56 protein-coding genes and 1 other RNA gene (2 of these 57 only partly in view) are annotated in these 55,271 nt (G+C 58.3%); 34 read left to right on the forward strand and 23 right to left on the reverse strand.

All coding sequences use genetic code 11. The features are described from left to right. The 3 genes from ACR0AD_RS00275 to rnpB all read left to right on the forward strand — a co-directional run. Positions 1-353 carry the 3' portion of a hypothetical protein gene (locus ACR0AD_RS00275; protein ID WP_480486396.1) on the forward strand. It extends 352 nt beyond the left edge of the window, so the window shows 353 of its 705 coding nt (coding positions 353-705); the start codon falls outside the window, past its left edge; its stop codon occupies positions 351-353. Positions 354-408: 55 nt separating this feature from the next. Continuing rightward, positions 409-1,023, forward strand: a complete 615-nt coding sequence (locus ACR0AD_RS00280) for an N-acetylmuramoyl-L-alanine amidase (RefSeq protein ID WP_480482346.1) — start codon at positions 409-411, stop codon at positions 1,021-1,023. A gap of 124 nt (positions 1,024-1,147) precedes the next feature. After that, an RNA gene (gene rnpB / locus ACR0AD_RS00285) (RNase P RNA component class A) lies at positions 1,148-1,545 on the forward strand. Between the two features lie 6 nt (positions 1,546-1,551). On the opposite strand, the gene ACR0AD_RS00290 is transcribed toward rnpB, so the two are convergent. The 3 genes from ACR0AD_RS00290 to ACR0AD_RS00300 all read right to left on the reverse strand — a co-directional run bounded on the left by ACR0AD_RS00290 (position 1,552) and on the right by ACR0AD_RS00300 (position 3,443). Then, positions 1,552-1,884 carry a GYD domain-containing protein gene (locus tag ACR0AD_RS00290; RefSeq protein WP_209504623.1) on the reverse strand — a complete coding sequence of 111 codons (333 nt, stop codon included), beginning with the start codon at positions 1,882-1,884 and terminating at the stop codon, positions 1,552-1,554. Positions 1,885-1,950: 66 nt separating this feature from the next. After that, the gene (locus tag ACR0AD_RS00295; protein ID WP_480486394.1) at positions 1,951-2,793 is read right to left on the reverse strand and encodes a DUF2182 domain-containing protein; all 843 of its coding nucleotides are present in this window, start codon (positions 2,791-2,793) and stop codon (positions 1,951-1,953) included. Between the two features lie 14 nt (positions 2,794-2,807). Then, positions 2,808-3,443 (reverse strand): DUF1326 domain-containing protein, encoded by a 636-nt coding sequence (locus tag ACR0AD_RS00300; RefSeq protein ID WP_480482006.1) that lies wholly within the window; start codon positions 3,441-3,443, stop codon positions 2,808-2,810. Between the two features lie 278 nt (positions 3,444-3,721). Here ACR0AD_RS00300 and ACR0AD_RS00305 point away from each other — a divergent pair, with 278 nt between their 5' ends. From ACR0AD_RS00305 to ACR0AD_RS00315, 3 genes are all read left to right on the forward strand, one after another. After that, the gene (locus ACR0AD_RS00305; protein ID WP_480486393.1) at positions 3,722-4,438 is read left to right on the forward strand and encodes a DUF533 domain-containing protein; all 717 of its coding nucleotides are present in this window, start codon (positions 3,722-3,724) and stop codon (positions 4,436-4,438) included. A 127-nt stretch (positions 4,439-4,565) separates the two neighbouring features. Next, entirely contained in the window at positions 4,566-4,733 is a 168-nt protein-coding gene (gene rpmG / locus ACR0AD_RS00310; protein ID WP_037309480.1) for a 50S ribosomal protein L33, read from the forward strand. A 216-nt stretch (positions 4,734-4,949) separates the two neighbouring features. Beyond that, positions 4,950-5,456, forward strand: a complete 507-nt coding sequence (locus tag ACR0AD_RS00315) for a hypothetical protein (protein WP_480486391.1) — start codon at positions 4,950-4,952, stop codon at positions 5,454-5,456. A 183-nt stretch (positions 5,457-5,639) separates the two neighbouring features. Here the strand turns inward: ACR0AD_RS00315 and ACR0AD_RS00320 are convergent, their stop codons facing one another. Together ACR0AD_RS00320 and ACR0AD_RS00325 are read right to left on the reverse strand one after the other, a co-directional pair. Continuing rightward, entirely contained in the window at positions 5,640-6,416 is a 777-nt protein-coding gene (locus ACR0AD_RS00320; protein WP_209504618.1) for a Bax inhibitor-1/YccA family protein, read from the reverse strand. Positions 6,417-6,599: 183 nt separating this feature from the next. Beyond that, a complete protein-coding gene (locus ACR0AD_RS00325; protein WP_480486390.1) occupies positions 6,600-6,809 on the reverse strand; it encodes a DUF1127 domain-containing protein in 210 nt (69 codons plus the stop codon). Positions 6,810-6,936: 127 nt separating this feature from the next. Here ACR0AD_RS00325 and ACR0AD_RS00330 point away from each other — a divergent pair, with 127 nt between their 5' ends. After that, positions 6,937-7,836: a LysR family transcriptional regulator gene (locus ACR0AD_RS00330; RefSeq protein WP_480486388.1), complete on the forward strand. Its 900-nt coding sequence runs from the start codon at positions 6,937-6,939 to the stop codon at positions 7,834-7,836. Here ACR0AD_RS00330 and ACR0AD_RS00335 read toward each other — a convergent pair. Then, entirely contained in the window at positions 7,826-8,782 is a 957-nt protein-coding gene (locus tag ACR0AD_RS00335) for an NADPH:quinone oxidoreductase family protein (protein ID WP_480481998.1), read from the reverse strand. The two genes, ACR0AD_RS00330 and ACR0AD_RS00335, sit on opposite strands and share 11 nt — an antisense overlap. Before the next feature lie 340 nt (positions 8,783-9,122). On the opposite strand from ACR0AD_RS00335, the gene ACR0AD_RS00340 reads away from it, so the two are divergent. From ACR0AD_RS00340 to ACR0AD_RS00350, 3 genes are all read left to right on the forward strand, one after another. Further along, positions 9,123-9,494 (forward strand): helix-turn-helix domain-containing protein, encoded by a 372-nt coding sequence (locus ACR0AD_RS00340; protein WP_480486386.1) that lies wholly within the window; start codon positions 9,123-9,125, stop codon positions 9,492-9,494. 45 nt (positions 9,495-9,539) lie between these two features. Beyond that, complete coding sequence (hisN, locus tag ACR0AD_RS00345) at positions 9,540-10,331, forward strand: histidinol-phosphatase (protein ID WP_480486384.1); 792 nt, start codon at positions 9,540-9,542, stop codon at positions 10,329-10,331. A gap of 114 nt (positions 10,332-10,445) precedes the next feature. Further along, positions 10,446-11,780, forward strand: coding sequence for an 8-oxoguanine deaminase (locus ACR0AD_RS00350; protein WP_480486383.1), 1,335 nt, complete (start codon positions 10,446-10,448; stop codon positions 11,778-11,780). On the opposite strand, the gene guaD is transcribed toward ACR0AD_RS00350, so the two are convergent. Further along, positions 11,777-13,063, reverse strand: a complete 1,287-nt coding sequence (guaD, locus tag ACR0AD_RS00355) for a guanine deaminase (protein ID WP_480481992.1) — start codon at positions 13,061-13,063, stop codon at positions 11,777-11,779. The two genes, ACR0AD_RS00350 and guaD, sit on opposite strands and share 4 nt — an antisense overlap. Positions 13,064-13,202: 139 nt before the next feature. Between guaD and mgtE the strand changes: the two genes are divergently transcribed. Continuing rightward, positions 13,203-14,597, forward strand: a complete 1,395-nt coding sequence (mgtE, locus tag ACR0AD_RS00360) for a magnesium transporter (protein WP_267365362.1) — start codon at positions 13,203-13,205, stop codon at positions 14,595-14,597. Next, positions 14,594-15,151 carry a 5-formyltetrahydrofolate cyclo-ligase gene (locus ACR0AD_RS00365; RefSeq protein ID WP_480481990.1) on the forward strand — a complete coding sequence of 186 codons (558 nt, stop codon included), beginning with the start codon at positions 14,594-14,596 and terminating at the stop codon, positions 15,149-15,151. The genes mgtE and ACR0AD_RS00365 overlap by 4 nt, the downstream gene beginning before the upstream one ends. 3 nt (positions 15,152-15,154) lie before the next feature. Here the strand turns inward: ACR0AD_RS00365 and ACR0AD_RS00370 are convergent, their stop codons facing one another. Beyond that, positions 15,155-15,382 carry a putative hemolysin gene (locus ACR0AD_RS00370; RefSeq protein WP_267365364.1) on the reverse strand — a complete coding sequence of 76 codons (228 nt, stop codon included), beginning with the start codon at positions 15,380-15,382 and terminating at the stop codon, positions 15,155-15,157. 130 nt (positions 15,383-15,512) lie between these two features. Here ACR0AD_RS00370 and ACR0AD_RS00375 point away from each other — a divergent pair, with 130 nt between their 5' ends. The 3 genes from ACR0AD_RS00375 (at position 15,513) to ACR0AD_RS00385 (ending at position 19,028) form a co-directional block, all read left to right on the forward strand. Continuing rightward, positions 15,513-16,328 carry a TIGR00282 family metallophosphoesterase gene (locus ACR0AD_RS00375; protein ID WP_209504607.1) on the forward strand — a complete coding sequence of 272 codons (816 nt, stop codon included), beginning with the start codon at positions 15,513-15,515 and terminating at the stop codon, positions 16,326-16,328. An 87-nt stretch (positions 16,329-16,415) separates the two neighbouring features. Then, complete coding sequence (locus tag ACR0AD_RS00380) at positions 16,416-18,194, forward strand: SLC13 family permease (RefSeq protein ID WP_480475795.1); 1,779 nt, start codon at positions 16,416-16,418, stop codon at positions 18,192-18,194. 96 nt (positions 18,195-18,290) lie between these two features. After that, entirely contained in the window at positions 18,291-19,028 is a 738-nt protein-coding gene (locus ACR0AD_RS00385; protein WP_480486381.1) for a YbaY family lipoprotein, read from the forward strand. Positions 19,029-19,041: 13 nt separating this feature from the next. Here ACR0AD_RS00385 and ACR0AD_RS00390 read toward each other — a convergent pair whose 3' ends face one another. From ACR0AD_RS00390 to ACR0AD_RS00405, 4 genes are all read right to left on the reverse strand, one after another. Beyond that, the gene (locus tag ACR0AD_RS00390) at positions 19,042-20,703 is read right to left on the reverse strand and encodes an FAD-binding dehydrogenase (protein ID WP_480486379.1); all 1,662 of its coding nucleotides are present in this window, start codon (positions 20,701-20,703) and stop codon (positions 19,042-19,044) included. A 10-nt stretch (positions 20,704-20,713) separates the two neighbouring features. After that, positions 20,714-21,571, reverse strand: coding sequence for a bile acid:sodium symporter family protein (locus ACR0AD_RS00395; RefSeq protein ID WP_480486378.1), 858 nt, complete (start codon positions 21,569-21,571; stop codon positions 20,714-20,716). A 73-nt stretch (positions 21,572-21,644) separates the two neighbouring features. Beyond that, entirely contained in the window at positions 21,645-22,379 is a 735-nt protein-coding gene (locus ACR0AD_RS00400; protein WP_209504602.1) for a glutamine amidotransferase, read from the reverse strand. A gap of 16 nt (positions 22,380-22,395) precedes the next feature. Further along, positions 22,396-24,168 (reverse strand): SLC13 family permease, encoded by a 1,773-nt coding sequence (locus ACR0AD_RS00405; RefSeq protein ID WP_480486376.1) that lies wholly within the window; start codon positions 24,166-24,168, stop codon positions 22,396-22,398. Positions 24,169-24,278: 110 nt separating this feature from the next. Between ACR0AD_RS00405 and ACR0AD_RS00410 the strand changes: the two genes are divergently transcribed. Both ACR0AD_RS00410 and ACR0AD_RS00415 read left to right on the forward strand, forming a co-directional pair. After that, positions 24,279-25,019, forward strand: a complete 741-nt coding sequence (locus ACR0AD_RS00410; protein ID WP_480481976.1) for a YebC/PmpR family DNA-binding transcriptional regulator — start codon at positions 24,279-24,281, stop codon at positions 25,017-25,019. Positions 25,020-25,164: 145 nt separating this feature from the next. Continuing rightward, positions 25,165-26,445, forward strand: a complete 1,281-nt coding sequence (locus ACR0AD_RS00415; protein WP_480486374.1) for an MFS transporter — start codon at positions 25,165-25,167, stop codon at positions 26,443-26,445. 25 nt (positions 26,446-26,470) lie between these two features. Here ACR0AD_RS00415 and ACR0AD_RS00420 read toward each other — a convergent pair whose 3' ends face one another. Then, the gene (locus ACR0AD_RS00420) at positions 26,471-27,160 is read right to left on the reverse strand and encodes a nitroreductase family protein (protein WP_480486373.1); all 690 of its coding nucleotides are present in this window, start codon (positions 27,158-27,160) and stop codon (positions 26,471-26,473) included. A 27-nt stretch (positions 27,161-27,187) separates the two neighbouring features. Beyond that, positions 27,188-28,081, reverse strand: a complete 894-nt coding sequence (locus ACR0AD_RS00425; protein ID WP_480481970.1) for a LysR family transcriptional regulator ArgP — start codon at positions 28,079-28,081, stop codon at positions 27,188-27,190. An 87-nt stretch (positions 28,082-28,168) separates the two neighbouring features. On the opposite strand from ACR0AD_RS00425, the gene ACR0AD_RS00430 reads away from it, so the two are divergent. The 6 genes from ACR0AD_RS00430 to ACR0AD_RS00455 all read left to right on the forward strand — a co-directional run bounded on the left by ACR0AD_RS00430 (position 28,169) and on the right by ACR0AD_RS00455 (position 34,094). Beyond that, complete coding sequence (locus tag ACR0AD_RS00430) at positions 28,169-28,768, forward strand: LysE/ArgO family amino acid transporter (protein WP_480486371.1); 600 nt, start codon at positions 28,169-28,171, stop codon at positions 28,766-28,768. A gap of 40 nt (positions 28,769-28,808) precedes the next feature. Continuing rightward, on the forward strand, positions 28,809-29,717 hold the full coding sequence (locus ACR0AD_RS00435) for a DMT family transporter (protein ID WP_480481968.1): 909 nt from the start codon (positions 28,809-28,811) through the stop codon (positions 29,715-29,717). An 83-nt stretch (positions 29,718-29,800) separates the two neighbouring features. Then, complete coding sequence (gene betI, locus ACR0AD_RS00440; RefSeq protein WP_480475817.1) at positions 29,801-30,373, forward strand: choline-binding transcriptional repressor BetI; 573 nt, start codon at positions 29,801-29,803, stop codon at positions 30,371-30,373. Continuing rightward, positions 30,370-31,878 carry a choline-sulfatase gene (betC, locus tag ACR0AD_RS00445; protein WP_480486369.1) on the forward strand — a complete coding sequence of 503 codons (1,509 nt, stop codon included), beginning with the start codon at positions 30,370-30,372 and terminating at the stop codon, positions 31,876-31,878. Before betI ends, betC begins: the two co-directional genes overlap by 4 nt. 66 nt (positions 31,879-31,944) lie before the next feature. Next, positions 31,945-33,603, forward strand: a complete 1,659-nt coding sequence (gene betA / locus ACR0AD_RS00450; protein ID WP_480481964.1) for a choline dehydrogenase — start codon at positions 31,945-31,947, stop codon at positions 33,601-33,603. A gap of 251 nt (positions 33,604-33,854) precedes the next feature. After that, entirely contained in the window at positions 33,855-34,094 is a 240-nt protein-coding gene (locus ACR0AD_RS00455; protein ID WP_480481962.1) for an HP1242/YdcH family protein, read from the forward strand. Positions 34,095-34,168: 74 nt separating this feature from the next. Here the strand turns inward: ACR0AD_RS00455 and ACR0AD_RS00460 are convergent, their stop codons facing one another. Beyond that, the gene (locus ACR0AD_RS00460) at positions 34,169-35,569 is read right to left on the reverse strand and encodes a helix-turn-helix domain-containing protein (protein WP_209504590.1); all 1,401 of its coding nucleotides are present in this window, start codon (positions 35,567-35,569) and stop codon (positions 34,169-34,171) included. 63 nt (positions 35,570-35,632) lie between these two features. Then, positions 35,633-36,838 (reverse strand): multidrug effflux MFS transporter, encoded by a 1,206-nt coding sequence (locus tag ACR0AD_RS00465; RefSeq protein ID WP_480486367.1) that lies wholly within the window; start codon positions 36,836-36,838, stop codon positions 35,633-35,635. A 183-nt stretch (positions 36,839-37,021) separates the two neighbouring features. On the opposite strand from ACR0AD_RS00465, the gene ACR0AD_RS00470 reads away from it, so the two are divergent. The 3 genes from ACR0AD_RS00470 (at position 37,022) to ACR0AD_RS00480 (ending at position 39,640) form a co-directional block, all read left to right on the forward strand. Beyond that, complete coding sequence (locus ACR0AD_RS00470; RefSeq protein WP_209597857.1) at positions 37,022-38,554, forward strand: acyl-CoA carboxylase subunit beta; 1,533 nt, start codon at positions 37,022-37,024, stop codon at positions 38,552-38,554. A gap of 266 nt (positions 38,555-38,820) precedes the next feature. Next, positions 38,821-39,153 carry a DUF6497 family protein gene (locus tag ACR0AD_RS00475; RefSeq protein WP_267367703.1) on the forward strand — a complete coding sequence of 111 codons (333 nt, stop codon included), beginning with the start codon at positions 38,821-38,823 and terminating at the stop codon, positions 39,151-39,153. A 133-nt stretch (positions 39,154-39,286) separates the two neighbouring features. After that, positions 39,287-39,640, forward strand: a complete 354-nt coding sequence (locus ACR0AD_RS00480) for a hypothetical protein (RefSeq protein ID WP_480486366.1) — start codon at positions 39,287-39,289, stop codon at positions 39,638-39,640. Positions 39,641-39,726: 86 nt separating this feature from the next. Here the strand turns inward: ACR0AD_RS00480 and ACR0AD_RS00485 are convergent, their stop codons facing one another. After that, positions 39,727-40,878: a DcaP family trimeric outer membrane transporter gene (locus ACR0AD_RS00485; protein WP_480486364.1), complete on the reverse strand. Its 1,152-nt coding sequence runs from the start codon at positions 40,876-40,878 to the stop codon at positions 39,727-39,729. A 650-nt stretch (positions 40,879-41,528) separates the two neighbouring features. On the opposite strand from ACR0AD_RS00485, the gene ACR0AD_RS00490 reads away from it, so the two are divergent. Next, a complete protein-coding gene (locus ACR0AD_RS00490; RefSeq protein ID WP_209504584.1) occupies positions 41,529-41,732 on the forward strand; it encodes a hypothetical protein in 204 nt (67 codons plus the stop codon). 116 nt (positions 41,733-41,848) lie between these two features. Continuing rightward, positions 41,849-43,894 (forward strand): ATP-binding protein, encoded by a 2,046-nt coding sequence (locus ACR0AD_RS00495; RefSeq protein ID WP_480486362.1) that lies wholly within the window; start codon positions 41,849-41,851, stop codon positions 43,892-43,894. Positions 43,895-43,970: 76 nt separating this feature from the next. Here the strand turns inward: ACR0AD_RS00495 and ACR0AD_RS00500 are convergent, their stop codons facing one another. Beyond that, entirely contained in the window at positions 43,971-44,417 is a 447-nt protein-coding gene (locus tag ACR0AD_RS00500; RefSeq protein ID WP_267365674.1) for a DUF4174 domain-containing protein, read from the reverse strand. 168 nt (positions 44,418-44,585) lie between these two features. Between ACR0AD_RS00500 and scpA the strand changes: the two genes are divergently transcribed. The 6 genes from scpA to ACR0AD_RS00530 all read left to right on the forward strand — a co-directional run bounded on the left by scpA (position 44,586) and on the right by ACR0AD_RS00530 (position 50,047). After that, positions 44,586-46,712 carry a methylmalonyl-CoA mutase gene (gene scpA / locus ACR0AD_RS00505; protein WP_480486361.1) on the forward strand — a complete coding sequence of 709 codons (2,127 nt, stop codon included), beginning with the start codon at positions 44,586-44,588 and terminating at the stop codon, positions 46,710-46,712. Positions 46,713-46,815: 103 nt separating this feature from the next. After that, the gene (locus ACR0AD_RS00510; protein WP_480486359.1) at positions 46,816-47,418 is read left to right on the forward strand and encodes a VOC family protein; all 603 of its coding nucleotides are present in this window, start codon (positions 46,816-46,818) and stop codon (positions 47,416-47,418) included. Then, entirely contained in the window at positions 47,415-47,903 is a 489-nt protein-coding gene (locus ACR0AD_RS00515; protein WP_480486357.1) for an N-acetyltransferase family protein, read from the forward strand. Before ACR0AD_RS00510 ends, ACR0AD_RS00515 begins: the two co-directional genes overlap by 4 nt. A gap of 45 nt (positions 47,904-47,948) precedes the next feature. After that, entirely contained in the window at positions 47,949-48,629 is a 681-nt protein-coding gene (locus ACR0AD_RS00520) for a molecular chaperone DjiA (protein WP_267365678.1), read from the forward strand. Positions 48,630-48,633: 4 nt separating this feature from the next. Continuing rightward, positions 48,634-49,635, forward strand: a complete 1,002-nt coding sequence (locus tag ACR0AD_RS00525; RefSeq protein WP_480486485.1) for an endonuclease/exonuclease/phosphatase family protein — start codon at positions 48,634-48,636, stop codon at positions 49,633-49,635. 37 nt (positions 49,636-49,672) lie between these two features. Beyond that, positions 49,673-50,047 (forward strand): hypothetical protein, encoded by a 375-nt coding sequence (locus tag ACR0AD_RS00530; protein ID WP_480486355.1) that lies wholly within the window; start codon positions 49,673-49,675, stop codon positions 50,045-50,047. 12 nt (positions 50,048-50,059) lie between these two features. Here the strand turns inward: ACR0AD_RS00530 and ACR0AD_RS00535 are convergent, their stop codons facing one another. The 5 genes from ACR0AD_RS00535 to ACR0AD_RS00555 all read right to left on the reverse strand — a co-directional run. After that, positions 50,060-51,604, reverse strand: coding sequence for a Ppx/GppA family phosphatase (locus tag ACR0AD_RS00535; RefSeq protein ID WP_480486354.1), 1,545 nt, complete (start codon positions 51,602-51,604; stop codon positions 50,060-50,062). A gap of 49 nt (positions 51,605-51,653) precedes the next feature. Next, positions 51,654-52,343 carry an HdaA/DnaA family protein gene (locus ACR0AD_RS00540; RefSeq protein ID WP_480481942.1) on the reverse strand — a complete coding sequence of 230 codons (690 nt, stop codon included), beginning with the start codon at positions 52,341-52,343 and terminating at the stop codon, positions 51,654-51,656. Beyond that, entirely contained in the window at positions 52,344-53,417 is a 1,074-nt protein-coding gene (locus tag ACR0AD_RS00545; RefSeq protein WP_480481940.1) for an AI-2E family transporter, read from the reverse strand. It abuts the gene before it with no gap. Between the two features lie 89 nt (positions 53,418-53,506). Next, positions 53,507-54,481, reverse strand: coding sequence for an isopenicillin N synthase family dioxygenase (locus ACR0AD_RS00550; protein WP_480486352.1), 975 nt, complete (start codon positions 54,479-54,481; stop codon positions 53,507-53,509). Further along, on the reverse strand, positions 54,481-55,271 hold the 3' portion of the coding sequence (locus tag ACR0AD_RS00555; RefSeq protein WP_480486350.1) for an FAD-dependent oxidoreductase. 574 nt of this gene lie beyond the right edge of the window; only the last 791 of its 1,365 coding nucleotides appear in the window; its start codon lies beyond the right edge, outside the window; its stop codon occupies positions 54,481-54,483. The genes ACR0AD_RS00550 and ACR0AD_RS00555 overlap by 1 nt, the downstream gene beginning before the upstream one ends.

A 55,271-nucleotide genomic window follows, 5' to 3' on the forward strand; every position in this document is an offset into this window, starting at 1 on the left:
AGAGGCGCAGCATCCAATCCGATGCCGCCCGGATTGAGCAAAACCGCCAGACCTACAAAGTCGTCGCTCCAACCGCCGTGCCTGAGCGCACGGCGAGCGGCCAACCGAATATCGTACAATATGCGCTGAGCACCTCCAATCCGGTGGGCACACAACTCTACAGCCGTTCCGGTTTCAACCTGCAAGCCAAGTCACAGCGGAACTGCGCGCAATTCCCGTCACCGGATCAGGCTCAGATCGAATTCCTGTCCAACGGCGGTCCGCAACGTGACCGCAAGGGTCTGGACCCGGATGGCGACGGCTATGCCTGTGGCTGGGACCCCAGCCCGTTCCGCAGTGCCGTTAACAACTGACGCCTTAACGCCGATCTGGCATCCGTCTCCGAATTTCGGCAAGCGCCGGGGCGGGATGGTGCCATCCTTGATCGTGATCCACTATACGGCCATGGACGGTGCGCAGGCGGCTCTGGATCGCCTATGCGACCCGGCTTCCGAAGTTTCGGCTCATTACCTGATCGGGGGTGATGGCACCCTGTGGCAAATGGTGCGTGAAGAAGATCGCGCCTGGCATGCCGGCGCAGGGGAATGGGACGGCAAGGACGACATCAACTCGCGCTCGGTTGGGATTGAACTGGATAACACCGGCAAACATCCGTTCTCGCAGCCGCAAATGGCGGTGCTGGAACAGTTGTTGCCCCTGATCATGACCCGCTGGTCCATTGCGTCGTCCGGGGTCATTGGGCATTCCGATATGGCGCCCGGCCGTAAATGCGATCCTGGGCCGCGCTTCGACTGGAACAGGCTCGAAAAGCAAGCGCTGGCCAAACCGCGCGGCACAGGAGTTGATCCGATGTCACCCGATGCAGAAGCATTTCGCGCCTCTGCTCGGATGGCAGGTTTCACCGCCCCCGTGGACGATGCAAAACTGCTGGCCGCTGTCCGATTGCGATTTCGCCCCTGGGCGAAAGGTCCGCTGGACATGGCGGATATGAATGCGGTCACCCCGTCGGACACAACAACCTGATCCGCTCTTCATCTGGCCAAAAATATCCCGGGGTTGAATTGGCCGCAGGCCAAGAAGGGGCTGGCCCCTTCTCGGACCTGTCAGCTCTTGACGCCGCAGACCGCAAAGCCTACCCAGCCCAGGCGCGGAGGGCCGGATGGCCGCTGGGGCGTATGCCCGAGAGGAAAGTCCGGACTCCACAAGACAACGGTGCCGGGTAACGCCCGGGCGGGGCAACCCGACGGAAAGCGCCACAGAAATCAGACCGCCCAGGGCCTCGGCCCCGGGTAAGGGTGAAACGGTGGGGTAAGAGCCCACCGCGCCGCTGGCAACAGTGGCGGCACGGCAAGCCCCACCGGGAGCAATGCCAAATAGGGTCCCCGCGCGGGCCGGTCGGCGCAAGCCGATACCGCCGCTAAGCGCGTCTTGGCCGAGAGGGACCGGGTTGGCAGCTTGAGCCGTGCAGCAATGCACGGCCTAGAGGAATGGTCATCGAAGGGGGCAACCCCGGAACAAGATCCGGCTTACAGGCCCTCCGCGCGTATCTACTTATCCTCCGGGCGGCGTGTAGGTCCCCGCCAATCTTGCGGCTTTCTCAGTGACCGAAACGAACTCGTCCGCAGTCCAGGCTCGAACCGTTTCTATGTTCGTGACCGCACCCGATGCCGCGACCGCCATGCCGACCGCCACAGCATCTGTTCCGTCTGGCGCTTCGCTGATCACGACCACGTCATTGCTGCCGGTTGTCATGTAGAAGGACAGCAGTCGACCGCCGACTTTCTCCAGCAATGCTTTCACTGGGCCGGTTCGGTTCTCGGGCTTTTGCAACATGCCTTTGACACCAGCTTGCGAGTAAGTTGCGTAGGTAATGAAAACAGGCATTGGTACCTCCTTTTTAACGAGAAATCACAGGGCCTTTCAGTCAGCCGCCCCGGGGGCCGTCTTGCGTCAGATGCCGGAGATCAGCGGTGCCGCGATGTGCCAAAGACCTGCGCCGATAAGCGCCACACCTGACACCGGCACCAGCCACCGGGCTGTCGGCAGAAGCTTTTCCAGCGCAACATAGGCGGCAATGCCAACGATCCAGTAGAGGTTCATGATTCCACCGACGAAAAGCAGCAACATCAGAGCCCAGCAACAGCCCAGGCAATACGTGCCGTGCAGGGCTCCGGTTCTGAGTGCGCCGAAGGGTCCGGGCCGGTTGTGACCGGCCAGAAACCTTGCAGGGCTCTGGCAGTGACGAAGGCACGCATTCTTCAAACTTGAAAACTGATAGAATCCGGCAGCCAGCAGAACACATCCCGCGAAGGGGCCAGAGCGGATTGTCATCATCGGCCCGCTCGACAGCCCGATATGTTCCAACCCCCACTGCAATGCCGTTGCAGTCAGGCTGAACGCAGCCCAGGTCACCAGATAGCCCAACAGGAAACACAGGCTGAACGTTGCGGCGCGGTCTTTCTCAGGGCCCATGCGCTTTGTCGCTGCAAACAAAAGCACGGCTGGCGCGGCACTTGGGGTCATCATGGCAATCATCATGATCCACCACATCAGGAAGATGAGCAGAGTGTAACCGAGGCTCCAGGCGGTTGCGGAACCCATCTGCATGGGCTCCCCAACCGGGCCTGCCATGCGGGTCATTTCGACCGCAGACATTTTCATCCCGACGCCGGCAACTGTGTACCAGGTGGCAGCAAGAATGATCAGAAGGACGCTGCCCAACACGATTGCATTGTCCTGCCTCAACAGCCGCTCAATCGCCCCGGCAGGGGCTGTCGCACTCTGTCTGGTCATGAGAGGGTCTCCGGCTACGCGCCCAGAACACCGTGACCCGAGAGGTTCAGATGTGCGAGATGGGCGTGCGTGGCATCAAAGGTAAGGCTGATTTCGCCGCCCGTTGTTTTGGCCGACCCCGAGGCAGCCTCGGCGTGGCGGTACTCAAAGCCGTTCGGCAACTGGATCGATGCCCTGTGCGCGGCGCCCGATACGATATGTGGAATCGGGCTGACCTCGACGTCGAAGACCCCCGGAACATTGGCGTAGCCGCTACGATCATCGCGGTTCCAGTTCAATTCGATTGGGACAAAAAGCGTATCATATTTCGTCGGGGCCATCGCACTGTAAACGTACCACATGGTCGCCATTTCATCGGTGTCTTCGCCGGTCATGATGGCCTGCAATGCTGCGCGCTGTTCGGCTGTAGCACTTTCGTCAATGATCAGTTGCATCTGACCATTGCCTTCGTGGATCGGTCCCGGCCAGTGATAAACACCTGCTGCCCGCAAACCGGCCAGATCAGTATCGCCATAATGCCCGCTTTCGATGTCGAAAACGACAACAGCCTCGCAATTTCCGTGTGATGGAAGAACGCTGAATTGGCAGGGACAGCCGAAATTGCAATTACAATTGGCCAGTTCTTCGCCCTGAATAACCCATTCTGTCATGATAGCCCCCCAAGAAAAGCTGCGTAAAACAACACTGCTCCGCGCGGGCATTACCTGTTCACACTGCCTTGGTCGTCGAGCCTGAAGTTGGCCTCTTGGACGTATCAGTTGCGGCAAACCTATCACGATATCGTGATATGTACAAACTTACTCACTGTCTTTTGGTCCTCATCGGCTTGGAAATTCAGTCCGGAATCCCGTGGGGGTTGAACGTGGTATTCGCCTTTGCAATCCTTTGATAGAACTGGGGCGTATTTTGAAAAACCGGGAGGATTGTCATGAGCTTTATGAAGACACTTGCGTCCGTTGCAGTTGGTTTCGCGGCTGCGAAGGGGATGGAGAAATACCAGAAAATGGGCGGAATGGCTGGCTTGCAGGACATGATGCAAGGCGCAGGCGGCGGCCTTGGTATGGATCAGCTTGGCAAAATGGCCGAACAGTTCGGCCTTCCCGGAGGTGCGACAGGCCTTCAGGACATGATGGGTAAGATGGGGCTGGGTGGCAGTGCCGCAGGTGCCGCAGGTGCCGCCGGTCTTGGCGGGCTTTTGAATGCGATGCAGGGGGCGGCCAGAACTGGCAGCCAGCAGACCACCGACATGATGGAGACGGTGTTTGGCGGAACACCAGCCGGGGCTGCCATGGAAGCTCAGGCCAAGCTCATGTTGCGGGCGATGATCCAGGCGGCAAAGGCAGACGGCGAGCTGGACGAGCACGAGAAAGAAACGATCCTCGGAGAGTTGGGCGATGACATCAGTGACGAGGAACGCGCATTCGTGCAGGAACAACTGAACGCACCTGTCGACGTCATGGGTCTGGCAGCTGATTCTGGGGCACCGCTCAGAACGCAGATTTATGCGACATCTCTGGCGGCAATACGGTTGGACAATGATCGTGAGGCCGCATATTTGCGGCAATTGTCCACTGCGCTGGGTCTTTCGGACAGTGAAAGGGACCAGATTCACAGCTATATGGGTGCGCCAACGTTACCGGGTTGAACCTGTGCCCGATTCCTGGGCTGGGATCGTCCGATTGGCCTTGACATGCACGGCGTAGCGCGTAAAAGCGCACGCTCATAGGAATTCAACCGAAAGGCCCCTGCCTTTCCGGACGCAGGAGATAACCATGGCGAAGCCGACGACAATCAAGATCCGTCTGAACTCGACCGCGGGCACGGGCCACTTCTACGTGACCAAAAAGAACGCGCGCACCATGACCGAGAAAATGACCATTCGTAAATACGATCCGGTCGTTCGCAAGCATGTCGAGTACAAGGAAGGCAAGATCAAGTAATCTTGCCGTTCCATTTGGACTTTCCAAAAGGGCTCTGCTTGGCAGAGCCTTTTTTTGTGTTGAGTTCCGGTGGTTTGTTGCCAAGAATGTCAGCATGCCCACCTGGGGCCGTTGCAGGAGCGCATCAGCCACCGATGCAATCGCATGGCCTGTGGCTTGCTTTTTGTGCCGACCTGCAAGTACGCTTGAGCAAACCGCCACAAAATGTTGACCGCCATGAAAAAAATCTTGTTATCCACAATTGCCGTTCTGACTTTGGCGGCCTGTGAAGACCCGTTTAACCGCAAAGGTGTTGGGTTTACCGGAATCGATGGCGAACCCCGCACGATTTCCGACGTTCCCGGAGCCGTCGCATTTCTGCCGCCTGAAACGAATGTCCCGGCCGAGCTGGCAGAACTTCAGACCGTTACTCTCTTGGCTGATGAAGTGGACCCCTCCAAGGTGGCAGCCGTTGCTATCGACAATGGCGGGCGGACGCCGGACAATGCGGTGCAGCTACAGGGCAGCGATACGAATCTGTTCCTGAGCACCGTCAGCGTCAACGGAACCTTGTATGGTGTCCTTCGCACACCGACGAACAGCGTAAAGGTCGACAACTCGGTCGGCGTTGGTTTCGCGCAAGAGGCTGAGCGTTTCACCGGGTGTCTGCCTGCCGGTGATGTGTTCCGCAAAGGCACGTCCGAGCGTAGTTCGGGCTTTGCTGTACCGTTGAATTGCAGCTAAGTCTTACACCTTCTGATGTATCAAGCCCTCGCTGATCTAGCGGGGGCTTTTTCTTTGCGGGGTACGCGGACGTCGTCGCCTTGTCCGCCAGGATTCATGTACCGGGCAAGCGCGATCATCAGTTGGTTCTAAACGAAAAAAGGCCGGTCTGATGACCGGCCTTTCCCTTACGTTGGTTTGCAGTTACTCGCGGTTACCCAAGAATTGCAGCAGGAACATGAACAGGTTGATGAAGTCCAGGTACAGGTTCAACGCGCCCATGATAGCGGCCTTGCCCAGCCATTCCTGATCGCCACTATGGGCCATTTGCAGGTATGTGTTCTTGATATTCTGGGTGTCATAGGCGGTCAGGCCCGCGAAGATCAGAACGCCGATGGCCGAGATTGCAAAGGCAACCGCCGAAGACGCCAGAAAGATGTTCACAACCATCGCGACAATCAGGCCGATCAGGCCCATCATCAGGAAAGTGCCCATGGCGGACAAGTCTTTCTTGGTTGTGTAACCATACAGGGACAGGCCCGCAAACGCGATTGCGGTGATCAGGAAGACCTGAATGACCGACTCACCGGTGAAAACAAGGAAGATCCAGCTGATCGAAACGCCCATCACCGCCGCAAAAACGTAGAACACCAGCTGTGCGGCAGCCGCCGACATACGGTTGATCCCGGCGCTGAAGCCGAAGACAAACAGCAGAGGTGCAAACATGATGACCCAGCGCAGGGGCGACGCGTAAATGCTATAGCCCAGCGATGTCAGATAGGTGTCGGCATTCAACTGTGCTGCTGCGGCTGACGGATCGCTTGTGGTTGCCAGGCCTGCGATGGCCCAGGCTGCTGCGAATGTGATGAGCATGCCTACGGACATAGTGCCATAGACTTTGTTCATATGGGCGCGCAGGCCCTCATCAATCTCGGCAGCGCGCGCGCCGGCCGCCGTCCGGATCGTGTCGAATTGTGCCATCAAAGGGTCTCCCTTTACATAATTATTCAGCCCCCCGGCTGTGCGGGAAGCGTTCTAGGCAAATATCGGCAACTCAGGGCTGTGTTTCAAGTATTTACCGCGGAAAACCAACTAATTTACGCAACAAAAGTGACGGTCCGCATCAGCCGACCGCCACTCATGAAGTTACTATTTGATTTTGCATCACTTCTGCCAGAATTCCGGCGCGTCCCAGACGAAACGGCTGGCTTCGGCATCAGCCTCTGATCTGGAGACTCCGATGTCCTGAAGGGCGCGGTCATCAAGCCGTGCCAGTTGGCGGCGTTGACGCTTCAGGGAAACAGCACGCCTGATGATAGTGCCGAGCGATTGCTTTTTGGGCTTGCAAGGGCGATTAATGGCAATTTGGGTCATACTTATTGTCCTTTCGTGTATTTACGATGGTTTCTCTCGTCTTTATCAATTTCCTTGATTGATATGGGGGAGTATGACATATATTGAAAACGAATATTTTTGATGAAACACATAAGGAATCGTGAAGGTGCGGAATCTGGACATTACAACCCTGCGTTCATTTGTTGCTGTGGCGGATCAGGGTGGGGTGACGCGCGCTGCAGGTTTCCTGCATCTGACGCAATCTGCGGTCTCGATGCAGTTGAAACGGCTGGAGGAGCTGCTTGGCCTTCAGCTGTTGGACCGCAGTGGCAGAACGATTGCCCTGACCGCGTCCGGTGAACAATTGCTGGCTTATGCGCGCCGTATGATCGCGTTGAATGATGAGGTCATCTCGAAACTGACCGATCAGGCCTTTGAAGGTGAGGTGGTATTGGGGGTTCCTCACGACATAGTTTACCCGGCCATCCCACGGGTCCTGCAACGGTTCAACGCGGATTTCCCGCGAGTCCGAGTTCAGTTGGTGTCGTCTTATTCATTGCAATTGAAAGAGATGTACAAACGCGGCGAATGTGACGTGATCCTGACCACGGAACCGTCGTCGGTGGACGGTGCGGAAACCATTGCAGAGCTGCCCTTGCGCTGGATAGGTGCGCCGGGCGGGTCGGCCTGGCGCAAGCGTCCGCTGCCTTTGGCACTTGGACGTCGCTGCTTGTTTCGACCACAGGTGATATCGGCGCTGGATGCGGCCGGTATCCCCTGGGAGCTGTCGGTGGAAACTGAAAACGACCGCACAATCGAGGCCACGGTCAGCGCTGATCTGGCAGTGTATGCAGCACTGGAAGGTACCGAAGCCGCACATCTCGAACAGATCGAAGGCGGGGGTGCGCTACCGGACCTGCCTGCGCACATGATCAACCTGTATGGTGGAGAGCCGGGTCGAGACGCGGTTGTCGAAGCATTGGCACAGTTAGTGCGTCAGAACTTTCGCCTCCTTGGGGGGGACACAGCTGCGCGCCGTGGTGGGCTGATTGCGGTCAGGGGGTGATCACAATTTTGCCTGTCGATTTACGCTCTTTTAGCAACCGCATGCCCTGCGCGACCTCATCAAGTGGCAAGACGTGGCTGATGTGTGGATTGATGCGGCCCTCGGTGTGCCAGCGGAAAAGTGTGTCAAAACTTTCGCGCACGGCTTCTGGCCTGAATTTCAGATACCCGCCAATGTAAAAGCCGATCACGGTCAGGTTCTTGACCAGCAGATGATTGGCGGGGATTTGCGGAACTTCCCCGCCGGCAAACCCGATGGGCAGCAGACGGCCTTCGGGATTGGTGGCGCGGAAGGCCGCCTTGAACACATCGCCGCCGATTGCGTCATAAACGACATCCGCGCCGCCAAGCGATCTAACCCGCTCCCTCAGGTCCTCTGCGGCATCAATCAGGTGATCGGCCCCTGCGGCGCGGGCAACGGCCAGCTTTTCGGGGCCGCGGGCCTGAGCGATGACGGTGGCACCCATGAGCTTGCCGATTTCAACCGCGGTCAGCCCGACGCCCCCGGCTGCGCCGGTGACCAGAAGCGTCTCACCGGGTTGCAGCCGGGCACGGTGGTCAAGGGCCATGTGACTGGTGCCATAGGCTATCTGGATCGCTGCCGCGTCTTCGAAACGGGTCGTGTCCGGCAGCGGGATCGCGCGATCGGCGTCGAAAACGCCATATTCTGCCAGACCGCCCTGACCGGAATAGACGGCGATCCGATCGCCCGGTTTCAGGGTGGACACACCTGGACCGATGGTATCCACGACACCGGCGATTTCCATACCCAAAGTAAACGGCGCAGGCGGTGTATCCTGATACGTGCCTTTCTGCATCAGCAGATCAGCGAAATTCAACCCGCAGGCTTTGATCGCAACCCGTACCTGACCCTCACCCGGCTCGGGTTTCGGTACATCGCACAGCTGGGCAACTGCCCCGTCAGATCTAATACAATAGGCCTTCATTTGGTTCCTCACGTGCTTGGGGCATAGGCACGTGAGCTGTGCGAGATGTCAATTCCTTATGCGCGGCGTCATGAAACGCCTGAAAATCTGTCGCATGTCCAGCCGGGCCACGCGAACAGCGGGCAGGGCATTTGACGCATACAACCACAGCCCTTGTGAGGGGGGATCGACTCAACCAGCTTGAAAAAAAATTCAAAACCGGCAATATTGGCAAGCAGTGCTGGTAACGGGGGACGGCACAGTCCGGATTTGGGGGCGGTTAAGGAAGCCCCTATTGGTATTGCGATCTCGGACGTCGCACGATCCCGTACAAATGTGTGTGTAGTAGAGGAGAATACCAATGACTCATCACGTCGATGTCCATGTGGGCAAGCGCGTTCGGCATCGCCGCTGGCTGATTGGGATGACCCAGCAACAATTGGCGCAGCAAGTTGGTATCAAGTTTCAGCAAATCCAGAAATATGAGACCGGAGCCAACCGAATCAGCGCGTCCCGCCTGTGGGACATTGCCGAGGCATTGGACATACCGGTCAGCTTCTTCTTTGAAGGTCTGGAAGAGGCCCAGAAAAGCAGCGCGGAAAAGAAATCTGTTCCAGCCGATCTGATGGGCGATAAAGAAGCCCTGGATCTAGTTCGCTCTTACTACGCAATTCCGGAAAACCAGCGCCGCCGCCTGTTTGAACTTGCACGTGTCCTCAGCGACGTCGCCTGATCAGACCGGCTTGACTTTGTCAGGTAATGCCCGCACCAGAGTGCCATGCATCCGGCGAGTTTAAGCGACATTGAAATTGCAGAAGAAATGGCCGAAGCGGCACGCGCGGCCATTCTTCCTTTTTTCCGTCAGACCAATCTGGAAACTGCGAACAAGCTGACCGAAGGGTTTGACCCCGTCACCGTAGCGGATCGGGCCGCTGAAAAAGCCATGCGAGAGGTGCTGTCCCGATTGCGCCCTGAAGATGGCGTATTGGGTGAAGAATACGGTGCGCACAAGGGCAGCAGTGGCCGAACCTGGGTTCTGGACCCCATCGACGGCACGCGCGGGTTTATCAGTGGCACACCAACCTGGGGCGTTCTGATCGCGCTCAGCACAGCAGACGGGCCGATCATGGGGGTGATTGATCAGCCCTACATTGGCGAACGCTTTGTCGGATCGACAGCTGGTGCGCAGCTTACAGGGCCACAGGGGACCAGAAAGCTGCAAACACGGGGGACGAAATCTCTGGCGCAGGCGACGCTGTTCACCACTTTTCCTGAAGTCGGCACCCCGGATGACCGGGCCGGGTTTCAGGCCGTGTCGGAGCAGGTGCAACTGACTCGATATGGAATGGACTGCTACGCTTATGCCTTGTTGGCCGCAGGGCAAGCAGATCTGGTGATCGAAGCAGGGCTAAACGCGTATGACATTCAGGCCCCTATTGCGGTTATTCAGGCGGCAGGTGGAATTGTGACCGACTGGCAAGGCGGCCCGGCGCATGAGGGCGGTCGTGCATTGGCCGCAGCCAACGCAGAGATTCATGCAGAGGCCCTTCAGATCCTGCGTCGGTTCTGAAACCGGTTGTCGCAGATCCCGATGGCGGGTACATAATACACAGTCGGTTCTTGAGCCCGTTTTCCGCCGACCTTCGCACTCCTTGCAAGAGACGGGCAGATGCAGGAGCGCGACATGACAGAAATCCTACTCAAAAACGCTGATCTGATCCTGACGATGGACGAGTCCCGGCAGGAACTCCCCGGGGCTGACATTTTGATCCGCGACGGCCAGATCGCGGGGATCGGGTACGGATTGCAGGCACAAGGCGAGGTTCACGATGTTTCGGGCTGTCTGGTGACACCCGGGCTGGTGAACACCCATCACCATCTTTACCAAACGTTGACCCGCGCGGTGCCGGGCGGGCAGGACGCATTGCTGTTCGGGTGGCTTCAAACACTTTATCCGATTTGGGAGAAGTTCGGACCGGACGAGATGTTCACCTCGGCCCAGATCGGTTTGGCAGAGCTGGCGCAGTCAGGCTGTACGCTCAGTTCTGATCACCTGTACCTCTATCCCAATGGTTCGCGGCTGGAGGACACGGTTGCTGCCGCATCCGAGTTGGGGATGCGATTTCACCCGACACGTGGCGCGATGAGTATTGGTGAAAGCGATGGCGGCCTGCCTCCGGACAGTCTGGTGGAAGAAGAAACTGCCATTCTGGACGACATGATCCGCGTCGTGGATGCTCTTCACGATCCGTCAGAAGGGTCGATGTGCCGCGTAGGTCTTGCCCCGTGTTCACCGTTCTCCGTCAGCCGGGACCTGATGCGAGATGCAGCCCTTCTGGCACGGGACAAAGGCGTGATGTTGCATACACATCTGGCTGAAAACGATGAAGATATCGCCTATTCACAGGCTCAGTTCGGCTGTCGGCCCGGTCAATACGCCGAAGATCTGGGTTGGACCGGCCCGGATGTCTGGCACGCTCATTGCGTCAAGCTGGACGGGGCCGAGATTGATCTGTTTTCGCGCACCAAAACCGGTGTCGCTCATTGCCCATGTTCGAACTGCCGTCTGGGATCAGGCATCGCGCCGGTGCGGGCGATGCGCGATGCGGGGGTAAAGGTCGGTCTCGGCGCTGATGGCTCGGCCAGTAATGACAACGGTAATCTGATGCTTGAGGCCCGGCAGGCGCTGCTGTTGCAACGGGTGGTCAATGGGGCGGATGCGATGTCGGCCCGCGAAGCATTGGAGATTGCAACACGTGGCGGGGCCGATGTGCTGGGGCGTCCCGACTGCGGGCGGCTTATGCCGGGAAAACGCGCGGATGTCGCTGTCTGGGATATGCGCAGTATCGAATGCGCAGGCAGCTGGGACCCGGCAGCTCTGCTTCTGGCCGGTCCGATGCAAGTAAAGCACCTGTTTGTCGAAGGCCGCCAGATCGTGCGGGATGGGCATATCACGACGATTGACCTGCCCCGCGTGATTGAGCGTCAAAACAGTCTTGCCAAGGGGTTGCAGGCCTAGGCGGCCTGCCGCCCACCAATCCAGACCTCGGCCACAGCCCGATCATCACCCATCATGATGGTCGGGAAGATTGCCTCCCAAACATCGTTTGCACAAGCTTCGCGCTGGGCGATGGCCGGGGTCGAGGCGAGATCAATCACGACCAGATCCGCCTCCATTCCCGGAGCAATGTTGCCGATGCAATCATCCATCCGCAGGCTGCGCGCCGACCCGACTGTACCCAGCCACAGCAATTGCGCCGGATGCAGGGGGCGCCCACGCAACTGACCGATTTCATATGCGGCAGCCATGGTGCGAAGCATTGAAAAACTTGATCCGCCACCGGTATCCGTTGCCAAACCGATCCGGTGGCCATCGTGGATCAAGCCGTTCATGTCGAACAGACCCGACCCTATGAAGGTGTTCGAGGTGGGGCAGTGGATCAGCGACGCATCAACCTCGCGCAGACGATCGCGTTCCCGGTCTTCCAGATGGATGACATGCCCATAAAGTCCGTTCTGCCCCAGCAGCCCGAACTTTTCGTAAGTGTCCAGATAGTCCCGCGCATCGGGAAACAGGGAGCGGACCCACTCGATTTCGTCTGTCTGCTCGCTCAGGTGTGTTTGCATCAGGCAATGGGGATGCTCCGCCCAAAGCGCGCCCATGGCCTCAAGCTGTTCAGGGGTGGACGTCGGTGAAAACCGGGGCGTGATGGCATAGGACAGGCGGTCGACACGGTGCCATTTCTCAAGCAGCGCGGCAGATTGGTCATAGGCGGTCTGGGCTGTGTCACGCAGACCTTCAGGCGCATTGCGATCCATGCAGGTCTTGCCCGCGACCACGCGCTGTCCCCGTTGCAGCGCGGCAGTGAAAAAGGCATCCACGCTTTCGGGGTGGATGGTGCAAAAACTGCACATCGTCGTGGTGCCATGGGCGGCAGTCAGATCCAGATAACGGTTGGCGATTTCAGAGGCGTATTCAGGATCACCAAACTTCATCTCTTCCGGGAAGGTGTAGGTGTTCAGCCAGTCGATCAACCGCTTACCCCAACTGGCAATCATGGCCGTCTGTGGGTAGTGCACATGCGGGTCAACGAAACCTGCAATGATCAGGTGATTGCCATGGTCCTTGATGACGGCATCAGGGTGACGCCGCATCAGCGCATCAGACGCGCCGACATCGGCAACGCGCCCTTTGTCAATCACGACAGCTTCGTCCAATCGGGTCGCTTCGGTTGGCTCTCCGTCAAAGGGTGAGCCTGTGAAACTCAGAACGCGCCCTTTCAAAAGCGTCTTTTGCGCCATTTGCCCTGTTCTCCACCTGTTTGGGACCGCGCTGTAGCATAGGCAGACGAAAGAAGTGGGTAAATCGGCGCATTGTCATTGTTTTCTGGTAGCTGCTTCTTCTATTTAGGGGCCAATCGCCGAAAGAAGGGGGCAGCGCATGACGACAGGCAGTGATCAAGCCGAACACGATCTGCCCCACGACGAAGACGCGTATGCACTGGATCGCCGGACAGTGGCGGCGATCCTATACGCCGTCGATGTGGATGATCGCGACAAGCTGATTGAGCTGATGGAGCCACTGCACGCGGCTGATATCGCTGACCTTCTGGAGCAGATCAATCCTTATGACCGGGCGCGGCTGATCCGGCTTTATGACAAGGAATTTGACGGTGACATCCTGTCTGAACTGGACGAAGCGGTCCGCGAGGAAATCATCGCCGTCCTGACCCCCGAGGTTCTGGCGGAAGCCGTGCGCGAGATGGAAAGCGACGACGTCGTTGACCTTCTGGAAGATCTTGAGGAACCGCAGCAGGAAGCCATTCTGGGCGCGCTCGAAGATTCCGAGCGGCTAGCGGCGCAACAGGCGCTTGCTTACCCCGAGAATTCGGCTGGTCGTTTGATGCAGCGCGAGGTCGTCATGGCGCCCGAGCATTGGACCGTCGGTCAGGCCATCGACTTCATGCGTGCCAATGACGATCTGCCCGAGCAGTTCTATCATGTTGTTCTGGTCGATCCGCGCCTGAAACCAACAGCGCAGGTGACATTGGGCAAGCTGATGGCGTCCCGTCGTGAGGTGCCGTTGCGCGATCTGGCGGAAGAGGAGTTTCACATCATCCCCGTTGATCAGGACGAGGAGGACGTGGCTTACGCCTTCAACCAGTATCACCTGATCTCGGCCCCTGTAGTGGATGCCGATGGGCGTCTGGTTGGTGTGATCACCATCGATGACGCGATGGTCGTTCTGGATGAAGAGCACGAAGAAGACATCCTGCGCCTTGCCGGTGTGAGCGACGAAAGCTCTCTGTCCGACAGTGTCGCGGCGACCAGTCGGCGACGGTTGCCGTGGCTGGCGGTAAACCTGTGCACAGCGATATGTGCTTCGTTGGTAATCTCGCAATTTGCGGCGGCAATTGACCAGCTTGTCGCGCTGGCCATCCTGATGCCGATTGTTGCATCCATGGGGGGCAATGCGGGTACTCAGTCGCTGACCGTTGCAGTGCGCGCACTGGCGACGCGCGACCTGACCAATTCAAACGTGATGCGCGTTATCAGGCGGGAACTGCTGGTGGGCATGTTGAACGGGCTCTGTTTTGCCATTGTACTGGGGACCGTGGGGATGCTGTGGTTCGGTTCACCTTGGCTGGGTGTCGTGATTGGGTCAGCCTTGGTCGTGAACATGATCATCGCGGGCTTTGCAGGTACGGTAGTACCGGTGGTGCTGGATCGTCTGGGAATTGACCCGGCTCTGGCGTCAGGAACCTTTGTGACAACCACAACCGATGTCATGGGGTTCTTCATCTTTCTTGGGCTTGCCAGTGTGGTGCTATTGTGACCGATCTGACTGAAATCAAAGCAGCTGCACGCAAAGCGGCATTTGCGCGCCGCAAGGTCGCGTTCGACACGCGTGTTCCCGGTGCAGCCGGACGTTTGTCCGAGGTTCTGGCGGGTTATCGCGGTGTGCCCTTGTCAGGCTACATGCCGATCCGGACCGAGATCGACCCGGTATCCGCCATGGCTGAAGCTTCGGCTTATGGGCCTGTTGGTGTTCCAGTGATCCAAGCCGCTGGAAAACCGCTGAAATTTTCGCGCTGGACGCCGGAAGGACCGCTGAAAGACGGCCCATTCGGTGCCAGAGTGCCCGAGGTCGATGATTATTTCGACCCCGAGATCCTGATCGTGCCGCTGGTGGCTTTTGATGCCAACGGCGGGCGTCTGGGATATGGCGGTGGATTTTATGATCGCACGCTGGAAGGATTGCGAGGCAAGCGCGCGACACTGGCAATCGGTTTCGCTTTTGACGCGCAAGAGGCGCAGGATCTGCCGCTGGAGCCAACCGATCAGCCGTTGGACATAGTTATCACGGAAAGCCGGGTGCTGACGTTCTAAGCCTCATTGCTGAAAGTGGCCGCGTAGATAGTCCCAGGCATCCACTTCCGTGCCGTCCTTCAGGATGCAGACACCAAAGACGCTTCCGTCTTCGTTCTTCCGAAGTTGGTAAACTCCATCATTCTCGACGCAAAAGGTTGCCGCGGGATTGGGCATGGATGTCTTTGTGCCTTGCGCCATAACGCCCGAAGCGACCACAAGGCCGAATGTCAATATTGCCAATAACTTCACAACATATCCTTTTGATATAAGCGCATGGCTAAGACTTTGCCACGCCTGCAAGCAATTTCAAGTTCGGGCTCAACTTAAATTTCACGGTTCCGCCTTGTTATTGCCCAGCACAGCCCCTACGACCCGGATCATGAGGATTTTGTTTCTTGGTGATGTCATGGGGCGCGCGGGGCGCGCGGCCGTTCAGCAACATTTGCCGCGCCTGCGCGACGAATGGCGGCTGGATTTCGTTGTGGTCAATGGCGAAAACGCGTCGAACGGCATGGGGTTGAGCGGCGATCACGCCAAGCTGCTGCTGGATGCCGGTGCAGATTGCCTGACATTGGGCGACCATGCGTTCGACCAGAAAGACATGCTGCAATATATCGAGAAAGAACAGCGCATCGTGCGCCCGGTGAACTATGCCAAGGGCGCGCCGGGGCGGGGGCACCGGCTGTTCAACGCACCCGGAGGGCGCAAGGTTCTGGTGGTGCAGGTGTTGGGGCAGGTCTTTATGAAACGGCCATTCGACGACCCGTTCTCGGCCATAGAGCCCATCCTGAAATCGCACCCCAGGGGCGGGCAGGCACAAGCCATCATTGTCGATATGCATTGTGAGGCGACGTCCGAGAAGATGGCCATGGGTCACTATTGCGACAAGCGCGCCAGCCTTGTGGTGGGCACACATACCCATGTACCGACAGCGGATTCGCAGATTCTGCCGGGCGGCACAGGCTATCTGACGGATGCGGGCATGTGCGGCGACTATGACTCGGTCATTGGTATGGACAAGCAGGAACCGATGCGCCGGTTCATAACCGGGATGCCCAAGACCCGGTTTACCCCTGCCAATGGCGAGGCCACGCTGAGCGGAGTGTTCGTCGAAACGGATGATCGCGACGGTCAGGCCAAATCTGTTCGCATGGTGCGCGTTGGTGGGCGTTTGGAACAAGCCGGGCCTGATTAACGAACGTCGGGCTTGCCCTGCCACGCGCAATGCGTGAAACTGCATGTCATCAGGCGCTTGGGCCAGGGTTCGGACAGAATACCACGAATGAATTTCCTTTCACTGACAGAGACGGGCAGCGCAATTCTGGCGCTGCTGATTGTTGCGAGCATGTTCGTCATGTTCCTGCGCGAGGTTTATCCGACCGAGGTCGTGGCCATCGGCGGTGTCTCACTGATGCTGGTCACAGGGATATTGCCCTATCAAAGCGCGCTGGCGGTCTTGTCCAATCCCGCGCCCTGGACGATTGGGGCGATGTTCATCATCATGGGGGCCTTGGTGCGGACCGGGGCCTTGGACGCGTTCACGTCGACCGCGCAAAGGCAGGCGCAGGTCAACCCGCGCATTGCCATCGGATTGCTGATGGGGTTTGTCGTTCTGGCCTCGGCTTTTGTGTCTAACACGCCCGTTGTTGTGGTCATGATCCCGGTCTTTGTTCAGATCGCCCGCACGCTGAACGTACCCGCGTCAAAGCTGCTAATTCCGCTCAGCTATGCCGCCATTCTTGGCGGGACACTGACACTGATCGGAACGTCCACCAACCTGCTTGTGGATGGTGTGGCCCGCGCGCAGGGGATGAAAGCTTTTTCGATATTCGAGGTCACGCCGCTGGGGATTGCACTGGTGATCTACGGCATGATCTATCTGCGTTTCATCGCCCCCAGATTGTTGCCCGAGCGGGATAGCATGGCCTCGCTGCTCAGCGATCGGTCCAGAATGAAGTTTTTCACCGAAGCGGTCATTCCGCCCGACAGCAACCTGATCGGGCGTGAAGTGACCGGCGTTCAGTTGTTCAAACGCCCCGGCGTGCGTCTGATCGACGTGGTCCGGGGCGATGAATCGCTGCGGCGCAATCTGAAGGGCGTTGAATTGCAGGTCGGTGACCGCGTAGTTCTGCGCACCGAGATGACCGAACTTCTGAGCCTACAGAGCAACAAAGAGCTGAAGCGTGTGGATCAGGTTTCTGCTGTCGAGACCAAGACGGTCGAGGTGCTGATCACACCCGGATGCCGTTTGGTGGGTCGGACCCTTGGAATGATGCGACTTCGGCGTCGGTATGGTGTCTATGTGCTGGCCGTTCACCGTCGCAATCAGAATATCGGTCGCCAGTTGGATGATCTGGTGGTTCGGGTAGGGGATACATTACTGCTGGAGGGCGCCCCGGCAGATATCCAGCGCCTTGCGGCGGACATGGACATGGTGGATGTCAGCCAACCTTCTGCACGCGCCTTCCGTCGCAGCCATGCGCCAATTGCAATTGGCGCGCTGGTCGGGATCGTCGTCCTTGCAGCGCTGGGTGTCGCGCCGATCCTGCTGTTATCGATTGTGGCCGTAGCCGTGGTTCTTCTGACCCGCTGCATCGACGCGGACGAGGCGTTCTCCTTTGTCGAAGGTCGCCTGTTGGCGCTGATCTTCGCGATGCTCGCCATCGGTGCGTCACTGGACAGCTCTGGTGCGGTTTCACTGATTGTCGAGGCCGTGGCACCGGGATTAAGCGCTCTGCCGCCCTTCCTGATCATCTGGGCGATCTATCTGCTGACCTCGGTGCTGACCGAACTGGTTTCCAACAATGCGGTTGCGGTTGTGGTCACGCCTATAGCCATCGGGCTGGCCCAGGCCGTCGGAATGGACCCGCGCCCGTTGGTGGTTGCGGTTATGGTGGCGGCTTCGGCGTCCTTTGCAACACCGATCGGATACCAGACTAACATGATGGTCTACGGCCCTGGCGGTTACAGGTTCACCGATTTCATGAAGGTGGGTGTTCCGCTTAACCTGACGGTCGGATTGTTGGCATCCCTTCTTATTCCATTGATCTGGCCTTTGTGATTTCGGCGCAGAATCGCCACTTTGTCGAAGCGCATCTTGCAAAGATCCAAGGGCACACGATCTTTTGCGAAGAGGGTTTGCAAAAGGATTTGACCGATGCAGCATTTGGGTCGCGCAATATGGGCGGGTGCAGCAACTTGGGCAGCTTTAAGCGGTGTCGCTATTGCCGGTATTGTTGAAGGGACCGCCACATACCGAGAGCGCATTGCACTGCCACCGGACGCAACCCTTTATGTCGAGCTTCAGGATATCTCGCTGGCCGATGCTCCCGCTGTCACGCTTGCCGCGCAACGGTATGCGCTGAGCGGGGTGCCCGCGCAGTTCAAATTGACCTATGACGATGCACTGATCATGGATGCTCATCGCTATAGCGTTCGGGCATCTGTGATGCAGGGGCAAAACCTGCTGTTCACCACAGATACCGTTTACCCCGTTCTGACGAATGGGGCAGAAAATGCCGCTGATCTTCTGTTGGTTCAGGTCCAGGGGCAGGGGGCGGCAACGCTGGACAACACCCAATGGGCCGCCTCGGGCCTGAATGGTGCGCCTGTCGAATCCGAGAAACGCCCCGAGCTTGTCTTTGGTCAGGATGGGGTTTTTTCAGGAAGCAGCGGCTGCAACCGGTTCAGCGGTCAGGCCGAGATTTCCGGCAATCGCATTGCGTTTCCAGACAACATGGCGGCAACACTCATGGCGTGCCCGCCCCCGCTGGACGCGGTTGAGCGGCAATTCCTGCAAGCCTTGCAGAACGTCACGACATTCGCGATGCAGGGCAACGCTCTGGCTCTGCTGGATGCGCAGGGCCAACCGGTGATCAAACTGGTGCGCAAGTAACAGGGAAAGTGCGTCAGGCGACGGCCCTTGAACGCCCGGCATTGCGACCGGAAAAGATGCAGCCGCCCAGGAATGTGCCTTCCAGCGCGTTGTAGCCGTGATAGCCGCCACCGCCGAATCCGGCGACTTCGCCAGCAGCGAACAGGCCCGGTACCACATTTCCGTCTGATCCAATCATCTGACTGTCCAGATTGGTCTGCAACCCACCCAGAGATTTGCGTGTCAGAATATGCAGCTTGACGGCAATCAGCGGGCCGTTGGCCGGATCCAGAAACTTATGCGGTTTGGCTGTGCGGATCAGTTTATCTCCGCGATAATTGCGCGCGGCAAGGATCGCCATCATCTGCGCATCTTTCGAAAAAGGGTTGTCGACCTGCGAATCCCGGGCTTCGATCTGGGCACGCAGTTGAGCCTCATCTATCGGAGTGTCGCCCAGATGGTTCATGCCGTTGACCAGTTCGGTCAGCGTGTTGGCAACAACAAAGTCCTCACCCTTTTCCTTGAACGCCTCGACCGGAGCAGTTGCGCTGGAACCTGACAGAATGCGCTGGCGGATAACCTCTTTCCAGCTGCCCGAAGTGAAGTCGGGGTTTTGTTCCGACCCGGACAGCGCAAATTCCTTTTTGATCACCTTCTGGGTCAGAACGAACCAGCTGTATTCATATCCGGTTTTCAGGATCTCACGCAGTGTCCCCAATGTGTCGAACCCCGGCAGACAGGGCGGAGCAAGGCGGTTACCTCTGGCGTCAAACCACATTGAACTTGGGCCGGGCAGGATGCGAATGCCGTGGGCGGGCCAGATCGGGTCCCAGTTGCGGACGCCTTCGGTGTAATGCCACATCCGATCACCATTGATGACATGGCCCCCCGCTTTTTCGCTGATTGCGATCATGCGGCCATCAACGTGAAAGGGTACCCCTGCAACCATGTCTTTGGGAGGCTCACCCAAACGGTCCCGGGGCCAATTTTGACGCACCATGTCAAAATTGCCGCCAATACCGCCGGAGGTGACGATGATCGACGGGGCATAAACTTCGAACTCGCCAACCTCATCGCGGTTGGTTTTGCCACCGCGCTGGGAGGTGTCATCGGCCAGAATTTCTCCGGAAACACCTTTGGCGGTTCCGTTCTGCATGATGATATGGCTGACCTGGTGGCGGAACTTCATCTGGATCAATCCGGCGCTGACATGGTCGCGGACACGTCGGATAAAGTGTTCAAGAACGCCGGGGCCGGTGCCCCATGTGATGTGAAAGCGCGGGACCGAGTTGCCGTGCCCCGTCGCATAAGACCCGCCACGTTCGGCCCAGCCAACGACCGGAAACCAGCGCAGGCCCATTTCGTGCAGCCACTGACGCATCTCGCCAGCCGCAAACTCGATATAGGCTTCGGCCCATTTGCGGGGCCATGCGTCTTCGTCACGGTCAAACTGTGCGCTGCCCATCCAGTCGCGCAACGCCAGATCGTGGCTGTCGCGTATACCCATGCGGCGCTGTTCGGGGGTGTCGACCATGAACAGTCCACCAAGGCTCCAGAACGCCTGACCGCCCAGAAAGGTTTCGGGTTCCTGATCGAGTATGATTACCTTTTTGCCTCGGTCGCCCAGTTCGGCTGCGGCGGCCAATCCGGCCAGACCAGCACCGATTACGATCGCATCAGCAGTGTTGTTTGTCATAACGGTCCTTTCAGCGCCTGCGGAACCAGACAAGAAACGGCAGAACCACGGCGTACATCGTAATGCCATAAACCGCCGAGGGCAGGGCCAGCGGGCTGAACCCGCTTTCGGTATTCGTGATCAGCGCCGCCAGTGTAATGCCCAGCGTGGAGTTTTGAATACCGGTTTCGATCGAGATCGTCTTGCACTCATTCCAGGACAGGTTTGATATCCGCGCAAGCCCCAGCCCGATGAACAGCAGGGTGATATTCAAAGAAATCAAGCCTGCGCCCATGATGCCAAGATTGTCGACGAACAATTGCCAGTTCCCGGCCAGTGCCGCGGCAACGATCAGCACGAACAAAACGGTCGCGAGCGTTGACAATCCCGGCTCTACGCGGTTTGCAAACTCCGTTGCAAAGTAGCGAATTCCGACCCCGATTGCCACAGGCAGCGTTGTTATCAGAAACAATGCAACAGCCAGCCCGGTGATCGAAACCTCGGGGGCTTCGTCGCCCATGAAGTGCCTGATCGACCACGCGGCCAGTATTGGTATTGTCACCATCGACAAAAGGCTGATCACGGCGGTCAGGCTGACCGAAAGCGCGACATCGGCTTTGGCGAGCTTGGAGAGGATGTTGCTGGTTACGCCGCCCGGGCAAAAACTGAGCAGCATGAAACCAACCGCGATCTCGGGGGGCAATCCAAAGATTGTGACCGTCACAAAGGCTGCGACTGGCAAGAGAACAATCTGGCTTACCGCCCCGATGGCAAAGGCGCGTCGCCGGCTCAGGACACGACGGAAGTCTGCCACCTCCAGCCCGATGCCCAGAGACAACATGATAATGGCAAGCGACACCGGCAAGCCGACATTCAAAAGCAAATCCAAGGACAACCCCTCCCAAAGTTGCGTCAGATCAGCCTATGCGAGGGGGCAAGGCGCAGGCAACCGCGCCGTTGGGTCACTCGTATCGCTGGACGAAACGGCGCAGGATTTCGCCGGGTTGCGTAACCTCTGCCGAATGGCAATGGTCGATCAGTTTCTGCGCGTCTTCGGGCGGGAAGTAGCCATGGTTCTTGTAGATGTTGATGCGTTGTTCAAAGTCTTTGGCATCGGCTTCCGGGTGGAACTGAGTGGCATAGACGTTCTGGCCCCAGCGGATCATCTGGAACGGGCAGGGGTCGGACGCAACAAGGTGAACGCAGCCCTCGGGCAGGGTTTGAACCGCTTCTTTGTGACCAACAAAAGCATCAAAGGTGGCGTCCAATTCTGCGGTAAGCGGGTCTTGTTGTCCTTCGGGGGTCAGGCGGCACCTGGATGGTCCCACAGGCTCGCCATACCGGGCTTTGCTGACGTTGCCATCCAAATGTACGGCCAGAATACCAAGGCCATAGCAGCACCCCATGAAGGGGTGATCCAGCGCGGTAATCTGCGGCATCAAACCCAGGATTGCGGCTTCGATCCGCGCATCCGTCGCAGATTTGGTTGCGGGGTCATCACTGACGCATCCCGGCCCACCGCCTACGATGACACCGGCATAGTCCGTAACATCCAGCCCTTCAGGCAGGTCGTCGCAATCCAGACGGATGCGGTGTGTGCGTTCGGGCGATAACCCGCTGCGGTTCAGGATCGAAGCATATTCTGCGTCGGAGGCATCCGTTTCCGGGCGCAGTTGCAGGATCAAAAAGCGTTTCATGAACAGCCTTTACCCGTCACAGCGGCCAAAAGACAAGGATGGCGGGGACGGAAACCGCGATGATCAGAGCCTCAAGCGGCAGGCCCATGCGCCAGTAGTCGCCAAAATGATAGCCGCCGGGGCCCAGAACCAGCGTGTTGTTCTTGTGACCGATAGGCGTCAGGAACGCAGCCGAGGCCGCAACGGCCACGGTCATCAGGAACGGGTCGGGCGACACCCCGAGCGTTTGGGCCATCTGGATGCCCACCGGGGCCGCGACGATGGCGGTGGCGGTGTTGTTCAGGACATCCGACAAGGTCATCGTCACGACCATCAGTACGGTCAGGATCGCCCATGCAGGCAGGCCGTTGGTCAGCTGGATCAGCGCATTGGCAATTAGCTCGGTGCCGCCGGATGTCTCCAAAGCGCTGCCCAGAGGGATCATCGAACCCAGCAGCACGACAACGGGCCATTCGATGTGGTTATAGATCTCCGTGATTGGCATGACCTTGGTCAGCACATAGGCAATGACGACAAGCCCCAATGCGACGGGAAGGTAAATCAACCCGACACTGGCCGCAAAGACGGCAGCGGCAAACAGACCGATGGCCAACCAGGCCTTATCGTTTGCCGTCACGTTCAATCCGCGTTCGGCCAGTGGCAGACACCCCAGCCAATCGGTCACATCAGCGCTGCGATCACGAGGGCAAAGCAGCAGCAGGATGTCTCCCGGTTGAACCTCGGTCTTGCGAACCTGTTCGGTGATCTGACGACCCTGACGCGAGATGCCCATCAGGACGGTACTTTGGCGCCAGGCCAGTCCAATACCCTGCGCTGTACGGCCGGTTATGCGCGCGCTTTCGGGAACGACCACTTCGATTACTTCAAGCCCGTCGCCTTCAGCCGTCAGCAGCTCCTGCCGTCGTGTGTCCGAGAAATCCAGTTTCAGCGCTGAACGGAACTCGTCCAGCGCCTCCGGGCGCGCTTCCAGTACCAGCGCGTCGCCATCGTTCAGTGTGGCATGGGTTGACCGGCCATATCGCCGTTTCCCATCCCGGATCAGGCCGATGATAGCCACGTCGGATTTTTCGGCCGTTTCATAAAGTTCGCTGACCCGTTTACCGATATGGGCAGAGCCCGGCGGGATCGTCAGTTCGGCAATGTATTCGGCCAGCACCTCGGATGTTTCTTGTTGCACGCCGCGATTGGGGATCAATCGCCATCCGATCAGCGCGACAAATGCCAGACCGGCAATCGCTGCTATTCCACCAACAGGGGCAAAATCGAACATGTGAAACGGCTCACCCAGTGTTTCCTGCCGGATCGAGGCGATGATGATATTCGGCGGGGTGCCGATCAGGGTGACCATGCCCCCCAGAATGGTGGCAAAGCTCAGGGGCATCAGGGACAGACCCGGGGGCCGACCCGCTTTGCGCGCGGTCTGAATATCCACGGGCATCAGCAGGGCAAGCGCCGCGACATTGTTCATGAAGGCCGACAGAATCGCACTGATCCCGCCCATCAGGGCGATATGCGCGCCCAGCCCCCGTGACGCATCAACCAGAGTGCGGGTGATCAGAAAGACCGCACCCGACCTGACCAAACCGGCAGAGACCACAAGCACCAGCGCGACGATAATTGTCGCCGGGTGGCCAAAGCCCGCAAAGGCGCCACCCACCGGCACAACACCCAGAACGACGCCGATCATAAGCGCGGCAAAAGCCACAAGATCGTATCGAAACCGACCCCAAAGCAGCATTCCGAAGACAGTGATGAAAAGGGCAAAAAGTATGATCTGATCTGTCGTCATGCCGTCACCATACAAGGCGGTGAGGTCGTCGCAAGCCGCTCTCTTGATCCTGCCCCCCGCAAACGTCTATATGAGCGCCGAACACGCAAACATGATGACGAGGACGCACTATGGCAGGCCACTCCAAATGGGCCAACATCCAGCACCGCAAGGGGCGTCAGGACGCCGCGCGGTCCAAACTGTTTTCCAAACTGTCAAAAGAGATCACCGTGGCCGCCAAGATGGGCGACCCCGATCCCGACAAGAACCCGCGCCTGCGTCTGGCGGTGAAAGAAGCCAAGTCGAACTCGGTCCCCAAGGACGTGATCGACCGCGCGATCAAGAAATCCCAAGCGGGTGAAGGCGACGATTACGAAGAAATCCGCTATGAGGGCTATGGGCCCAATGGTGTTGCGGTAATTGTCGAAACCATGACCGACAACCGCAACCGGACCGCATCGACCGTTCGTTCCACGTTCTCGAAGAACGGTGGCAATCTGGGCGAGACCGGCTCGGTTGGGTTCATGTTTGACCGCAAGGGTGAGGTCATTTACCCGGCAGATGCTGGCGATGCCGACACGATTTTTGAGGCCGCCATTGAGGCCGGAGCCGAAGACGTCGAAAGCTCGGAAGACGGTCACATCATCTGGTGCGCGGATACCGATCTGAACGATGTCTCCTCTGCATTGGAAACCGCGCTTGGAGAATCAGAATCCACCAAGCTGGTCTGGAAACCGACCACAACGACGGAACTGGGCCTTGAGGACATGCAAAAGCTGATGAAGCTGGTCGATGCGCTGGAAGACGATGACGATGTGCAGCGTGTCACGACCAACTTCGAAGCCACCGATGAGGTCATGGCGCAGCTTTAAGCTGACCCATACCAGCTCATTGAAACCCGGTCGCAACGGCCGGGTTTTTTGGTTTTTGATGGTTTTATTGAATTATTGGCTGAAACAGTCGATGCGCTTAGGCTGAAAGTGCGGGAAATACAGAAAACACGAAGACACAGTACGAATGACATCCGAAACTTCCGATCAGACCAAGCGCAACGTGCCCGTCCTGGCCGGGCAAAGTATCCTGTCTCAGGTCGCGTGGACGCTCGGCAGCCCGTCGGTTGTTTTGCCGTTTTTAGCCGTTTCCTTCGAGTTGCCGATGTTTGTGGCGGGGGCGCTGGTGTCGGTGCGGATGGTCGGTTGTTTAATTGCGGACTTCTTTTTAGCGCAACCCGTTGCGGCAAGAAGCAAGAAGAAACGTGCAATTGCGCTGACCGAAGCGGTCATTGGCGCCTGTCTGGTTCTGGCAATCGCTGCGGCCGCAACCGGGGCTGTCCCATTGATCGCGGCGGTTTTCCTGTCTGTATTTCTGGTGATCGGGCTTGTCAGCGAAGTGCAGACCCTGATGCTTACGGATCTGCTCGGGGACCACGTTCAGGCGCGTTCGCGCATGGTCATGCAATACCTGCAACTTGGTGCCGGGGGGCTATGTGCCATTGGCCTTGCGTTGCTGGTGCATCAGATCACCAAGGATAATCCACCCTTTTCGCGCCATTCAGTCATGATTGGCGTTTCGGTTTTATTCTTCCTTCTGTCGGGTCTGTTCATGCTGGCGATGACGGAAACCGTGCGTGAGGGTGCACCGACGACGCCGCAGAAGTCCGAAAGGGGCATTTCGATTAAGGCGAATATCAAGGGTATTCTGGACATGTTCGAATACCAATGGTTCCGGCGGTATATGATCATGCGTCTGCCCTTGGTTGCTGTGTCGCTGTCTGTTCCGTTCTTCGCTCTCATCGCAGCCGAAGCGCATCACAGCTCGACACAGGGATTGACCGCGATGATCGTTTCTTCCGCTTCGGGATATCTTGTATCGGGTCCTCTGTGGCAAACCATCAACATGAAATCCCATCGTGCGGTCATGGTGGTCGGGACATTGATGGTCGCCGCAACAGGCAGTGTCCTTTTGGTGTTCCACTATTTGGGCATTGACCATCAGGTTCATTTGCATGCAATTGCGCTGTTCATTGTCACCGTTGCGGTGACCGGGATCAGCAGTGCGCGCAAGCTCTATTTTCTGGATGTGGCACCCAAAGAGCAGCGGGTGCGGGGATCGGCGGCGGTCAAGGCGTTCGCGCGTTTAACCGCGGTGTTGTTGTCTGCGGGCCTTGCCGCTGTCGCCCATATGCACGAGGTCGCGATGGCCGTCGCATTCATCGTCGTCGCCAGTCTGGTGTCCTGTATAAACTGCTACCGCATGATGCAACCAGAACGGAAAAAGGCGGAACAGCCCTCGAATTGAGTTTTTGGCGAGCGTCGCGAAAGCCTCAGAAGAAGGATGAAATCTCTTCCAGGGGTTTCTTGAGTTTTGCCACAGCAGGCACAGTCGCTCCTTCTGACGGGTGTCCCACCGCGATAATCATGGTTGGTTTTTCCGACGCGGGCCGGTCCAGCGCGTCGTTCAGAAACCGCATCGGGTTTGGGGTGTGGGTCAGGGTGCTGAGGCCCGCGTGATGCAGCGCGGCAATCAGAAAGCCGGTGGCAATGTTCACACTTTCCGGGACGTAGTAGTTCTTGTACCGCGTTCCATCCTCGAATTGCCCCCAGCGCTGGGCAAAAACCACGATCAGCCAGGGGGCGATTGTCAGATGTTCTTTGACCGCGTTGGTGCCGATGGGCTCCAGCGCCTTGATCCATTCATCCCCGGCGCCACCTGCGTAGAACCGGCGTTCTTCTTCTTCGGCTTCTTCCCGGATGCGGTGTTTCAGGGCAGGGTCCGAGATGGCTGCAAAATGCCAGGGTTGGTGATTGGCGCCTGACGGGGCGGTACCCGCAGTGCGCAGACTGGTTTCGATTACCTCACGGGCAACGGGGCGGGGGCTGAAATCCCGGATAGTATGACGCTGACGCATCTTTTCATAAAATGCCTGCGCCGCGCCCAGCATGTCTGTATCGCTGATGTCGCATCGGTCTGGCAGGGGAATAGGGTCATAGCCAAGAGCGTCACGTGAGAACATCGGTCCCTCCGAAAATGTCGTGTCTGTTTAGCTGCTTTGAGGCGGAAGCAAAATCCGTTCTGATGCACGTTTGACAGCCTGGGTCAGAGGTTTGAGTGCGGGCGCAAGAACACGCCCAACCTGCCAGCTCAGCGCGACATCCAGCGGTGCATCGGGCACGATGGGGCGCAACAGCCCTTGTTTCAGAACCTCCCGCACCAGAGCCGCGGGGTTCATGCCCCACCCAAGCCCGGCAATCGCCGCGTCCACAAATCCGTGTGAAGAAGGCAGGAAATGAGACGGGGGGGAAAGGCGTTTGCCAGTGTGCTGAACAATCCATGCCCTTTGCAGCCCGTCCTTTTGGTTGAAAACCAGGCAGGGTGCCTTGCCCAGTTCTGCCTCGGTCACTTTGTCCCGAAACCAGGTGTTGATGAATTCCGGGCTGGCCGTTGGCAGGTACCGCAACACGCCCAATGGGATCGCGTCGCACCCGGTCACTGTCTGGCCGCCAACGGTGACGGCGGCGCTTACCTCGCCCCGCCGCAGCCAGTCTGCGGAGTGATCCTGATCGTCGATCACCAGATCGAACAGCATGTCAGGCACCTGCGCCATCGCATCAACAAACCAGGTGGCCAGACTGTCTGCCGGTACGGCAATGCGGACGCGGGCGGACCTTGATTCCTGCTCCAGCGTAAGCTCTCGAACCAGCTGTGCCTCAAGCAGTCCGACATCTTCCGCGTAACGGGCGATGCGCAGCCCGGCGGGCGTTCCGGTGCAAGGGGTGCTCCGATGTATCAGGGTGGCTCCAATCCGATCCTCAAGCGCCCTGATCCGCTGGGATATCGCCGAGGGCGTCACCGCCAGCTCTGCCGCAGCCGCATCAAAGCTGCCATGACGCAGAATGGCAGACAAAGCGGACAGGTGAAGAGGATCCAGCAACATTAGTCAGGCTTAACTCGGGATAACATCTTTAATTTGATAGATCGCACCGACGATCTTAGTCAACGTCTTGCAATAGCAGGAGGTCCCATGCCCACGTCCATGATCGCCGGTTTCGCGCTGGGTTTCAGTCTGATCCTCGCCATCGGGGCACAGAACGCCTTTATTCTCCGACAGGGGTTGCGGCGTGAACATGTGTTTCTTCTGTGCCTGACCTGCTCAATGTCTGACGCGGTTTTGATTGTTGCAGGCGTCACAGGGTTCGGGACTCTGGCGCATTCAGCCCCCTGGTTTGAACCTGTACTGCGATTTGGCGGGGCCGCTTTTCTGACGTGGTATGGGCTGCGCAGTTTCGGGTCTGCCCTGCGGGGTGGCGCGGTAATGGAAACGGGCAACGGCCCGCGAACCAGCCTTGAAACCGCAATGCTTACCGTTCTCGCCTTCACCTGGCTGAACCCGCATGTCTATCTGGATACAGTGGTTCTGATCGGTTCCATCTCGGCACAGTATGATGACCGGGTCGGATTTGCCATCGGGGCGGTCACGTCCAGCTTTGCCTTCTTCTTTTCACTTGGATACGGCGCAGGTGTTCTGTCTCCGGTGTTTGCGCGCCCGCGCGCCTGGCAGGTGCTGGATGCAGTGATCGGTGTCGTAATGCTGGGTATCGCACTGAAACTTGTTGTCATGTGAAGGGTTGTTCCCGGCAGGGTTTCGGTGTTCAACCTAAGCCATGACATCGCTTGCCGTTTCGTCGCGCCCGCTTGCCGCTATGTTCTGGATGTTTGCCGCCGGGCTGTCCTTTGTTGTGATGACCGCATTGGTCAAATCTCTGGGCACGACGATGAATCCGGTCCAGGCCGCATTCCTGCGTTATGCGCTGGGATTGGTGTTTCTGTTACCGGCCTTGCGGTCGATCATGGCGACCCGGCTGACACCCCGCCTGCTGACGCTGTTCGGTTTGCGCGGTGTAGTACACGCGATTGCTGTCATGCTTTGGTTCTTCGCCATGACACAAATTCCCTTGGCCGAAGTCACTGCGATGAACTACATGACGCCGGTTTATGTCACCTTGGGTGCAGCCCTGTTTCTGGGTGAGAAGTTGGCTTTTCGCAGGGTCGCCGCGATTCTGGTCGCTTTGGTGGGCGTGCTGGTCATCCTGCGCCCCGGGTTTCGCGAAGTCTCACAAGGTCACCTTGCCATGCTCGGAACGGCCCTGATGCTAAGCGGGTCCTATTTGCTGGCCAAGCTTCTTGTCCGCGACGTTCCACCTTCGGTTGTTGTGGCGCATCTGTCCATCTGGGTAACCATAGCCTTGATCCCCTTTGCGGTTGCCGTCTGGACCCGGCCCAGTATGCAAGAACTCGGGGTTCTGTTTCTGGTGGCCAGCTTTGCGACCGCAGGTCATTACTTCATGACATTGGCGTTGCAGGCCGCGCCTGTGGCCGTCACACAACCCGTCACTTTCCTGCAGTTGATCTGGGCCACGCTTGTGGGTGCAGCAATCTTCCACGAAAGCGTCGACCTTTGGGTTGTGGCTGGCGGAACCCTGATACTGGGCGCTGTAAGCTTCATCTCATGGCGCGAGTTCATGTTGAACCGGCGGGACTTGACGCCTCCCAGTATTGCGCCGAAGCTGTAACAAGACATCTCAGTGTTTACATTGATTGACGAGTCAATAAAAACATCCTAGCTTGGTCGCATGACACCTGTATGGGGAAAGCGATGCCAAAAGTTGGAATGGAGCCGATCCGCAAGGACGCGATTGTTCGAGCGACGATTGCTGAACTGGGTGTCAAGAAATCCCTGGATGTAACCGTAAGCCAGATTGCCAAACGCGCGGGCATGTCCAGCGCATTGGCACACCATTATTTTGGCGGAAAGGATCAGATATTTCTGGCCGCAATGCGTCAGATCCTCGCCGACTTCAGCGACGAAGCCAGGGCCCAGTTGAAAGCGGCCAAACCGGGCAATCGGGCAGAGGCGATTATCCACGCCTGTTTTGCCCCTTCGTGTTTCACACCTGACGTGACTGCCGCCTGGATGACGTTTTATGTGTTGGCGCAGACCAACAGTGACGCGCTGCGATTGTGGCAGATCTATCAGGCGCGCATCAGATCGAATCTGGTTCATGCCCTGCGTCCAAGGATGCTGGATCCGGTTGAGGCTGCCGAGAATATGATTGCCCTGATTGACGGGCTCTATATTCGCGCAGCACTCAGCGCCCCGGAAGAACCGCAACTGGCCGTGAACCACGCTATGCGCGTGCTCGATACTCTGCTCGAGGCTGAAAAATGACAAAACCAAACATTCTGATCCTGATGGTGGATCAGCTGAACGGAACCCTCTTTCCCGACGGTCCCGCTGACTGGCTTCATGCTCCGAACCTGAAGAAACTGGCCGAACGGTCGACCCGCTTTGCCAACGCTTATACTGCGTCGCCGCTTTGCGCGCCGGGGCGGGCCAGCTTCATGTCCGGTCAATTACCCTCACGCACCGGCGTCTACGACAACGCGGCTGAGTTCCGCAGCGATATCCCAACTTACGCACACCATTTGCGCAGGGCCGGCTATTACACCTGTCTGTCAGGCAAAATGCACTTTGTCGGCCCGGACCAGATGCACGGGTTTGAGGATCGCCTGACAACTGATATCTACCCGGCCGATTTTGGCTGGACACCGGATTACCGCAAACCGGGCGAGCGGATCGACTGGTGGTATCACAACATGGGATCGGTGACCGGCGCGGGTGTTGCCGAGATTTCCAACCAGATGGAGTATGATGACGAGGTCGCCTATAACGCCAAGGCCAAACTGTATGACCTTGCGCGCGGCAAGGATGACCGCCCATGGTGCGTGACGGTCAGCTTCACCCATCCGCATGATCCCTATGTCGCCCGTCGCAAATACTGGGACCTTTACGAGGATTGCGCGCATCTGCTGCCCGAAATCGCTGATATCGGCTATGACAACCAGGATCCTCACGCCAAGCGGATCTTCGATGCCAACGACTGGCGTAGCTTCGACATCACCCAAGAAGATATCCGAAAGTCGCGCCGCGCCTATTTCGCCAATATTTCCTATCTGGACGACAAGATCGGTGAAATCCTCGAAGTGCTCGAAACGACACGGCAAGAGGCGATCATCCTGTTCGTCTCGGATCACGGTGACATGCTGGGCGAACGTGGCCTTTGGTTCAAAATGAACTTCTACGAAGGCTCGGCGCGCGTTCCTTTGATGATTTCATCCCCGGACTTGCCTGCCGGGCGGATCGATACGCCAGTTTCCACCATCGATGTCACACCCACACTCGGGGCTCTGGCAGGTGTTGACATGGCCGAGATCGCCCCATGGACGGACGGTGAAAACCTGGTGCCGCTGGCGCAAGGCGGGGAACGAACCGCACCTGTGGCCATGGAATACGCGGCCGAGGCATCGTATGCGCCGCTGGTGTCGCTGCGCTATGGCAAGTGGAAATACAATCGATGCGCGCTGGACCCGGATCAATTGTTTGATCTCGAGGCAGACCCGCATGAACTGACCAATCTGGCAGACAGCCCCGAACATGCGGGCACGCTGCAAACCCTGCGCGCAAAGTCCGAGACCCGCTGGGATTTGGAGCGCTTCGACGCGGATGTCCGTGCCAGTCAGGCGCGACGCTGGGTCGTGTACGAGGCACTGCGGCAAGGCGGATATTACCCATGGGATTATCAGCCGCTGCAAAAGGCGTCCGAACGCTACATGCGCAATCATATGGATCTGAACATCGTCGAGGAAAACGCCCGGTTCCCACGCGGCGAGTAACCTCTTCATCTTTTTAAAAATACTCCCGCCGGAGGCGTCATACCCGGCGGGCGAGGAGTTGTGAATATGGAAGCAGATTTTGTCATCGTTGGCGCAGGGTCCGCAGGCTGCGCAATGGCATATCGTCTGAGCGAAGGTGGGGCCTCGGTCCTTGTGATCGAGCACGGTGGCACCGACATGGGGCCGTTTATCCAGATGCCTGCCGCGCTCAGCTATCCGATGAACATGTCGCGCTATGACTGGGGATATCAGTCCGAGCCCGAACCGCATCTGAACAACCGCCGTCTGGCCTGCCCGCGCGGCAAGGTGATCGGCGGGTCGTCGTCGATCAACGGCATGGTCTATGTGCGCGGTCACGCACGCGATTTCGACACCTGGGCCGAGATGGGGGCTGACGGTTGGTCCTATGCGGATGTGCTGCCCTATTACAAACGCATGGAGACATGGCATGACGGCGGCCATGGGGGCGATCCGGCCTGGCGCGGCACTGACGGCCCATTGCACGTGTCGCGCGGTCCCCGCGCAAACCCACTGTTTCAGGCCTTTGTCGATGCAGGCCAGCAGGCGGGATACGAGGTCACCGGCGACTATAACGGAGAAAAGCAGGAAGGCTTTGGCCCGATGGAGCAGACCGTCTGGAAAGGGCGGCGCTGGTCGGCGGCAAATGCCTATCTGAAGCCCGCGCTCAAACGCGACAATTGTGATATCGTGCGGGGTCTTGCGTCTCGGGTTGTTATGGAAAGCGGTCGCGCCACTGGTGTGGAATTGATCCGTGGCGGCAAGAAAGAGATCATCAAGGCCCGGCGCGAGGTCGTTCTGGCTGCGTCCTCGATCAACTCGCCCAAACTGCTTATGCTGTCTGGTATCGGCCCGGGCGCACATCTGGCGGAACATGGGATCAACGTCGTTGCGGATCGTCCGGGGGTGGGTGCGAACCTTCAGGATCATCTGGAGCTGTATATTCAACAGGCTTCGCTACAGCCGATTACGCTCTACAAGCACTGGAACCTGTTCAGCAAGGGTCTGATCGGGGCGCAATGGCTGTTTACCAAGACAGGTTTGGGCGCATCGAACCAGTTTGAAAGCGCGGCATTCATCCGGTCTAAGCCGGGTGTGGAGTATCCTGACATTCAGTACCACTTCCTGCCGATCGCAGTTCGCTATGACGGACAGGCGGCGGCAGAGGGGCACGGGTTCCAGGCGCATGTCGGCCCGATGCGGTCCCCGTCACGCGGGGCGGTCACATTGCGATCTGCGCAAGCCGCAGACGCGCCGGTGATCAAGTTCAACTACATGAGCCATGAAGAGGATTGGGAAGACTTCCGCACCTGTATCCGGCTGACCCGCGAAATCTTTGGACAAAACGCTTTCAAACCCTATGCGGGCAAGGAAATTCAGCCGGGTGCCGCTGTGCAAACCGATGAAGAGCTGAACGCCTTTATCGCGGAACATGCTGAAAGCGCCTATCACCCCTGTGGCACCTGCCGGATGGGGCGTGCGGATGACAAAGGTGCGGTGGTCGATCCCGAGGGTCGCGTCATCGGCGTGGACGGGCTGCGCGTCGCGGACAGTTCGATTTTCCCGCAGATCACCAACGGCAATCTCAACGCGCCCTCGATCATGGTGGGCGAGAAAGTATCGGATTCTCTGCTGGGCAAAGACCCGTTACCCAAGGCCAATGATCGCCCGTGGATCCACCCCGGCTGGGCAACCGCGCAGCGATAATGATACTTAACTGCTCCCGGTTGAATACGCTATTCAGCGCTTGCCGGGGGCATGTTAGGAAAAGGTTCAGCGTTCTTGTCCAGATAAGGTTGAGCCACGTTTCAGCACAACTTGCCCTCTGCACGGCAGGATGCGCGTGGCGCTTTATTGAAATTCGCGGGATTGTTGCGGGTAGTTGATCCCGGTCAAAGCGAAAGCCCGGTCACGCTTCTATCACTGGTTTGCAACGACATATGAAGGAGCGAACAGAGATGTCTCACACCCCGCATGAACTGGCCGAAGAGTTTCCGGACAAAGTTGAACTGATGAGCCAGCTCAAGCAGTCGGATGCGCATTTCGCCCGGCTGGCCGATGAATATCATGAGGTCAACCGCGAAGTGCACCGCGCCGAGACCAATGTCGAACCCATGGAGGAACTGGCCGAGGTTGACCTGCGCAAAAAACGCGCGGCGCTGAAGGATGAGATCTGGGCGATCCTGTCCAAGACTTAAATTCATTGGCGGGGGCTATGCCCCCGTCGTGCCCAGAGACGTGACGCTGATAGGGCTTAGTCGCCAGACTAAGATCAGGTCACTTCATAGGGCAGGGTGCCGCGAATATGGGTGTCGATGCTCAGACGGCGTTCCAGCGGCGGAACCGAACGCTGGTGACAGGTTTGCCGCTCGCAGATGCGGCAGGAAATTCCAATGGGCTCGTAAGCGCTGGCATTGTTGATGTCGAGGTTATCAGCATAAACAAGCGCCGGGGCATGGCGGACCTCGCACCCCAACGCAATGGCGTACCGTCTGACGGGCGCACCGAAAGAGCCGCCCGATTTTGAAACATCCCGTGCCAGCGAGATATAGCGAACGCCATCTGGTGTTTCCGCCAGCTGCCGCAGGAAATGCCCGGGCGTTTCAAAGGCCCGATGCACGTTCCAAAGCGGGCAAGCCCCACCAAAGCGTGCAAATTGAAGGCGTGTGGCCGAGTGTCGCTTGGTGATCGTCCCCGCCTGATCAACCCGGACGAAGAAGAACGGGATGCCCTTGGCGCCGGGACGCTGTAGTGTCGACAGCCGATGTGCAACCTGCTCGACCGACGCCCCGAACCGGTTGCTGAGCAGCTCCAGATCGTGACGCTCTTCCTGAGCAGCAGTCAAAAACGCGGTATAAGGCATCAGAGAGGCACCAGCGAAATAGTTGGCAAGACCGATCTTGGCGATGGCGCGGGCTTCGTCACTTTGGAACTTGGCGAAATCCAGCGTCGCCTCCAGCAACTGGTCCTGACTGATCAGCGCGACCTGTAACAGAAGCTGGAACACCTGCGTCTGCGGCGCTGCACGGGAGGACAGGCGCAAAATTTTGCTGTCGACATCATAAGCGCGCAAGGGGCCCATATCTGAAAAAACCACCTGAATTCCGCGTTCTGAAAGGCTGCTCAGGGCGGCTTGCCGGATACCGCCGGGGCCGTCGGCGCGGTTGGCAAACAGTTCCGCTGCCCTGTCCACGGCGTCGATGTAGTTGTCGCAATAATGGAAGAAATCGCGCACTTCTTCCCAAGGGCTGGCCTGAATACGCGCATCTTCACGCCCCAAAGCCTCGTCCAGCGAGGCAAGGCGTTCATGTGTCTGCCGGTAGGTTTTGTGCAATTCGATAAACGCGCGCGCCAGGGCCGGGGCGTTGGAAGCTGTCAGGCGCAGATCGGCCAGAGGGGGCTGTATGTCGGCAAAAACAGGATCGGCCAGCGCCTCGCGCATGTCTGAAACAAGACGTTCGCTGTCGCCGGTGCTGAGTTCGGTAACATCCATTCCGAATTCCTGCGCCAGAGCCAGCACAACCGTGGTCGAGATCGGCCGGTTGTTGTTCTCCATCTGATTCAGATAAGGCAGTGAAACGCCCAGTTTGGCGGCAAATTCGCGCTGCGTCAGGGTCAGGCGAGTCCGCATTTCGCGCAGTTTCGCGCCCGCATAGAGCTTTTGGGTGGCCATAGGGTGCCTTTGCAAGTTTTCCAATTTCCGAGGTTAACTTTGCAAAGTCATTGGGGCAAGCGGTTACAGCCCCAATTGCCGTTCTCTTCGTACGACAGTTGAAATTGCGACGATCGCCAGAACGGCTGTTGCCAGCATCAGCCAAAGCAGCGGCATCGCGCCGGTTTCACGTGTCAGCAAGGCACCTGCCAAGGCGCTCAGCCCGGCGCCGCCACCTAACATAATGGCGCCACTCAGGCCCGAGGCGGTTGCAGCCAGTCGAGGGCGCACTGATAGCGCGCCCGAGGTTGCGTTGGGGATGACCATGCCATTGCCGACGCCCACAAATGTCATGAACCCAAAGAAACTGAGTGCGGTTCCACGGTCGGCCAGAAACAGCAATGCCGACACAGCGACGCCAAACGCATTGAGCAGGCTTCCCCATAGCACCATGCGGTTCACACCGAACCGCACTGAAAAACGCCCGCTCATGAAATTGCCAACAAAATACCCAACCGCAGGTGCGCCAAAATAAATGCCAACCTGTGCCGCGCTCAACCCGAACAATTCGGTGCCGATGAAAGGTGCGCCGCCGAGATAGGCGAAAAACGAACCCGATGAGAAGGCACAAGCCAGTGAATATCCCCAGAACCGTGGCGAGGTCAGAAGTTCGGGGTATTCCTTGAATTGCTGGACAAGCGTTTTGCCACTTTTTGCCGATGTTTCCCCAAAGTCCGAATAGGTCAGTGCCATAGTCAGCAGACCTACGGCAAAGGGCAGCCAGAAATTCGCTTTCCAACCAAAGCTCACTTCCAGTAAGCCGCCGATGGCAGGGCCAATCATCGGAACCACGGCCATGCCCATCGTTACATAACCGATCATTGAGGCAGCTTGGTCCTGATCGTACATATCCCGCACCGCTGCGCGGCTGAGAACCATACCGACGACCACTACCGCCTGACACATCCTGAACGCCAGAAAAACCGTGGCATTGGGGGCGAAGATGCACCCAAGGGTCGCCATCAGGAACAGGCCAAGGCCCCACAGTAAAACTGGTCTGCGTCCTGCCTGATCCGCAATTGGACCTATAAGAATTTGCAGAATGGCATTGATCAGCAGATAAAGCGCAATCGACAGCTGCATGACCTTGTAATCGGTTTCGAAATACTCGGCCATGTTTGGCAGGCTGGGCAGAAACAGGTTCATGCTCAGGGCGGACAGGCCCGAGAGTAAAACAAGCGTCGCCAATGTGGGTGGTGTGCGGTGGACCGCGTCAGAGCTGAACTGCATGGTTCACATGTATAGCCGTGGATTTACGGAATGCCAGCCATTCGCAAAATTGCCTGCGAGAATTCGCAGTTTTGCAATTACCCAAATTACTGTTGCTGAAAATTTGCAAATTTGCCGAAAATAGCTTTGGATGAGCGGCCCAAACAGGTAGGGTCCCGTCAAATTTATAAGGGGATAGTCGTCATGAAAGACATTCTTTCCGAGTTGGAAGGCCGCCGCGATAACGCGCGTCTGGGCGGTGGGCAGAAACGGATCGATGCCCAGCACGCTCGCGGCAAACTGACCGCGCGTGAACGGATCGAACTGCTGTTGGACGAGGGCAGCTTTGAAGAGTTTGACATGTTCGTCAGCCACCGCTGCACCGATTTCGGGATGGAAAAACAAAAGCCTGCGGGTGACGGTGTTGTCACCGGTTGGGGCACGATCAACGGGCGCATGGTTTATGTGTTCAGCCAGGATTTTACCGTCTTTGGCGGATCGCTGTCGGAAACCCATGCTCAGAAGATCTGCAAGATTATGGACATGGCGGTCCAGAACGGTGCCCCGGTGATCGGAATCAACGATTCGGGCGGCGCACGCATCCAGGAAGGTGTGGCTTCGCTGGCGGGGTATGCCGAAGTGTTCCAGCGCAATATCATGGCCTCGGGCGTGGTGCCGCAGATCAGCGTAATCATGGGGCCCTGCGCGGGTGGCGCGGTGTACAGCCCGGCGATGACCGACTTTATCTTCATGGTCAAAGACACCTCTTACATGTTTGTGACCGGCCCGGATGTGGTGAAGACCGTAACCAACGAAGTGGTAACTGCCGAGGAATTGGGCGGGGCCTCGACCCATACCAAGAAATCCTCAGTCGCTGATGGCGCGTTCGAAAACGACGTCGAAGCGTTGGCCGAGGTGCGGCGCCTGGTGGACTTCTTGCCCCTCAACAACCGCGAAAAGCCGCCCGTGCGCCCGTTCTTTGACGAACCCGGCCGGATCGAGGCTTCGCTGGACACTCTTGTGCCAGAGAATCCGAACACGCCCTACGACATGAAGGAACTCATCGCCAAAGTGGCGGACGAGGGCGATTTCTATGAAATTCAGGAAGATTTTGCCAAGAACATCATCACCGGGTTCATCCGGCTGGAAGGTCAGACCGTAGGCGTCGTCGCAAACCAGCCGATGGTGCTGGCCGGGTGTCTGGATATCGACTCGTCGCGCAAGGCTGCGCGCTTTGTGCGCTTCTGTGACTGCTTCGAAATCCCGATCCTGACATTGGTCGACGTTCCTGGCTTCCTGCCGGGAACAAGCCAGGAATATGGTGGTGTCATCAAGCATGGGGCCAAGTTGCTCTTTGCCTATGGTGAGGCAACCGTGCCGAAGGTGACGGTGATTACCCGAAAGGCTTATGGCGGTGCTTACGACGTTATGGCCTCCAAGCATTTGCGCGGTGATTTCAACTATGCCTGGCCCACCGCCGAAATTGCGGTCATGGGGGCCAAAGGGGCGACCGAGATCATTCATCGCGCCGATCTGGGGGATGCCGACAAGATCGCTTCGCATACCAAGGATTACGAAGACCGATTTGCAAATCCCTTCGTGGCAGCCGAGCGCGGCTTCATCGATGAGGTGATCATGCCGCATTCGACCCGCCGTCGTGTATCCCGGGCATTTGCCAGCTTGCGCGGCAAACAGCTGAAGAACCCGTGGAAAAAGCACGACAATATCCCGCTGTGATCCATCTAGGAGCGGGATGGCCCGCCCCGCTCAATCTTTGACCGTCACAGCGGTTCCGAGGCTGAAACCCCCTCAAATTGAGGCGGAATTGACAAAAACCGGCAAATAGTTGAATGATCCGACCCGTCAGACATAGAACCGCGCAGACTAATCGTACTGCGCGCGCGACCCCGGAAGGAGGAGCTCGCCGCTGGTGGGTCCGGGGTCGCGCCATTTGTCTGGGTGCACTCACCTTCAGCCATCCTGCTTTTGCGGATTCCGATTCGTTGCTGCCGGTGCCGTCGGGCCAGCCAGTGCAACTGAGCGATGTCCTGCTGGACAACAACCCTGGCGAGCTTTGGCTGCGCTTTCGCTTTATCGCGCCCAGAATAGGCGCGTCAGTAGGGCGGATTGGGTATGATGTGGCGTCGAAGGATATGGAGCACCTGTGCCAGATTCTGGCCATTCCATATGTCGCTCAGCATGAATTGCATCCGGCGCGGGTCGTGATCTCTTTGTCCGATCGCCCGGTAGAGTTTGGTGATGCCGCCCCTGATGCGACCCAGTTTTTTGAGGCCTACCGGCTGGAGCAGTCCCGGTGTATCTGGGAGGGGCTTTGACCATGACCGCAAGACGCCATGAGTACAAAGCATCTCAGACCAACTGTGCGGCTTTGGAGGTGCGCATCATGACCCCATCCTTTTTCGGGCTCGAATTGCTTTTGTCTGCAAGTATGACACAGGGGGGCCTTTCATGCTGAAGCATCGTGGTTTTCCCGGTCGCCTTTCAGGCACCGACTTTCAGTTCACCATCCGTCGCGCCAACCCAAAGGGCGTTACACCGTTAACGCAGCGCGAGCGGTTTCGGGATCGTAAACCTGCGGACAGGCGCGCTGATAGTGCGTTCATGGAAGCCCTTTGGGCCCATTTCGGCGACCAGCCGTTCGAACGGGGCAATCTGGATGCTGGGCGTTTGAGCTGGCTGTTCGGGCGCGAAGTCATCCCGGCAGAAGACCCCTTTGATCCGGCCAGTTATGATGCCTTGCTCGTTATCGACGTAAACGCTGCGCGCGCATCCTTCCCGGACATCATCGACGGGATGGACTGATTGTGACATTCGCTGCCGCACATAATCCGATCACTGCCAGTTTCGGGAAAATCCTGCCCGAAACCGGGCAGGATTTATGTGTGGTCTCAGAAGTTCAACTGGGCTGCAAGCTGAACGCGGCTGCCGTCAAAGGTTCTGCCGGTGGGCGCGTCATTCCGCTCGCCATAGATGTATTCGGCGCTGAGCGTCAGACTGTCTGTCGCCTTGTAGAACGCGTTGACATGGATGGTTTCCAGTTCGGTGAAGGACAGCGTGCCGGTCGAGGTCGGCAGATCATAGTCTTCACGACCGTAAGCAATGCCGACATTCCATTTTGCACCGATGTCCTGCCTGAATTCCACGGTGTAGCCATCCACATCGTTGGCCTGCCCACCGACGATGGCATCGCCGAGACCGATCAGGTACGGGCCAAGCGCCTCACCTGTGACGTAGTTGACTTGGAACAACCCGCCTTGCCAGGGGCGAATGCCGCCGGAAAGCGTAAAGCCGGTTTGATCCACTTCGACATTGCCGGAATTGGCTTTACCGTACAAAACGGCACCACGGGCAATGTACGTACCGTCGTTATATTCCGCCGAGGCCGTCAGGACGGGATCATCGGAATTCGACCCGCTGACGTTCTCTTCGATCGAGACCGCAAACTGTGCATTGCTGCCAAGTTGTCCGGTGTATCTCAGCTGTGGGACACGAGCGAATGCGATACCCACGGGGCCGTTGAATTCGACAGTGGTCGGGTAGGTGTCCAATGGTTGGAAGTTGGTCCAGTACTGACCAATCAGGAACTGATCGCCGATGGTGATGTTGGCATGGCGAATGCGCAATTCAGCCGTGCCGCCGGAACCGAACAGGTCAAGCTCAAGCTGTCCGCCAATGTCACCGATCCCGCTTGGGGTGGTGGTACGCAATCCGATCCGAGATTGGCGAACGGTTGCCCCGAAGGTGCCGTCGGTTGCGGCCGAGGGTTCACCGATAACATTCACGAACGCCGTATCCCCCTGATCGTAGTCGAAGTCATAGAAGAAATCGGCCTTCACGTATCCGTAAAGGTCCAAAACGGTGTTGCCGATGCGGAAATCTCCGTTGGCGGGGCCGCTTTTGGCGGCTTCCAGCGCCTCGACCCGGGCGCGCAAAGCGTCGAGTTCGGCCTGGGTCTGGGCGTCCTGGGCAACAGCAAACGTGCCGGTCACACTGAGCGCAGAGGCAGCGAGCAGGAGTGCCTTTTTTCTAGTCATAGTCATGTGGGTGTTCCTTTGAGTGCGAGTGTGCCCAAGGACCGTTTCACGCAGCAGAAATCTTTGGAAATCACGAGAAAGAGAATAGAACCATCTGATTTCTCAATAAAATGTGCCTTTTTCGACTTCTTGAATCACAGCGTCTTGAACCTGTCATCTAACGCGCTGTTGCGCCGTAATTCCTTCGCCGGTGGAGTGGCGGCGATTCGTGATGCTGCAACCGCAGAAAGCATCGGAAGCGACCCATTTTGTAACGAAACTGTGACGGTGAACGGGGCTTTCGTGCTGGTATTTCACTTGAATGCTGTCGGCACGAAGTTGCGCGCCATTTTGCGGCTTGGGCAGAAACCAGCCGAGTTGTCCCAGGGAAACAATACTGTGTTTGCTCAACAGATTGTGCCGTGCAAACTGAATGGGCCGTGCGGCTCTACTTTGCCTGCGCCGCACATGCACCTACTATTCCGTACCCCTTCCTTGCGCGGGCAGGCTTGTGTTCCCCACATAGACCTGTCCGCGTTTTTCTTTTTGGCTTCCACGGCCAAAGAGAAGCGAAAACCTGCACAAAACCTGCCTGCAATTGCATTGATATTGAATAACAGGCCCCATTTCGCGCATCTGATCCCAAACGAACCAAGAAACCTAAAAGGGCAGACACAATGCGATTCTCGAAACTCATCCTTGTTGCGGCGACCTGTGCGGGTCTGGCCGCGTGCGGTGACACCACGGGCGAACAGGCACTCCTCGGCGGTGGTGCCGGGGCTGTGGGGGCCGCGGTCCTCAATGCCGACCCGCTGTTTGGCGCGGCCGTCGGTGCAGCGGGCAACGTGCTGTACTGCAAGACGCAGAACAACTGTAACTAACGCATATCCTTCGGGGCGCCTGGCGCCTCAACCATCATTGCGCATCACGCCGTCGTGGGGATCGTACCCTGCGGCGGCGTTTTGCGTTTCCGGAACACCAAGCCAAAGGACGTTTCATGTTCAATAAGATCCTGATCGCCAACCGGGGCGAGATCGCCTGCCGGGTCATCAAGACCGCCCGCAAGATGGGTATCGGCACCGTTGCCATTTATTCGGACGCGGACAAGAACGCGCTGCATGTGTCGATGGCCGACGAAGCCGTGCATATCGGTCCGCCCCCGGCGAACCAGTCCTACATTGTGATCGACAAGGTCATGGATGCCATCCGTAAAAGCGGCGCGCAGGCGGTTCATCCCGGCTATGGCTTCCTGTCGGAGAACTCGAAGTTCGCCGAAGCGCTCGAGGCCGAAGGTGTTGCCTTTGTTGGGCCCCCTGTCGGTGCAATCGAAAGCATGGGCGACAAGATTACTTCGAAGAAGATCGCACAGGAGGCCGGAGTTTCGACCGTTCCGGGTTACATGGGGCTGATCGAGGACGCGGACGAGGCGGTCAGGATCTCGAACGACATCGGTTATCCGGTCATGATCAAAGCCAGCGCCGGTGGCGGTGGCAAGGGTATGCGCATCGCGTGGAGCGATGAAGAGGCGCGCGAAGGCTTTCAGTCGTCCAAGAACGAAGCCGCAAACTCGTTCGGAGATGACCGGATCTTCATCGAAAAATTCGTAACTCAGCCGCGCCATATCGAAATTCAGGTTCTGTGCGACACTCACGGAAATGGCATCTACCTGGGCGAGCGTGAATGCTCGATCCAGCGCCGGAACCAGAAAGTGGTGGAAGAGGCACCGTCGCCCTTCCTTGATCCCGAAACCCGCAAGGCGATGGGTGAACAGGCTGTCGCTCTGGCCAAGGCCGTGAACTACGCAAGTGCAGGTACGGTCGAATTCATCGTGGACGGAAACAAGAACTTCTACTTCCTCGAAATGAATACGCGCCTGCAAGTGGAACATCCTGTTACGGAACTGATCACCGGCGTCGATCTGGTCGAGCAGATGATCCGTGTTGCAGCGGGTGAAAAGCTATCGATAACGCAGGATGACGTGACCCTGACCGGCTGGGCGATTGAAAACCGTCTGTATGCGGAAGACCCGTATCGCAACTTCCTGCCGTCGATCGGTCGTCTGACCCGGTATCGCCCACCGCAGGAAACCGCGGCCGGTCCGTTGCTGGTCAACGGCAAATGGCAGGGTGAAGCACCCGATGGTGAAACCGCCGTGCGCAACGATACCGGCGTCTACGAGGGCGGCGAGATCAGCATGTATTACGATCCGATGATCGCCAAGCTCTGCACTTGGGCGCCGACCCGCGAAAAAGCAATCGAGGCGATGCGCGTGGCGCTGGACAGTTTCGAAGTGGAAGGCATCGGTCACAACTTGCCGTTCCTGTCGGCAGTGATGGATCACCCAAAATTTGTCAGCGGTGACATGACAACGGCCTTTATCGCTGAAGAATATCCAGACGGGTTCGAGGGCGTCACGTTGCCCGAAGTGGATCTGCGCCGGATTGCTGCGTCCTGCGCGGCCATGCACCGCGTCGCCGAAATCCGGCGCACCCGCGTGTCGGGCCGGATGGACAATCACGAACGCAAAGTAGGCAAGCGCTGGGTTGTGACATTGCAGGGGCAGGATTTCGCCGTGCAGGTCAATGCCGACAAAGAGGGGTCAACGGTCAAGTTTGAGGACGGACCGTCCTTGCGTGTCGCCTCGGACTGGACACCGGGCGATCAACTGGCGGTTCTGGACGTGGATGGAAGCCCGCTGGTTCTGAAAATCGGCAAGGTCTCGGGCGGTTTCCGCGTTCGCAACCGCGGCGCGGACTTGAAAGTGCATGTGCGCCGCCCACGGCAGGCGGAACTGGCCAAGCTGATGCCGGAAAAACTGCCACCAGATACCTCGAAATTGCTGCTCTGTCCGATGCCTGGCCTTGTCGTGAAGGTCAATGTCGAAGTGGGGCAGGAAGTGCAGGAAGGTCAGGCGCTTTGCACAATTGAAGCGATGAAGATGGAAAACATCCTGCGCGCCGAAAAGAGGGGCGTGGTGGCCAAGGTCAATGCAGGCCCCGGTGACAGCCTTGCTGTGGACGACGTGATCATCGAGTTCGAGTGACCATGTTGGCGCTTTCGACATACATTCCAACGTTTCCAGCGCATCGCGCCGGGGCCTTTGGACATGGCGAAAGCGTTCAGCCCCCTTCGCGCCGTTCGCGAATCTCGCGTTCGCGCAGGGGGGTCTTGTCGATAGACCTGCCAATCTCACGCACGCTCCACGGGCTGGGTTTGCGCAGTTTGACCACGCCGTCCTTGTCGACGAACACCATCTGGAAGCCACGCGGCCGCAGCTTGGTCCGGATCGGAGACCGGGCAGACGGGTCCGTGTCTGTCAGCACGATGACATCACGGTCGCGCATGGCTGCTTCTTCTGCGACAAGCATATCGATCTGCTGCTGGAACCGCGGATCGGCAGGCGTGTCAGCGAAAACCACAATGGGGCGTTTGACCCACAAAAATTCGCTGAGTTCACTTTCACCCACCGGGCGGACAAAACTGTCATCAGACGGCGCGGTTCCGTCTGCCGCCAAGGCGGCCAGAGGGATTAGTGCCGAGAAAACAAAGGCAAGCGTGCGTGTCATGTGGCCTCCTGTTCTTTCGAATATAGCCCCTGTGCCCGCGATTGCGACCGGCGATTTGTGCCGGGTGACCACATTTTCGCGCTTGTGCCTGAAAGAACAGGCCAAGTGCAGGACCTTGGCGCGGACGCTTTCAGCGACCGCCATCCGTATTGACGAGAGGAAATCGAAATGACCGACACAAAGGACTGGAAAGCGCTTGCCGAGAAAGAGCTGCGCGGACGTCCGTTGGGCGACCTGACCAAGGAAACGCTGGAAGGTATCGCGGTCAAACCGCTTTACACCCAGGAAGACACCGCCGATCTGCCGCATATGGGGTCTTTGCCGGGGTTTGGCCCGTTTACCCGCGGTGTCAAGGCCACTATGTATGCCGGGCGTCCATGGACGATCCGCCAGTATGCGGGCTTTTCGACCGCCGAGGAATCGAACGCGTTCTACCGACGCAATCTGGCAGCAGGCCAGCAGGGCGTTTCGGTTGCCTTCGATCTGGCGACACATCGCGGCTATGACAGTGATCACCCGCGCGTTGTGGGCGATGTCGGTAAGGCAGGTGTTGCCATCGACAGTGTCGAAGATATGAAAATACTGTTCGATGGCATCCCGCTCGACAAGGTCTCGGTCTCGATGACCATGAACGGCGCGGTTGTTCCGATCCTGGCCAGTTTCATTGTTGCGGGTGAAGAACAGGGTCACGACAGATCTGTCCTGTCCGGCACCATTCAGAACGACATTCTGAAAGAATTCATGGTGCGCAACACCTATATCTACCCGCCTGAACCGTCGATGAAGATCATCTCGGACATCATCGAATACACGTCGAACGAGATGCCCAAGTTCAACTCGATCTCGATCTCGGGCTATCACATGCAAGAGGCCGGGGCGAACCTTGTACAGGAACTGGCCTATACGCTGGCTGATGGGCGTGAATACGTCCGTGCCGCGACTGAGGCCGGGATGGACGTGGACAAGTTCGCGGGCCGTTTGTCGTTCTTCTTTGCCATCGGCATGAATTTCTTCATGGAGATCGCCAAACTGCGCGCCGCTCGCACGCTATGGCACCGGGTAATGACCGAGTTCGGGGCAAAGTCCGAACGGTCGAAAATGCTGCGCACCCATTGCCAGACTTCCGGCGTTTCGCTTCAGGAACAGGACCCTTACAACAATGTTATCCGCACCGCCTATGAAGCGATGAGCGCAGTTCTGGGTGGCACCCAATCGTTGCATACAAATGCTCTGGACGAGGCAATTGCGCTGCCCACCGATTTCTCGGCCCGCATTGCGCGGAACACGCAGCTCGTGCTTCAGGAAGAAACCGGTGTAACTGATGTGGTCGATCCTCTGGCCGGTTCTTACTATGTTGAAAGCCTGACCAATGAACTGGTCGAAAAAGCCTGGGCCCTGATGCAAGAGGTCGAAGAGATGGGTGGCATGACCAAGGCGGTTGCCTCGGGTATGCCCAAGCTGCGCATCGAGGAAAGCGCAGCCCGTCGTCAGGCCATGATCGACCGGGGCGACGAAGTGATCGTCGGCGTCAACAAGTACCGCAAGGAACAGGAAGACCCGATCGACATTCTGGATGTCGACAACGTCGCCGTGCGTGAGGCGCAGGTGGCGCGGCTGGAACGCATTCGCGCAACCCGTGATGAAGCCGCGTGCCAAGCCGCGCTGGACGCCCTGACCAAGACCGCCCAGGAGGGCGGAAACCTGCTGGCCGCTGCGGTCGAAGCCGCCCGCGCCCGTGCATCCGTAGGAGAGATCAGCATGGCAATGGAGAAAGAATTCGGCCGCCACCGCGCCGAGGTGAAAACCCTGGCCGGTGTCTATGGCGCTGCTTATGAGGGCGACGAAGGCTTTGCCGCGATCCAGAAATCCATCGAGGACTTTGCCGAGGCCGAAGGCCGCCGCCCCCGTCTTCTGGTGGTCAAAATGGGGCAGGACGGGCATGATCGCGGTGCCAAGGTTATCGCCACGGCCTTTGCAGATATCGGGTTCGACGTGGACGTTGGCCCGCTGTTCCAGACACCTGCCGAGGCCGCGCAGGACGCGGTGGACAATGACGTACATGTGGTCGGCATTTCCTCGCAGGCGGCGGGGCATAAAACACTGGCACCCCAGCTAGTGGAAGAGCTGAAGAAAGCAGGGGCCGACGATATCATCGTGATCTGTGGCGGGGTGATCCCGCAACAGGATTACCAGTTCCTGTATGACCATGGGGTCAAGGCCATCTTTGGTCCGGGCACCAACATTCCCGAGGCCGCTCAGGACATTCTGCGCCTGATCCGCCAGGCACGGCCCTGACACAAGGCAAGTCTTTCAACGAAAGCTCTTGTGATCCTGCGCCAATGGCGAAAACATGCGACCGGATCCCTTTGGGTCCGGTCGTTTTCGCAGGAGGGTGCGCATGTTACTCGATCATCTGGCCGTCGCGGGCGAAACGCTTGAAGAAGCGTCTGCACACATTGAACAGGCGCTTGGTGTTGCACTGCAACCCGGTGGGAAACACGAAAAATTCGGGACACATAACAGGCTGCTGGGGCTCAGGGACGGGCTCTATCTGGAAGCGATTGCCATCGATCCGCAGGCGCAGCCTCCGGGTAGGCCGCGATGGTTCGATCTGGACAATTTTCAGGGCGGCCCGCGTTTGACGAACTGGATATGCCGGGTCGAGGATATCGAGGCCACACTGTCGATCTTTCCCGATAGCACCGGAGAGCCCATCGACCTGACCCGCGGCGCGTTGCAATGGCGCATGGCGGTTCCGCCAACGGGGCGTTTGCCGTTCGACAATCTGTTTCCCGCCCTTATCGAATGGCAGGGCGACCTGCACCCGGCAAACATGTTGCAGGACAGCGCGTGCCGGTTGCGGCGTCTGGTTGTCTACCACCCCGACGCCCTGACACTGGCCCGTCAACTGGGTGAACTGGATCATGTGGTGTTCGATACCGGCCCCGCCGCTTTGCAGGCAGAGATCGAGACACCTCATGGACTTCGGGTGCTGGAATGAACATACGCCCGGCCACAGCGTCAGATGCACCAGCCATTGCCCGGATCACCAATGCGATCATCCGGGACACTTTGGTCACTTTCACGACGGACGAACGCAGCGCCGCCCAGATTGCCGAAGATATCAAGGCACGCGCGCCCGGTTATCTGGTTGCCGCGCACGACAGCCACGTTATCGGCTTTGCCACATATGGCCCTTTCCGCACCGGGCCCGGTTATGCGCAAACCTGCGAACATACGATCCAGCTGTCACCGGATGCGTGGGGCAAAGGGCTGGGACGTGCGTTGATGTCAGAACTGGAGGAAGTCGCGCAAGCCCAAGGCGTTCATGTTCTGGTCGCGGGCATATCCTCGGCCAATCCGGGGGCTGAGGCGTTTCATGCCGCACTTGGCTATTCGAAAGTCGGGGTGATGCCCGAAGTCGGCTTTAAGTTCGGCCAGCGGCTGGACCTTGTGCTGATGCAGAAAATTCTTGGTGCTGAATGACCTGTTGCACCTGACAGTCCCGAATTGTGACGCTAGGGTGCGGTCATGTCGATCTGGACTCGCATATCCGATGCGCTCAGCGCGCTTGCCCAGGGCGAAAGCCTGACCGCAGTTTTTGAAAAACTACGCTCGCCACCGGAACGGTCCGTGGCCTTTACGATTGCGGTCATCGCACTGGGTGCCAAAATGGCCAAGGCAGACGGTCAGGTGACCCGTGATGAGGTCACCGCCTTTCGCGACGTGTTTCAGATCGCGCGCGAAGATGAGGAAGGTGCAGCCCGCGTCTTCAACATGGCCCGTACGGACGTGGCGGGATATCAGGACTACGCCCGCAAAATTGCCCGCATGTTTTCCGAAGACAGCACAACCCTGTGTGACCTGATGGAAGGTCTTTTTCACATCGCGATGGCGGATGGTTTCTATCATCCGAACGAAAACGCGTTTCTCGAAGATGTCAGCCAGATTTTCGGGCAAACCGACGCGCAGTTCAAAGCACTGCGGGCGCGCTTTGTTCCGGATGCGCCAAACGATCCTTACACGGTTCTGGGCGTTCCACATGACATGCCGCTGCCCGACATTCGCAATGTCTGGCGGCAGCTGGTTCGGGAAACGCACCCCGACGCCATGATGGCCCGGGGTGTCCCCGAAGAGGCGATCCGGCTGGCCGAGAAAAAGATGATCGACATCAATCGCGCCTGGGATGAAATCAACGGCGCGCGGGCCTGATCAGATGCGGCTGGCGACCTATAATATCGAATGGTTCGCCAATCTGTTTGACCAGAAAGACAGGCTGATCGTCGATGACAGCTGGTCCGGCAGGCACGACGTCACCAAAGCGCAGCAGATCGAAGCGATTGCCAAGGTTCTGACTGCCATTGACGCTGATGCGATTGTAATCGTCGAGGCGCCCAACACGGGCAGACGCCAGAACACGGTTCGGGCCCTGCAAGCCTTTGCCGAAGCGTTCGACTTGCGCACGTCTGATGCGGTGATGGGCTATGCAAACGACACGCATCAGGAACTGGCATTGCTCTATGACAGAACGGTGCTGAGTGTTCGCCACGATCCCAAGGGAGATATTGCAGATACCACAGCCCCCCGGTTCGATGGTGTATTCAAAATCGACCTCGACATTGATGCGACCGAGGATGTCGTGCGGTTCTCCAAACCGCCGATGGAACTGGCGGTGACGACGCAAGCGGGGCACAACATCCGCCTGATCGGGGCACATCTGAAATCCAAGGCACCGCACGGTGCCGAATCGCGGGACGAGGCGATCCGGATTTCGATTGCCAATCGCCGCAAACAGCTGGCGCAAGCGATCTGGCTTGCACGGCGCGTCGAATGGCATGTTGCGCAAAAACAGCCCGTCATTTTGCTGGGCGATCTGAACGATGGCCCCGGGCTGGATGAGTTTGAGCACCTCTTTGGCCGCTCGTCGGTCGAGGTGTTGCTGCAAGCCGGATTGTTCGACCCGAACGCCGTCACAGCCTACAGGTTTCGGCCCGGGCCGGTGCCTGCTACTGCGCGCTTTGCCCGCCCGGAAGACGGTAAATTTCTGGACGCATTACTGGATTACATAATGATTACAACGGACCTGCAAGCATATCGCCCGTCCTGGCGTATCTGGCACCCGTTTCAGGATGCCGCCTGTTGGGCTGAACCGGAATTGCGGCAGGCGCTTTTGACGGCCTCCGATCATTTTCCGGTCACGCTTGATATTGAACTGTGACCTTTCCAGCCTGCCACACGGGCCTTATATGTCAGGTATGAAACGCATCTTGCTGATCAGTACGATCTCAGTGTTCCTTGCCGCGCCTGCAATGGCGCAGGAAGACAATGAAAAATCCCTGATGGAACAGGGGGCCGAACTGTTTTTCGAAGGTCTGCGCAAGGAAATGGAACCGGCATTGGAAAACTTGCTGGGTCTGGCGGAAGAGCTTGGCCCGGCGATGCAGTCATTCTTGCAGCAGATGGGCCCGGCGCTTGCTGAACTGGCGGCTGAGGTCAAGGACTGGAGCGTTTATGAGCCGCCCGAGATCCTGCCCAATGGCGATATCATTATCCGCAGAAAACCGACCCAAGAGCCATCTGAGCCTGAAAAGCGGGATATCGAGGTGCCCGAAGGACCTACAGATATCTGACCCGCTCAAATGTCAGCCTTTGACAATCACGCGAGTCTGAGATTTCAGCGCTGCTGCCAAGGCGCTTAACCGGGCTTCTGCCACTTCGCTGAACAGGGGGGCTGCGGCCTCGGGCAGATACAGTTCCAGCTCTCGCTTTTTGGGGAAAAACTTGAGCTGCCCCATATTGGCATCGTTGTGCATCCACAGCATCGCGCCAAACCGCATGGCCTTGCCCAGAATCTCGGCCTGTTTCTGGCTTTTTTCATCCAGCAATTCGTAAAGCCGAGAGAACCGGTTGCCTTCCCGTTTGTTGCGATAGCGGTGTTGCAGTGCCAATCCGATGAAGACACGCTCGGAATGCTTCAAACCACCCAGATTGGCGCGCGTGACGTTGTCGAAACACACCTCGGCCCGATAGTCGGGATGCGCGCGCCAGCTTACATCGTGCAGCAGGCAGGCCGCCTTGATCAGGCGCACTTTGCTGGGCGGTGCCGATCTGAACAGCGGGATGACAAAATCATAGAGATTGCTGCCAAATCCTGGCAGGCGCGCGTCCTTTGCTTCCGAGAACCGGCTGGCTTCGATCAGCGGGTCGCGATCGCGCACTTCCTGCGGCATCTGCTCATATAGCAACCCCTCGCGAATCCCATAGCTTGAGATGGCGATATCTTTGGGTTTGAACGTGCGGATCAGCCGCGCCAGAACGTCCATCGCATACGGGATAAGCGCCATGCGCGAGCTCGACACGCCCGCCTGAGCACGCAGCTTTTCGCCATCGTGTTTTTCGATGTATTTGATCGTCTCGCGCACCTGTTTGGTGGTCATGCGGTATTCATGCAGAACGTTCAGCGGATAGCCCCGCCGCAGCATGTCCAGCCGCGCAAAGGCGCGCCAGCTGCCGCCGACCAGAAACAAACGGTCTCGCTGCTGGCCCATCTGATTGCGCAGATCCTCCATCGTTTCCTTGATATGCGCTTTTCGCGCGCGCCGCCCGCCTTTGATGTCGCGCAGTTTCAGCGGCCCAAGCGGCGAGGTTACGCGACGGCCGACCTGACCACCGCCGATTTCGGCCAATTCCATCGACGATCCGCCAATATCGCAGATCAATCCATAGGCTCCGGGCCACCCCAAAAGGACACCCTGCGCCGACAGGCGGGCTTCCTCGTCACCGTCAATGATAGACACCTGCAAACCGGTTTCAGCCTGCACCTGGTCGCAAAACTCGGGCCCATCCGAGGCTTCGCGCACAGCAGCGGTGGCGACAACATGCAAACCGGGCAAATCCAGATCCATTGCCAGGTGCTGGAACCGTCGTAGTGCCGACAAGGCGCGTTCGCGGCCACGCGGGTTCAGTCGCCCGGTTTCGGACAGGCCCGCCCCCAGTTCGCACATGACCTTTTCATTGTAGAAATAGGCCGGTGATCGGGCCGCCCCGTCGAAAATGACCATCCGGACCGAGTTCGACCCGACATCGACAACCCCGACGCGCGACAGCGCCCGTGCGTCCGGTTTGTCAAACAGGGGCTTTCCGAACGTTCCCCAGTCCGGGATATCGGTTTTGACGGTCTGATCCATGTGTGTTCCAGATAGTTCTGCCTGAGGATGCGAAATTGACGTCAGCGGGTCAATCATTGGTCTCGACCTCATCCGGGGCCGTGTTCAGTACGCGAATGGCAAGCGCGCGTGTAATGTCGCGTTTTTCAGCCAGGGCCAGTTGGTCCAGTTGGGATACAACGTCGGCTGCGCTTTCAAACCGCCGGTCCATATGCTTGACAAGATAGGCGATGACATCGGGGCCGGGGTTGAGCTGCCTGTCGACAAACAGCTTGGCAAGTACTGCGCCCAGCAATGCGTCATCGGGCGGATCCAGTGCGACGTGATGCGCGCCTTCGACCCGGCTTTGCAGATCGGCCAGCGGCAACGCCCAGAATTTGGGCGCAAGACGGCCGGTCATCAGCAGGGGGTGCCCTTCGGCCAGAACAAGATTGTGCAGGTGGAACAGCGTTTTTTGCTGCTCGAGATCACCGGCAATCAAAGGCACGTCTTCGACCGCAATCGGCATACGCGCCAGGTCTGGCACATCGTCATATCGCAGGTCGCTGGCCTGAAGGATACGCCCGCCGGTTTCAGCGGCCCAGACATGGGCCAGATGGGTTTTGCCCGCACCGGCAGGTCCGCTCAGCACCAGTTTGTTGCCAGGCCAGGACGTGGCCGAGATCATTGCCACCGCCAGCGCATTTGCCGGTGACACAAAGAAATCCTCTCGCCCGAGCGCAGTTTTGGCGGGCAGATCAAAGCTGAGTTGTCGGGCCATTTACTCGGTTTCCTGATCCAGACCTTCAAGACCAGTGTACAATCTGCTGTCGAGGTATAGCGATGTGGCAAAGCGGGCCAGCACGCCCAATGCTGCGGCGACCGGGACAGCGATTAGCATGCCGACGAAGCCGAACAGCGCGCCAAAGACCGACAGGGCCAGCAGGAGCCAAACCGGGTGCAGCCCGACAGAGCTGCCGACCAGCTTGGGTGTCAGGAAATTGCCCTCGGTGACCTGCCCAATGGCAAAGATACCCGCGATAAGCCCGATATGAGCCCAGTCGCCCCAGAACTGAAACAGCGCAAGCCCAATGGCCAGCGAGCCTCCGATAAGGGCGCCCAGATAGGGTATGAACGTGACCAAGCCCGCGATAAAGCCCACAATCAGACCGAATTGCAGACCAGCAAGCATTAGTGCAACCGCGTAATAGGTGCCAAGGATCAAGCAGACCGTTCCCATGCCGCGCACGAACGAGGCCAGAACCGCGTCGATCTCACCCGCCAGCCGCCTGATGATGGGGGCGTGGTCACGTGGCAGCAGCTCTCCGATGCGGGCGGTCATGCGATCCCAGTCCAACAGCAAGTAGACGGCCACAACCGGCACAATGACCAACAGAACAACGATGTTGATCGCGGAACCCAGCGAGGACAGCACCGTCTGCATAACGTCCCCGGTCTTGGATTTCAGCGTTTCGCCAAAGGACACCAGCATCGCGTGCGTGCTCGATTCCCGGTCAAGCAAGGACGGGAACTGTTTTTCTATGAAACTGCGCAACTGTTTGAACAGATCAGGCAGTACATCGACAAGATCCAACAACTGGGTGATCAGCGCAGGGACCACCATCAGAATTGCCAGTACAAACCCCAGAACACCGACGACCGTGATGACCGCCGTAGCGGCCATACGCGACAGGCCCAGCCGCTCCAGCCGGTCAGCGACCGGATCCAGAAAATAGGCAATGGCCCCACCGATGACAAAAGGCAACAAGACATCGCCAAGGGCCCACAGGATCAACGCGAAAACCGCAGCGGCGATGCTCCAGTATCTCAGCTGATCCTTAACCGGCAAAGCCATGGCGATCCCCCTGTTCTGGCCCTTGCAGGTGTTCTTGGCGCATCAAAGCCCATGATGCAAGCGGTTCATGGCGCTTGGGTTTGCAGGGGTCAGCCGCGCAAGGTTCCCAATTCAGGCGTGTCTTTGGTGGCGGTCTCATCGGGCCAGTTGGTGCGCCAAATCTCGGCCGACCAGTGCCCGCAATGAACCGCCGGGCGGTCAAAGCCGGGCAGGGGTGGCAGCAAAGGCGCGACGACGACGTCGTGACGGGGCACCGCGAAATAGGGAAAAGAATACCGTTCCTGACCCGATCGGTTCACAACCCGATGCGGCGTGGATTTCAACCGCCCGCCCGACCACAGCTCCAGCATGTCACCGATATTCACCACGAAACCACTGGGCGGGCAATCGGGCGTGATCCAGCCGCCGTTGCGGGTCTGCACCTCAAGCCCGCCCACCGGATCGGGGGCAATGATGGTCAAGGCGTCGGTATCCTTGTGCGGATGGATGCCATAGCCTGCCTCATCTTCGGCCTGAGGCGGGTAATGCAACAGGGTCATGTTGGTCATCGGGTCCCGGAATGCACCGCGCAGCGAGTCGGCTTTCAAATCCAACCCTGCTTCTAACGCGCCCAGCAACAGATCGGTGACGCGATCCAGTTGCCGCCAGTAACCCAGAATGACCTCTTTCGCACCGGGTACACCGTCGGGCCAGAGGTTTGGCCCGTATAACGCGCAATCCTCACGCACCGGGTCGTCTGCTGCGACCTCGTGATGCAGTTTGTACCCCTCGTATTTGTCGGCTTTGCCCGAGCCATCATTGGGTGTGAAAAACCCCATGGGTATATAGCCGCGATAGTTGGCGCGGGTGATGGCCTGATCCCATTTTTGCGCGTCATCGACGGCAAAAATCTGTCGGGTGATCTGGCGTACCTGATCCACGGTCTGCCGGGATACGCCTGTCCCGGTGATCGACAAAAAGCCGATCCCCTGACAGGCCGCAAGGATGTAACGGACCGTCGCGTCATAGGCTGCGGTTCCCGGGGCAGTCAAAGGCGCGATATCAATCGTTGGGATACTGTCCATCAGTGAATCCTCACCCCCTGGCGTTGCAATTCAGCGCGAACCGGTGCCAGATTCAGCTGGTCCAGCTCCTGATTGCTTTTCAGTGAGACCGCAGCGGCGATGCCCGCGCCCTGACCTAAGACCGCGCAACAAGCCATGTTTCGGGTTGCGGCATGTGCCACCCGGTCCGCGCCATGCGACCGTCCTGCAACCAGCAGGCCTTTGATGCCCTTGGGCAGCATCGAGCGATAAGGGATTTGCATGTACCGCCCCGTAGTTGGCAGGATCAGGATGCCATAGCCGTCGATGAACTCGGGATAGATGCCGATCGTATCCTCGAACCGGCCCTGATGGCGGGCATCGTTTTCGGTCATGTTGTAGACCGCGTCGATCTTGCGGGTGTCGCGGATGCCGATGGTCATACCGAAATTCCGCAAACGTGCGTTTTCGCAACCGGGCATGAACCGTCGCAGCGCCTCGATGGCCAGCATGGTCTGGCGGCGACCTTCAATCTCGCCGCGCGTCAGGCTGTCGGGATCGGTGCCGTCAACCTCGGCCAGATGGATGAGGTTCATGTATGTCAGCTCGCCCGTGTCATGCATCGCGCCCCAGGTGCCGGCGATGGTGTTCAGATGCGGCGGGATCAGCCCCTGATCGATTGCTTGCTGGAACGGTTTGTGCACGAAGGGTGAGAACATGTCGTCCTCTTTACCCGAGGTCTCAATGTTCCACTCTCCGCCACCGCCCCAGTCCTTGTAGGTCTGCGGGTCAGCTTTCACACCTTCCATGAAGGCGCGTTTATCTACGCCCG

The sequence above is a fragment of the Ruegeria sp. BH8 genome, assembly GCF_056538065.1.

What these genes read in the sequence shown, in the direction of transcription:
- ACR0AD_RS00280 (WP_480482346.1), top strand. Translation starts at nt 409, where the DNA reads ATGGTGCCATCCTTGATCGTGATCCACTATACGGCCATGGACGGTGCG.
- ACR0AD_RS00290 (WP_209504623.1), bottom strand. Translation starts at nt 1,884, where the DNA reads ATGCCTGTTTTCATTACCTACGCAACTTACTCGCAAGCTGGTGTCAAA.
- ACR0AD_RS00295 (WP_480486394.1), bottom strand. Translation starts at nt 2,793, where the DNA reads ATGACCAGACAGAGTGCGACAGCCCCTGCCGGGGCGATTGAGCGGCTG.
- ACR0AD_RS00300 (WP_480482006.1), bottom strand. Translation starts at nt 3,443, where the DNA reads ATGACAGAATGGGTTATTCAGGGCGAAGAACTGGCCAATTGTAATTGC.
- ACR0AD_RS00305 (WP_480486393.1), top strand. Translation starts at nt 3,722, where the DNA reads ATGAGCTTTATGAAGACACTTGCGTCCGTTGCAGTTGGTTTCGCGGCT.
- rpmG (WP_037309480.1), top strand. Translation starts at nt 4,566, where the DNA reads ATGGCGAAGCCGACGACAATCAAGATCCGTCTGAACTCGACCGCGGGC.
- ACR0AD_RS00315 (WP_480486391.1), top strand. Translation starts at nt 4,950, where the DNA reads ATGAAAAAAATCTTGTTATCCACAATTGCCGTTCTGACTTTGGCGGCC.
- ACR0AD_RS00320 (WP_209504618.1), bottom strand. Translation starts at nt 6,416, where the DNA reads ATGGCACAATTCGACACGATCCGGACGGCGGCCGGCGCGCGCGCTGCC.
- ACR0AD_RS00325 (WP_480486390.1), bottom strand. Translation starts at nt 6,809, where the DNA reads ATGACCCAAATTGCCATTAATCGCCCTTGCAAGCCCAAAAAGCAATCG.
- ACR0AD_RS00335 (WP_480481998.1), bottom strand. Translation starts at nt 8,782, where the DNA reads ATGAAGGCCTATTGTATTAGATCTGACGGGGCAGTTGCCCAGCTGTGC.
- ACR0AD_RS00340 (WP_480486386.1), top strand. Translation starts at nt 9,123, where the DNA reads ATGACTCATCACGTCGATGTCCATGTGGGCAAGCGCGTTCGGCATCGC.
- hisN (WP_480486384.1), top strand. Translation starts at nt 9,540, where the DNA reads ATGCATCCGGCGAGTTTAAGCGACATTGAAATTGCAGAAGAAATGGCC.
- ACR0AD_RS00350 (WP_480486383.1), top strand. Translation starts at nt 10,446, where the DNA reads ATGACAGAAATCCTACTCAAAAACGCTGATCTGATCCTGACGATGGAC.
- guaD (WP_480481992.1), bottom strand. Translation starts at nt 13,063, where the DNA reads ATGGCGCAAAAGACGCTTTTGAAAGGGCGCGTTCTGAGTTTCACAGGC.
- mgtE (WP_267365362.1), top strand. Translation starts at nt 13,203, where the DNA reads ATGACGACAGGCAGTGATCAAGCCGAACACGATCTGCCCCACGACGAA.
- ACR0AD_RS00375 (WP_209504607.1), top strand. Translation starts at nt 15,513, where the DNA reads ATGAGGATTTTGTTTCTTGGTGATGTCATGGGGCGCGCGGGGCGCGCG.
- ACR0AD_RS00380 (WP_480475795.1), top strand. Translation starts at nt 16,416, where the DNA reads ATGAATTTCCTTTCACTGACAGAGACGGGCAGCGCAATTCTGGCGCTG.
- ACR0AD_RS00385 (WP_480486381.1), top strand. Translation starts at nt 18,291, where the DNA reads ATGCAGCATTTGGGTCGCGCAATATGGGCGGGTGCAGCAACTTGGGCA.
- ACR0AD_RS00390 (WP_480486379.1), bottom strand. Translation starts at nt 20,703, where the DNA reads ATGACAAACAACACTGCTGATGCGATCGTAATCGGTGCTGGTCTGGCC.
- ACR0AD_RS00400 (WP_209504602.1), bottom strand. Translation starts at nt 22,379, where the DNA reads ATGAAACGCTTTTTGATCCTGCAACTGCGCCCGGAAACGGATGCCTCC.
- ACR0AD_RS00405 (WP_480486376.1), bottom strand. Translation starts at nt 24,168, where the DNA reads ATGACGACAGATCAGATCATACTTTTTGCCCTTTTCATCACTGTCTTC.
- ACR0AD_RS00410 (WP_480481976.1), top strand. Translation starts at nt 24,279, where the DNA reads ATGGCAGGCCACTCCAAATGGGCCAACATCCAGCACCGCAAGGGGCGT.
- ACR0AD_RS00415 (WP_480486374.1), top strand. Translation starts at nt 25,165, where the DNA reads ATGACATCCGAAACTTCCGATCAGACCAAGCGCAACGTGCCCGTCCTG.
- ACR0AD_RS00420 (WP_480486373.1), bottom strand. Translation starts at nt 27,160, where the DNA reads ATGTTCTCACGTGACGCTCTTGGCTATGACCCTATTCCCCTGCCAGAC.
- ACR0AD_RS00425 (WP_480481970.1), bottom strand. Translation starts at nt 28,081, where the DNA reads ATGTTGCTGGATCCTCTTCACCTGTCCGCTTTGTCTGCCATTCTGCGT.
- ACR0AD_RS00430 (WP_480486371.1), top strand. Translation starts at nt 28,169, where the DNA reads ATGCCCACGTCCATGATCGCCGGTTTCGCGCTGGGTTTCAGTCTGATC.
- ACR0AD_RS00435 (WP_480481968.1), top strand. Translation starts at nt 28,809, where the DNA reads ATGACATCGCTTGCCGTTTCGTCGCGCCCGCTTGCCGCTATGTTCTGG.
- betI (WP_480475817.1), top strand. Translation starts at nt 29,801, where the DNA reads ATGCCAAAAGTTGGAATGGAGCCGATCCGCAAGGACGCGATTGTTCGA.
- betC (WP_480486369.1), top strand. Translation starts at nt 30,370, where the DNA reads ATGACAAAACCAAACATTCTGATCCTGATGGTGGATCAGCTGAACGGA.
- betA (WP_480481964.1), top strand. Translation starts at nt 31,945, where the DNA reads ATGGAAGCAGATTTTGTCATCGTTGGCGCAGGGTCCGCAGGCTGCGCA.
- ACR0AD_RS00455 (WP_480481962.1), top strand. Translation starts at nt 33,855, where the DNA reads ATGTCTCACACCCCGCATGAACTGGCCGAAGAGTTTCCGGACAAAGTT.
- ACR0AD_RS00460 (WP_209504590.1), bottom strand. Translation starts at nt 35,569, where the DNA reads ATGGCCACCCAAAAGCTCTATGCGGGCGCGAAACTGCGCGAAATGCGG.
- ACR0AD_RS00465 (WP_480486367.1), bottom strand. Translation starts at nt 36,838, where the DNA reads ATGCAGTTCAGCTCTGACGCGGTCCACCGCACACCACCCACATTGGCG.
- ACR0AD_RS00470 (WP_209597857.1), top strand. Translation starts at nt 37,022, where the DNA reads ATGAAAGACATTCTTTCCGAGTTGGAAGGCCGCCGCGATAACGCGCGT.
- ACR0AD_RS00480 (WP_480486366.1), top strand. Translation starts at nt 39,287, where the DNA reads ATGCTGAAGCATCGTGGTTTTCCCGGTCGCCTTTCAGGCACCGACTTT.
- ACR0AD_RS00485 (WP_480486364.1), bottom strand. Translation starts at nt 40,878, where the DNA reads ATGACTATGACTAGAAAAAAGGCACTCCTGCTCGCTGCCTCTGCGCTC.
- ACR0AD_RS00490 (WP_209504584.1), top strand. Translation starts at nt 41,529, where the DNA reads ATGCGATTCTCGAAACTCATCCTTGTTGCGGCGACCTGTGCGGGTCTG.
- ACR0AD_RS00495 (WP_480486362.1), top strand. Translation starts at nt 41,849, where the DNA reads ATGTTCAATAAGATCCTGATCGCCAACCGGGGCGAGATCGCCTGCCGG.
- ACR0AD_RS00500 (WP_267365674.1), bottom strand. Translation starts at nt 44,417, where the DNA reads ATGACACGCACGCTTGCCTTTGTTTTCTCGGCACTAATCCCTCTGGCC.
- scpA (WP_480486361.1), top strand. Translation starts at nt 44,586, where the DNA reads ATGACCGACACAAAGGACTGGAAAGCGCTTGCCGAGAAAGAGCTGCGC.
- ACR0AD_RS00510 (WP_480486359.1), top strand. Translation starts at nt 46,816, where the DNA reads ATGTTACTCGATCATCTGGCCGTCGCGGGCGAAACGCTTGAAGAAGCG.
- ACR0AD_RS00515 (WP_480486357.1), top strand. Translation starts at nt 47,415, where the DNA reads ATGAACATACGCCCGGCCACAGCGTCAGATGCACCAGCCATTGCCCGG.
- ACR0AD_RS00520 (WP_267365678.1), top strand. Translation starts at nt 47,949, where the DNA reads ATGTCGATCTGGACTCGCATATCCGATGCGCTCAGCGCGCTTGCCCAG.
- ACR0AD_RS00525 (WP_480486485.1), top strand. Translation starts at nt 48,634, where the DNA reads ATGCGGCTGGCGACCTATAATATCGAATGGTTCGCCAATCTGTTTGAC.
- ACR0AD_RS00530 (WP_480486355.1), top strand. Translation starts at nt 49,673, where the DNA reads ATGAAACGCATCTTGCTGATCAGTACGATCTCAGTGTTCCTTGCCGCG.
- ACR0AD_RS00535 (WP_480486354.1), bottom strand. Translation starts at nt 51,604, where the DNA reads ATGGATCAGACCGTCAAAACCGATATCCCGGACTGGGGAACGTTCGGA.
- ACR0AD_RS00540 (WP_480481942.1), bottom strand. Translation starts at nt 52,343, where the DNA reads ATGGCCCGACAACTCAGCTTTGATCTGCCCGCCAAAACTGCGCTCGGG.
- ACR0AD_RS00545 (WP_480481940.1), bottom strand. Translation starts at nt 53,417, where the DNA reads ATGGCTTTGCCGGTTAAGGATCAGCTGAGATACTGGAGCATCGCCGCT.
- ACR0AD_RS00550 (WP_480486352.1), bottom strand. Translation starts at nt 54,481, where the DNA reads ATGGACAGTATCCCAACGATTGATATCGCGCCTTTGACTGCCCCGGGA.